General features: G+C 65.3%; 53 protein-coding genes and 1 tRNA gene (1 of these 54 only partly in view). 39 read left to right on the top strand and 15 right to left on the bottom strand.

The window, feature by feature from the left end:
- The 3 genes in view from rlmN to OE647_RS16245 are tightly spaced (at most 31 nt apart) and all read left to right on the top strand, a layout consistent with a single transcriptional unit that may run on beyond the window.
- A protein-coding gene (gene rlmN / locus OE647_RS16255; RefSeq protein WP_263722810.1) for a dual-specificity RNA methyltransferase RlmN crosses the window boundary here: on the top strand, positions 1-920 show its 3' portion. 283 nt of this gene lie to the left of the window's left edge; only the last 920 of its 1,203 coding nucleotides appear in the window; its start codon lies beyond the left edge, outside the window; its stop codon occupies positions 918-920.
- Positions 921-947: 27 nt separating this feature from the next.
- Positions 948-1,358 carry a ribbon-helix-helix domain-containing protein gene (locus tag OE647_RS16250; protein WP_263722809.1) on the top strand — a complete coding sequence of 137 codons (411 nt, stop codon included), beginning with the start codon at positions 948-950 and terminating at the stop codon, positions 1,356-1,358.
- Positions 1,359-1,389: 31 nt separating this feature from the next.
- On the top strand, positions 1,390-2,604 hold the full coding sequence (locus OE647_RS16245; protein WP_263722808.1) for a winged helix-turn-helix domain-containing protein: 1,215 nt from the start codon (positions 1,390-1,392) through the stop codon (positions 2,602-2,604).
- A 3-nt stretch (positions 2,605-2,607) separates the two neighbouring features.
- Here OE647_RS16245 and OE647_RS16240 read toward each other — a convergent pair whose 3' ends face one another.
- Positions 2,608-3,426 (bottom strand): LOG family protein, encoded by an 819-nt coding sequence (locus tag OE647_RS16240; protein ID WP_263722807.1) that lies wholly within the window; start codon positions 3,424-3,426, stop codon positions 2,608-2,610.
- A gap of 76 nt (positions 3,427-3,502) precedes the next feature.
- Between OE647_RS16240 and OE647_RS16235 the strand changes: the two genes are divergently transcribed.
- The 3 genes from OE647_RS16235 to OE647_RS16225 all read left to right on the top strand — a co-directional run bounded on the left by OE647_RS16235 (position 3,503) and on the right by OE647_RS16225 (position 6,330).
- A complete protein-coding gene (locus OE647_RS16235; protein ID WP_263722806.1) occupies positions 3,503-4,423 on the top strand; it encodes a threonine/serine dehydratase in 921 nt (306 codons plus the stop codon).
- 76 nt (positions 4,424-4,499) lie between these two features.
- A complete protein-coding gene (gene dapD, locus OE647_RS16230; RefSeq protein ID WP_263722805.1) occupies positions 4,500-5,327 on the top strand; it encodes a 2,3,4,5-tetrahydropyridine-2,6-dicarboxylate N-succinyltransferase in 828 nt (275 codons plus the stop codon).
- Positions 5,328-5,454: 127 nt separating this feature from the next.
- A complete protein-coding gene (locus OE647_RS16225) occupies positions 5,455-6,330 on the top strand; it encodes an asparaginase (protein ID WP_263722804.1) in 876 nt (291 codons plus the stop codon).
- A 54-nt stretch (positions 6,331-6,384) separates the two neighbouring features.
- Here OE647_RS16225 and OE647_RS16220 read toward each other — a convergent pair whose 3' ends face one another.
- The 5 genes from OE647_RS16220 to OE647_RS16200 all read right to left on the bottom strand — a co-directional run bounded on the left by OE647_RS16220 (position 6,385) and on the right by OE647_RS16200 (position 9,928).
- Positions 6,385-7,311, bottom strand: a complete 927-nt coding sequence (locus OE647_RS16220) for an electron transfer flavoprotein subunit alpha/FixB family protein (RefSeq protein WP_263722803.1) — start codon at positions 7,309-7,311, stop codon at positions 6,385-6,387.
- Positions 7,311-8,072 carry an electron transfer flavoprotein subunit beta/FixA family protein gene (locus OE647_RS16215; RefSeq protein WP_263722802.1) on the bottom strand — a complete coding sequence of 254 codons (762 nt, stop codon included), beginning with the start codon at positions 8,070-8,072 and terminating at the stop codon, positions 7,311-7,313. Before OE647_RS16215 ends, OE647_RS16220 begins: the two co-directional genes overlap by 1 nt.
- 161 nt (positions 8,073-8,233) lie before the next feature.
- Positions 8,234-8,806 carry a cob(I)yrinic acid a,c-diamide adenosyltransferase gene (locus OE647_RS16210; RefSeq protein ID WP_263722801.1) on the bottom strand — a complete coding sequence of 191 codons (573 nt, stop codon included), beginning with the start codon at positions 8,804-8,806 and terminating at the stop codon, positions 8,234-8,236.
- A complete protein-coding gene (locus OE647_RS16205) occupies positions 8,806-9,018 on the bottom strand; it encodes a twin transmembrane helix small protein (RefSeq protein ID WP_263722800.1) in 213 nt (70 codons plus the stop codon). The genes OE647_RS16210 and OE647_RS16205 overlap by 1 nt, the downstream gene beginning before the upstream one ends.
- Positions 9,019-9,097: 79 nt before the next feature.
- Positions 9,098-9,928 (bottom strand): SDR family NAD(P)-dependent oxidoreductase, encoded by an 831-nt coding sequence (locus OE647_RS16200; RefSeq protein ID WP_263722799.1) that lies wholly within the window; start codon positions 9,926-9,928, stop codon positions 9,098-9,100.
- Positions 9,929-10,108: 180 nt separating this feature from the next.
- Here OE647_RS16200 and OE647_RS16195 point away from each other — a divergent pair, with 180 nt between their 5' ends.
- The 6 genes from OE647_RS16195 to OE647_RS20155 all read left to right on the top strand — a co-directional run bounded on the left by OE647_RS16195 (position 10,109) and on the right by OE647_RS20155 (position 16,657).
- Positions 10,109-10,555 carry a hypothetical protein gene (locus OE647_RS16195; protein ID WP_263722798.1) on the top strand — a complete coding sequence of 149 codons (447 nt, stop codon included), beginning with the start codon at positions 10,109-10,111 and terminating at the stop codon, positions 10,553-10,555.
- Between the two features lie 34 nt (positions 10,556-10,589).
- A complete protein-coding gene (locus OE647_RS16190) occupies positions 10,590-12,620 on the top strand; it encodes a dynamin family protein (protein WP_263722797.1) in 2,031 nt (676 codons plus the stop codon).
- A 14-nt stretch (positions 12,621-12,634) separates the two neighbouring features.
- On the top strand, positions 12,635-14,074 hold the full coding sequence (locus OE647_RS16185) for a dynamin family protein (RefSeq protein ID WP_263722796.1): 1,440 nt from the start codon (positions 12,635-12,637) through the stop codon (positions 14,072-14,074).
- 85 nt (positions 14,075-14,159) lie between these two features.
- On the top strand, positions 14,160-14,549 hold the full coding sequence (locus OE647_RS16180) for a hypothetical protein (protein ID WP_263722795.1): 390 nt from the start codon (positions 14,160-14,162) through the stop codon (positions 14,547-14,549).
- Positions 14,550-14,599: 50 nt separating this feature from the next.
- Complete coding sequence (locus OE647_RS16175) at positions 14,600-15,346, top strand: hypothetical protein (RefSeq protein ID WP_263722794.1); 747 nt, start codon at positions 14,600-14,602, stop codon at positions 15,344-15,346.
- Between the two features lie 3 nt (positions 15,347-15,349).
- Positions 15,350-16,657 (top strand): hypothetical protein, encoded by a 1,308-nt coding sequence (locus tag OE647_RS20155; RefSeq protein ID WP_318527959.1) that lies wholly within the window; start codon positions 15,350-15,352, stop codon positions 16,655-16,657.
- A gap of 103 nt (positions 16,658-16,760) precedes the next feature.
- Here OE647_RS20155 and OE647_RS16165 read toward each other — a convergent pair whose 3' ends face one another.
- The 6 genes from OE647_RS16165 to OE647_RS16140 all read right to left on the bottom strand — a co-directional run bounded on the left by OE647_RS16165 (position 16,761) and on the right by OE647_RS16140 (position 24,523).
- Entirely contained in the window at positions 16,761-17,864 is a 1,104-nt protein-coding gene (locus tag OE647_RS16165; RefSeq protein ID WP_263722793.1) for a LysM peptidoglycan-binding domain-containing protein, read from the bottom strand.
- A gap of 88 nt (positions 17,865-17,952) precedes the next feature.
- Positions 17,953-19,053 carry a transporter substrate-binding domain-containing protein gene (locus OE647_RS16160; RefSeq protein ID WP_263722792.1) on the bottom strand — a complete coding sequence of 367 codons (1,101 nt, stop codon included), beginning with the start codon at positions 19,051-19,053 and terminating at the stop codon, positions 17,953-17,955.
- A 108-nt stretch (positions 19,054-19,161) separates the two neighbouring features.
- Positions 19,162-20,247 (bottom strand): LysM peptidoglycan-binding domain-containing protein, encoded by a 1,086-nt coding sequence (locus OE647_RS16155; RefSeq protein ID WP_263722791.1) that lies wholly within the window; start codon positions 20,245-20,247, stop codon positions 19,162-19,164.
- A 144-nt stretch (positions 20,248-20,391) separates the two neighbouring features.
- Complete coding sequence (locus OE647_RS16150) at positions 20,392-21,159, bottom strand: PP2C family protein-serine/threonine phosphatase (RefSeq protein WP_263722790.1); 768 nt, start codon at positions 21,157-21,159, stop codon at positions 20,392-20,394.
- 16 nt (positions 21,160-21,175) lie between these two features.
- Complete coding sequence (locus OE647_RS16145; RefSeq protein ID WP_263722789.1) at positions 21,176-22,126, bottom strand: FHA domain-containing protein; 951 nt, start codon at positions 22,124-22,126, stop codon at positions 21,176-21,178.
- Between the two features lie 93 nt (positions 22,127-22,219).
- Positions 22,220-24,523, bottom strand: coding sequence for a serine/threonine-protein kinase (locus OE647_RS16140; protein ID WP_263722788.1), 2,304 nt, complete (start codon positions 24,521-24,523; stop codon positions 22,220-22,222).
- Between the two features lie 398 nt (positions 24,524-24,921).
- Between OE647_RS16140 and OE647_RS16135 the strand changes: the two genes are divergently transcribed.
- Complete coding sequence (locus tag OE647_RS16135) at positions 24,922-27,267, top strand: DNA topoisomerase IV subunit A (protein ID WP_263722787.1); 2,346 nt, start codon at positions 24,922-24,924, stop codon at positions 27,265-27,267.
- A 39-nt stretch (positions 27,268-27,306) separates the two neighbouring features.
- On the opposite strand, the gene OE647_RS16130 is transcribed toward OE647_RS16135, so the two are convergent.
- From OE647_RS16130 to OE647_RS16120, 3 genes are all read right to left on the bottom strand, one after another.
- The gene (locus tag OE647_RS16130; protein ID WP_263722786.1) at positions 27,307-27,963 is read right to left on the bottom strand and encodes a Fe2+-dependent dioxygenase; all 657 of its coding nucleotides are present in this window, start codon (positions 27,961-27,963) and stop codon (positions 27,307-27,309) included.
- 4 nt (positions 27,964-27,967) lie between these two features.
- Positions 27,968-28,819: a hypothetical protein gene (locus OE647_RS16125; protein WP_263722785.1), complete on the bottom strand. Its 852-nt coding sequence runs from the start codon at positions 28,817-28,819 to the stop codon at positions 27,968-27,970.
- 88 nt (positions 28,820-28,907) lie between these two features.
- Positions 28,908-30,269: a cytochrome P450 gene (locus tag OE647_RS16120; protein ID WP_263722784.1), complete on the bottom strand. Its 1,362-nt coding sequence runs from the start codon at positions 30,267-30,269 to the stop codon at positions 28,908-28,910.
- Between the two features lie 121 nt (positions 30,270-30,390).
- On the opposite strand from OE647_RS16120, the gene OE647_RS16115 reads away from it, so the two are divergent.
- From OE647_RS16115 to rplP, 26 genes are all read left to right on the top strand, one after another.
- Complete coding sequence (locus OE647_RS16115; RefSeq protein WP_263722783.1) at positions 30,391-31,005, top strand: hypothetical protein; 615 nt, start codon at positions 30,391-30,393, stop codon at positions 31,003-31,005.
- A 91-nt stretch (positions 31,006-31,096) separates the two neighbouring features.
- The gene (tuf, locus tag OE647_RS16110) at positions 31,097-32,272 is read left to right on the top strand and encodes an elongation factor Tu (RefSeq protein WP_263722770.1); all 1,176 of its coding nucleotides are present in this window, start codon (positions 31,097-31,099) and stop codon (positions 32,270-32,272) included.
- Positions 32,273-32,447: 175 nt separating this feature from the next.
- Positions 32,448-32,523: transfer RNA gene (locus OE647_RS16105), tRNA-Trp, on the top strand.
- A gap of 306 nt (positions 32,524-32,829) precedes the next feature.
- Positions 32,830-33,018 (top strand): preprotein translocase subunit SecE, encoded by a 189-nt coding sequence (secE, locus tag OE647_RS16100; protein WP_263722782.1) that lies wholly within the window; start codon positions 32,830-32,832, stop codon positions 33,016-33,018.
- 198 nt (positions 33,019-33,216) lie between these two features.
- Positions 33,217-33,750, top strand: coding sequence for a transcription termination/antitermination protein NusG (gene nusG / locus OE647_RS16095; protein ID WP_263722781.1), 534 nt, complete (start codon positions 33,217-33,219; stop codon positions 33,748-33,750).
- A 99-nt stretch (positions 33,751-33,849) separates the two neighbouring features.
- The gene (gene rplK, locus OE647_RS16090) at positions 33,850-34,302 is read left to right on the top strand and encodes a 50S ribosomal protein L11 (protein ID WP_263722780.1); all 453 of its coding nucleotides are present in this window, start codon (positions 33,850-33,852) and stop codon (positions 34,300-34,302) included.
- A 3-nt stretch (positions 34,303-34,305) separates the two neighbouring features.
- A complete protein-coding gene (rplA, locus tag OE647_RS16085; RefSeq protein WP_263722779.1) occupies positions 34,306-35,007 on the top strand; it encodes a 50S ribosomal protein L1 in 702 nt (233 codons plus the stop codon).
- Between the two features lie 72 nt (positions 35,008-35,079).
- A complete protein-coding gene (locus OE647_RS16080) occupies positions 35,080-35,988 on the top strand; it encodes a class I SAM-dependent methyltransferase (protein WP_263722778.1) in 909 nt (302 codons plus the stop codon).
- Positions 35,989-36,296: 308 nt separating this feature from the next.
- Positions 36,297-36,812 carry a 50S ribosomal protein L10 gene (gene rplJ, locus OE647_RS16075; RefSeq protein WP_261496712.1) on the top strand — a complete coding sequence of 172 codons (516 nt, stop codon included), beginning with the start codon at positions 36,297-36,299 and terminating at the stop codon, positions 36,810-36,812.
- 66 nt (positions 36,813-36,878) lie between these two features.
- Positions 36,879-37,256 (top strand): 50S ribosomal protein L7/L12, encoded by a 378-nt coding sequence (rplL, locus tag OE647_RS16070; protein ID WP_263722777.1) that lies wholly within the window; start codon positions 36,879-36,881, stop codon positions 37,254-37,256.
- A gap of 244 nt (positions 37,257-37,500) precedes the next feature.
- Positions 37,501-41,637, top strand: coding sequence for a DNA-directed RNA polymerase subunit beta (gene rpoB / locus OE647_RS16065; RefSeq protein ID WP_263722776.1), 4,137 nt, complete (start codon positions 37,501-37,503; stop codon positions 41,635-41,637).
- 51 nt (positions 41,638-41,688) lie between these two features.
- Positions 41,689-45,927, top strand: a complete 4,239-nt coding sequence (rpoC, locus tag OE647_RS16060) for a DNA-directed RNA polymerase subunit beta' (RefSeq protein ID WP_263722775.1) — start codon at positions 41,689-41,691, stop codon at positions 45,925-45,927.
- A 149-nt stretch (positions 45,928-46,076) separates the two neighbouring features.
- Entirely contained in the window at positions 46,077-47,036 is a 960-nt protein-coding gene (locus tag OE647_RS16055) for a DMT family transporter (protein ID WP_263722774.1), read from the top strand.
- A 328-nt stretch (positions 47,037-47,364) separates the two neighbouring features.
- Positions 47,365-47,736, top strand: coding sequence for a 30S ribosomal protein S12 (gene rpsL / locus OE647_RS16050; RefSeq protein ID WP_107674699.1), 372 nt, complete (start codon positions 47,365-47,367; stop codon positions 47,734-47,736).
- Between the two features lie 12 nt (positions 47,737-47,748).
- Positions 47,749-48,219 (top strand): 30S ribosomal protein S7, encoded by a 471-nt coding sequence (gene rpsG, locus OE647_RS16045; RefSeq protein WP_263722772.1) that lies wholly within the window; start codon positions 47,749-47,751, stop codon positions 48,217-48,219.
- A gap of 24 nt (positions 48,220-48,243) precedes the next feature.
- The gene (fusA, locus tag OE647_RS16040) at positions 48,244-50,367 is read left to right on the top strand and encodes an elongation factor G (protein WP_263722771.1); all 2,124 of its coding nucleotides are present in this window, start codon (positions 48,244-48,246) and stop codon (positions 50,365-50,367) included.
- A 78-nt stretch (positions 50,368-50,445) separates the two neighbouring features.
- Positions 50,446-51,621 (top strand): elongation factor Tu, encoded by a 1,176-nt coding sequence (gene tuf, locus OE647_RS16035; RefSeq protein WP_263722770.1) that lies wholly within the window; start codon positions 50,446-50,448, stop codon positions 51,619-51,621.
- Positions 51,622-51,703: 82 nt separating this feature from the next.
- The gene (rpsJ, locus tag OE647_RS16030) at positions 51,704-52,012 is read left to right on the top strand and encodes a 30S ribosomal protein S10 (RefSeq protein ID WP_261495873.1); all 309 of its coding nucleotides are present in this window, start codon (positions 51,704-51,706) and stop codon (positions 52,010-52,012) included.
- Positions 52,013-52,029: 17 nt separating this feature from the next.
- Positions 52,030-52,755, top strand: coding sequence for a 50S ribosomal protein L3 (gene rplC, locus OE647_RS16025; protein WP_263722848.1), 726 nt, complete (start codon positions 52,030-52,032; stop codon positions 52,753-52,755).
- Positions 52,752-53,372 carry a 50S ribosomal protein L4 gene (gene rplD, locus OE647_RS16020; RefSeq protein WP_263722769.1) on the top strand — a complete coding sequence of 207 codons (621 nt, stop codon included), beginning with the start codon at positions 52,752-52,754 and terminating at the stop codon, positions 53,370-53,372. Before rplC ends, rplD begins: the two co-directional genes overlap by 4 nt.
- Complete coding sequence (locus OE647_RS16015; RefSeq protein ID WP_263722768.1) at positions 53,369-53,665, top strand: 50S ribosomal protein L23; 297 nt, start codon at positions 53,369-53,371, stop codon at positions 53,663-53,665. Before rplD ends, OE647_RS16015 begins: the two co-directional genes overlap by 4 nt.
- A gap of 123 nt (positions 53,666-53,788) precedes the next feature.
- Positions 53,789-54,625 (top strand): 50S ribosomal protein L2, encoded by an 837-nt coding sequence (rplB, locus tag OE647_RS16010; RefSeq protein ID WP_263722767.1) that lies wholly within the window; start codon positions 53,789-53,791, stop codon positions 54,623-54,625.
- Positions 54,626-54,628: 3 nt separating this feature from the next.
- Positions 54,629-54,907: a 30S ribosomal protein S19 gene (gene rpsS / locus OE647_RS16005; RefSeq protein ID WP_263722766.1), complete on the top strand. Its 279-nt coding sequence runs from the start codon at positions 54,629-54,631 to the stop codon at positions 54,905-54,907.
- Between the two features lie 3 nt (positions 54,908-54,910).
- Positions 54,911-55,291, top strand: coding sequence for a 50S ribosomal protein L22 (gene rplV, locus OE647_RS16000; RefSeq protein ID WP_263722765.1), 381 nt, complete (start codon positions 54,911-54,913; stop codon positions 55,289-55,291).
- The gene (rpsC, locus tag OE647_RS15995; RefSeq protein ID WP_263722764.1) at positions 55,291-56,007 is read left to right on the top strand and encodes a 30S ribosomal protein S3; all 717 of its coding nucleotides are present in this window, start codon (positions 55,291-55,293) and stop codon (positions 56,005-56,007) included. Before rplV ends, rpsC begins: the two co-directional genes overlap by 1 nt.
- Before the next feature lie 12 nt (positions 56,008-56,019).
- Positions 56,020-56,433, top strand: coding sequence for a 50S ribosomal protein L16 (gene rplP, locus OE647_RS15990; RefSeq protein ID WP_263722763.1), 414 nt, complete (start codon positions 56,020-56,022; stop codon positions 56,431-56,433).
- Positions 56,434-56,670 lie beyond the last annotated feature (237 nt).

The following is a 56,670-nucleotide window of genomic DNA, read 5'->3' as shown; positions in this document are numbered from 1 at the left end:
CCCGCCAGATCTCTGCCGACGGGACGCGGAAATACCTGTTACGCATCGCGGGCGGGCATGAGGTTGAAACCGTCTATATCCCCGAGGAAAATCGCGGGACGCTCTGCATCTCAAGCCAGGTCGGCTGCACGCTGACCTGTTCGTTCTGCCACACGGGCACGCAGAAGCTGGTCCGCAACCTGACTGCCGGGGAAATCGTGGGCCAGGTCCTGGTCGCGCGCGACGACCTGGGCGAATGGCCGAAACCGGGCGATCCCAAGAACGAGACGCGGCTGGTCTCCAACGTCGTGCTGATGGGCATGGGCGAGCCGCTTTACAATTTTGAGAACGTGCGCGACGCGATGAAGATCGTGATGGACGGCGAGGGGCTGACGCTGTCGCGCCGCCGGATCACGCTGTCGACGTCCGGTGTCGTTCCGGAAATCGCCCGCTGCGCCGAGGAGATCGGCTGCCTGCTCGCCGTCAGTTTCCACGCCACCACCGACGAGATCCGCGACAAGCTGGTGCCCATCAACAAGCGCTGGAACATCGAGACGCTGCTAGGCGCGCTGCGCGAATACCCACGCCTGTCGAATTCCGAGCGCATCACCTTCGAATATGTGATGCTGAAGGGCGTGAACGACAGCGACGAGGACGCCAAGCGCCTTGTGAAGCTGATCCGAGGCATCCCGGCCAAGATCAACCTGATCCCGTTCAACGAATGGCCCGGCAGCCCCTACGAACGCTCAGACTGGGAGCGGATCGAGACCTTCGCGGACATCGTCTACAAGGCGGGCTATGCCTCTCCGATCCGCACGCCCAGGGGCGAAGACATCATGGCCGCCTGCGGGCAGCTGAAATCCGCGACCGAGCGCGCCCGCAAGACCCGCGCCCAGATCGAGGCAGAGGCGGGGGGTCAGGTGCCCCGTCTTGAGGGATAATTAACGATCCTGCGGCAAGGCTTGGGCATGGAACGCACCATCGCCCTTGCCCCCGCCGCCTGGTCCGCGCTCGACGCAATTGCCCGCGCCGAAGGAACCACGGTTTCCGATCTGGTCCGCGGCTGCGTCCATCGCGACCTTTCCCGGCGCCGTCGCGCGAAGACCGCCGGTCTGCCGGATGAGCGGCTCATTGCGCGGCTGCGCGCGCTGCTCGCTGATGACTTCGCCTATGCCTCGGGTTGGGGTGATCTCAATCGCCGCCTGCGGGCCAAGGGCTATGTCATGATCGAGGCGGGTGAAGGCGTCGCGCTGGCCGAGGCGGCGACCGGCCAGAGATTGTGCAAGGGCGCCGACCTCGGATACAGCCACGCCCGGCTGGCCCGCCGCTTCCACGCGCCGTTCCCAGGCCATATCCGGGCGGGTGTTTTCGGCAGTTGACCCGCATCGCCGGGCAGATCACCCTTGCGCCATGTCTGGCACCCTTCCGATCCTTCCCAACCGCGCGGCGCGGCGGCTCTTCCTGGACCGCCACGCTTTGGCGGAGCGCCCATCGGGCCCCGCGAAGGGCGATGCGCTGCTCGCGCTGATCGAGCGCCTTGGCTTCGTCCAGCTCGACAGCATCAACACGGTCGAGCGCGCCCATCACATGATCCTCTTTGCCCGGCGGCAGAGCTACCGGCCGGAATACCTGTCCCGCCTGCACGATCGCGATCGCAAGCTCTTCGAACATTGGACCCATGACGCGTCTATCATTCCTGCGGCCTTTTTCCCCCATTGGCGGCTGCGGTTCGCGCGGGACGAGGCGCGGCTGCGCGAGCGCTGGGCGAAGTGGCATGGCGAGGGTTTCGATGCGAAGTTCGACGAGGTGCTTTCCCAGGTCGCGGGCCGCGGGCCCGTCTCGACCTCCGAGGTGGGGGAGGCGGAGGCGCGCAGTTCAGGCGGCTGGTGGGACTGGAATCCCTCGAAGATCGCGCTGGAATACCTGTGGCGCGTGGGCAAGCTCTCGGTCGTTCGGCGCGAGGCGTTCCGCAAGATCTACGACCTGACGGAGCGGGTGATCCCCGCCGACCACCTGTGCGAGCTTCCCGAACCCGAGGCGACGCTGGACTGGGCCTGCAACGCGGCGCTGGACCGGCTGGGCTTTGCCACCTCGGGCGAGATCGCCGCCTTCTTCGCAAAGGTGACGCCGGGCGAGGCGAAGGACTGGTGCGACGCCGCTCTGGCCCGGGGCGAGATTGCGGAGCTTGGCGTCGAGGGCGCCGATGGCCGGGTCCGCCGGTCCTTCGCCCGCCCCCGGGTTGCGGCAGCCCGTGACCTGCCCGAGCCGCCGGCGCGCATCCGCATCCTCAGCCCCTTCGACCCCGCGCTGCGCGACCGCAACCGGGCGGAGCGGCTTTTCGGCTTCAGCTACCGGATCGAGGTCTTCGTGCCCGAAGCAAAGCGAAAGTACGGCTACTACGTCTTCCCGGTTCTGGAAGGCGATAGCATCATCGGGCGCATCGACATGAAGGCCGACCGTCAGGGCGACACGCTGGCGGTGCGCGCCTTCTGGCCGGAGGCCGGGGTCGCGATGGGCGTCGACCGCCGCGCCCGGCTGGAGGCCGAGCTTGGGCGGATGGCGGCCTTTGCCGGGGTGTCGCGGATCGACCTCGCCCCTGGCTGGCTGCGCGAGACGCTGGCTTGAGGATCAGTCCGGAAAGCCGTTCGGCCAGTGCCCGATGATCTCCATCGCCTCTTCCGCCGTCTCGACATAACGGAACAGTTCCAGATCCTCGGCCGAGATCGTGCCGGCCTCTGCCAGCGCGTCCCAGTTGATGATCTTTTCCCAAAAGGCCTTGCCGAACAGCAGGAAGGGCACCCGCTTCATCCGGCGGGTTTGAATCAGCGTCAGCGTCTCGAACATCTCGTCAAGTGTGCCGAAGCCTCCGGGGAAGATGCAGATCGCCCGTGCGCGCATCAGGAAATGCATCTTGCGCACGGCGAAGTAGTGGAAGTTGAAGCACAGGTCGGGCGTGACGTAGATATTGGGCGCCTGCTCGTGCGGCAGCACGATGTTGAGCCCGATGGAATGGCCCCCGGCCTCGTGCGCGCCGCGGTTGCCAGCCTCCATGATCCCCGGTCCGCCGCCGGTGACGATGACGTTTTCGCGCCCGTAGCTTTCCATGCTTTTCTCGGTGATCAGGCGTGCCAGCTTGCGCGCCTCCTCGTACCAGTCGGCAAGCGCGTCGGCGGCCCGGCCCGTCTCTGCGCCCTTGGCGGGGATGCGCGCGGAGCCCATCAGAACGATGGTGGACTGGATCCCGCGTTCGTCCATGATCATCTGCGGCTTGAGAAGCTCAAGCTGGAGGCGCACGGGCCGCAGTTCCTCCCGGCACATGAAGTCGTTGTCGGTGAAGGCAAGCCGATAGGCTGGCGCGCGCGTCTGGGGCGTATCGGGAATGCGGTCGGCGGCCTCCACGTCCTGGTGACTGTGGCGGAAGGGATGGCTGCGCAGTTCTTCGGTCATCGGCTGGTTCCTTGTGCAGTCCTTCCCCCAGCCCTATAGCTTTCACACCCGGCTGACCAGAAAGGGAGTGCGCGGCATGGATTGGCGTCAGGAAATCGACGCGGCCGCGGGCCGGATCGCGGATCACGTCCTGCGCACGCCGGTTGTGACGGTTGATTTCGGGCTTGGCCGACCGGTCGAACTGAAGCTGGAGCAGATGCAGCATACCGGCAGCTTCAAGGCCCGGGGGGCCTTCAACACGCTTCTGTCGCAGCCCGTGCCGCCCGCAGGGGTGGTCGCGGCCTCCGGCGGCAATCACGGCGCAGCCGTGGCCTATGCCGCGCGCCGCCTCGGCCATCCGGCCCATATCTTCGTCCCCGAGATCGCGGGCCCCTCGAAGATCGCGCTGATCCGCGAGACCGGGGCGGACCTGACCGTCGTGTCCGGGGCCTATCAGAACGCGCTCGATGCTGCGCGCGACTACGAGGCGCGGACAGGCGCCATGCAGATCCACGCCTATGACGCGCCCGCGACGCTGGCCGGTCAGGGCACCGTCCTGCGGGAATGGGAGGCGCAGGGCCTTTTGGCCGAAACGGTGCTGATCGCGGTCGGGGGCGGCGGCCTGATCGGCGGCGCGCTGGGCTGGCTGCAGGGGCGCCGCAAGGTTGTCGCGGTCGAGCCCGAGCTTGCGCCGACGCTGCACCGCGCGATGCAAGACGGTCCGGAGGCAGAGGTGGAGGTCGGCGGGGTCGCGGCGAATGCGCTGGGCGCGCGCCGGATCGGGCGGCTTGGCCACGGGCTTGCGCTGCGCCATGGCGTGACCTCGGTCCTCGTGCCGGATGCCGCGATTCTGGAGGCGCGGCGGCGCCTCTGGCGCGACCTCAGGCAGCTCGTTGAGCCCGCAGGCGCCGCGGCGTTGGCGGCGCTTCTGTCGGGCGCCTACCGGCCCGAAGCGGGCGAACGGGTCGCGGTTCTGATCTGCGGGGCCAACACCGCGCCGGATCCGCTTGAAACCTAGTCGCATTGCGCCTGTCCGCGATGCGTCTTATGGACCATACGCAAGTCAACCGGAGTGCCAGAGGGGGAGCCCGCCCATGTCGAATGCCCAGCTAGAAGCCGCCATCGAAGCCGCGTGGGACGCGCGCGACACCATCACGCCCGCGACCACCGGCGAAACCCGCGAAGCGATCGAGGACACGCTCAACGCGCTCGACGGCGGCAAGCTGCGCGTGGCCGAGCGTCAGGCCGATGGCCAGTGGCATGTGAACCAGTGGGCGAAAAAGGCCGTTCTGCTCGGCTTCCGCCTCAAGGACATGGAGCTTCAGGGTGGGTCCGCGCAGGGCGGGTCCTGGTGGGACAAGGTCGATAGCAAGTGGAAGGACTGGGGTGAAAACCAGTGGCGCACCGCTGGCTTCCGCGCCGTGCCCAACTGCGTCGTGCGCAAGTCGGCCTATATCGCGCCGGGCGTGGTGCTGATGCCCTCGTTCGTTAACCTCGGCGCCTACGTCGATAGCGGCACGATGGTCGACACCTGGGCGACCGTCGGGTCCTGCGCCCAGATCGGCAAGAACGTCCACCTGTCCGGTGGCGTCGGCATCGGCGGCGTGCTGGAACCGATGCAGGCCGGCCCGACGATCATCGAGGACAACTGCTTCATCGGCGCGCGCTCGGAGGTCGTCGAGGGCTGCATCGTGCGCGAGGGTTCCGTCCTCGGCATGGGGGTCTTCATCGGCAAGTCCACCAAGATCGTGGACCGCGAGACCGGCGACGTGATGTACGGTGAGGTTCCGCCCTATTCGGTGGTGGTCGCGGGCTCCATGCCCTCCAAGGGCGGCATCAACCTTTACTGCGCGGTGATCGTGAAGAAGGTGGACGCCCAGACCCGCTCGAAGACCGGAATCAACGAGCTTCTTCGCGACTGAGAAACCTGAGATCGCGAGAGCGGGCGGCCCCTTCGCGGGCCGCCCTTTTCGTTTTTGCGGCTGTTGCAATGTCCCGGCGCGTGGCCCTGTGCTAAAGCCTTGGGCGGAAACAGTCGGGACAGGCAGCATGGCGAAGATTCTGGTTCTCCACACCGGCGGCACGATCGGCATGGTGCCGGGCCCTGACGGGCTTGTGCCGGCCGCCGGGGTCGTCGAAACGGCCTTGGAGCGAATCAAGCGGGCGGGCAGCGAGATCGAATTGCGCGCCTTCGATCCGCTGGTGGACAGCGCCGAGGTCGGACCTGCGCACTGGAACCGCATCATCGACGATGTGGCGGGATTCGATGGTGACGGGGTCATCGTGACACACGGCACCGACACGATGAGCTTCACCGGCGCGGCGCTGGCGCAGGCGCTCGCGGGGGTCGGTATTCCGGTCGTCCTTTGCGGCGCGATGCACCCCTTGAACACCGGCGGAGATGCGGAAGGAAACCTGGCGCTGGCGCTCGATGCGGCTCTGGGCGGGCAGGTGGGTGTCTGGCTTGCCTTCGCGGGGCGCTTGCTGCCCGCGGCGGGGCTGGTGAAGCACCACTCTCAAGACGCTGACGCCTTTCGCTCGGTCCCGCAGCCCGGGGATGCGGGGCCATTCCGGCCGCGCCGTTTCAAGGATCGCAGGTTGGCGATCCTGACGCTGTCGCCGGGCATTCCGGCGGGCGCCGTGGCCGCGATGCTGGCCGAACTGGACGGTGCCGTTCTGCGGGTCTTCGGCGCAGGCACGATCATGTCGGACCCGAAGCTTGAGGCGGCGCTTGCCGCGGCCATCGCGCGTGGCTGCCGCATCCGCGCCGTCAGCCGTTGCGAAGCAGGGGGGCTGATCCCCGGCACCTACGCGGCCGGGGCGCCGCTGTGGCGCGCAGGCTGCGAGAACGGCGGCGCGGAGACGCCCGAGGCCGCGTTGATTCGCCTCTGGCTCGACCTTTCCGAGGTGCCGCAGGGGTCGTGAAAAAGGAAAAGGTCCGCCATCTGGCGGGCCTTTTGCTGTTTCGAGCGCGTCGTCTCACAGCTTTTCGGTGAGTTCCGGGACGGCGGTGAAGAGGTCGGCGACGAGGCCGTAGTCGGCGACCTGGAAGATCGGGGCCTCTTCGTCCTTGTTGATCGCGACGATCACCTTGCTGTCCTTCATGCCGGCGAGGTGCTGGATCGCGCCGGAGATGCCGACGGCCACATAAAGCTGCGGCGCCACGACCTTGCCGGTCTGGCCGACCTGCCAGTCGTTCGGCGCGAAGCCCGAGTCGACGGCGGCGCGCGACGCGCCCACGGCGGCGCCGAGCTTGTCGGCGAGCTTCTCGATCAGCGCGAAGTCGGACTGGGAGCCCACGCCACGGCCGCCCGAGACGACGATGCCGGCCGAGGTCAGTTCCGGACGGTCGGAGGTCGCGACCTTGTCCTCGACCCACTCCGACAGCCCCGGGTTCGCCGCGGCCGAGATCGTCTCGACTGGTGCCGAACCGCCCTGGCCCGCCGGATCGAAGGTCGCGGTGCGGATCGAGACGACCTTCTTGCCGTCCGAGGATTTCACCGTCTGAATCGCGTTGCCGGCGTAGATCGGGCGTTCGAACGTGTCCGCATCGACGACGCCCGAGACATCCGAGATCACCATCACGTCGAGAAGCGCCGCCACGCGCGGCAGCACGTTCTTGGCGTCCGTGGTCGCGGGGGCGACGATGTGCGAATAGTCGCCCGCGAGCGACACGATCAGCGCCGCCGTCGGCTCGGCCAGACGGTGACCCAGCGAGGGGTCCTCGGCGCAGAGCACCTTCTTGACACCGTCAAGCTTGGCCGCTTCCGCCGCCGCCGCCGAGGCATGGGCCCCGGCGCAAAGCACGGTCACGTCGCCCAGCATCTTCGCCGCCGTCAGGGCCTTGGCGGTGGAATCGACCGACAGCTGGCCGTCGGTCACTTCGCCCAGAAGAAGAACAGCCATCAGATCACCCCTGCTTCGTCTTTCAGTTTCGCGATCAGCTCGTCGACCGAGCCCACTTTCACGCCCGCCTTGCGGCCCGCCGGCTCCACCGTCTTGACGACGGAAAGGCGCGGCGAGACGTCGACGCCGTAGTCGGCGGCGGTCTTTTCCTCGAGCGGCTTCTTCTTCGCCTTCATGATGTTCGGCAGCGAGGCATAGCGCGGCTCGTTCAGGCGCAGGTCCACAGTCACGATGGCCGGCATCTTGACCTTGATGGTCTGCAGGCCCCCGTCGACCTCGCGCGTCACCGTCGCGCTGTCGCCGTCGATCGAAAGTTCCGAGATGAAGGTCGCCTGGGACCAGCCCAGGAGCGCCGAGAGCATCTGGCCCGTCGCGTTCATGTCGTTGTCGATCGCCTGCTTGCCGCAGATCACGAGGCCCGGCTGTTCGGCATCCACCACCGCTTTCAGCAGTTTCGCGACCGCCAGCGGTTCGATGTCGGTGTGCACGTCAGAGGCCGCCTCGATCAGGATCGCGCGGTCCGCACCCATCGCCAGGGCGGTACGCAGCGTCTCTTGCGCCTGCTTCACGCCGATCGAGACAACCACGATCTCCTCGACCGCGCCCTTCTCCTTCAGGCGGATCGCCTCTTCGACGGCGATCTCGTCGAACGGGTTCATCGACATCTTCACGTTGGCCAGATCGACGCCCGTGCCATCCGCCTTCACGCGGACCTTCACGTTGTAGTCAATCACCCGCTTCACAGGCACCAATACCTTCATCGGCGTGCATCTCCTCAAGATCAGAGCCGCCCCAGAAGGGCGGCGTGAAAGCTTCCGCCGATTTGTTAGCGATTCCTCGTCGCAGAGGACAGTGCAAAATCGACACTGGTTGTCGCAGGGCCGCCACGTTTTGGCGTGTTAGCGCCGGACATCCGTCCCGCTTAGCGGTTTGCCCCCGGGACCCAAAGGACATCGGCGCGACCGGCGTCGTTCGCCATGCGCGCCGCGCAGAAGAACCAGTCCGACAGGCGGTTGAGATAGCGCACCGCCGCCGGGTTCACCCCTTCTTCCGCCGCAAGCTCGACCGCCAGACGCTCGGCGCGGCGCGCGACGGTGCGGGCATGATGAAGATGCGCGGCCAGCGCCGTCCCGCCGGGCAGGATGAAGCTGCGCAGCGGCTCAAGCGCCGAGGTCATCGCGTCGATCTCGCGCTCAAGCCGGTCGATCTGGGCATCGACCATGCGCAGCACCGGATAGCCCGCCTCGCCGTCCTTTTCCATCTCGGGCCGGCACAGGTCCGCGCCAAGGTCGAAAAGGTCGTTCTGGATGCGCTGAAGCTCCGCGTCCACGGCGCCCTGGGCGTGGAGCCGGGCCATCCCGATGACGGAGTTCAACTCATCCACCGTGCCGTAGGCCGAAACGCGCGCCGAATGCTTGGCGACCCGGACCCCGTTGCCAAGGGCGGTGTCGCCGGCGTCGCCTGTGCGCGTGTAGATCTTGTTCAGGACAACCATCAGCGCCCTCCAATGCCGCCGCGAATGAAGACGAAGAGAAGGATGAGCAAGACCGCGATCGCCTGGGCGATGATCCGGTAGCGCATGATCCTGTTGGCGTGCTTGCGGTTGAAATCGCCGCCCTTGGCAAAGCCGCCGATGCCGATCATCAGCACGATCAGGACGATAAGGCAGGCGCCAGCCGCGATCAGGAAAAGCGGGTCGTTCAGCATTGGTCTCTCCCCCTCGACGGGGCAGGTTTAGTCCTTCCCGGCCCGAAAGCGAAGCCTGAAATCACCCCATCCCGCCGCGTCAAATCCGCCCCAGAAAGGCGTCGAGCGCCCGGCCCGGCAGAATCCGGCGCAGCATCGCGATGACATGGGTGGGCACGGTGACCCGGTAGCGCGGGCGCGGATTGCGGGTCGAAAGCGCCTTGATCAGCACCGCCGTCACGGCCGAGGCGGGCAGTTCCCAGCGGTCGGGCCCCCGGCTTTCGTAAAGGCGCTTCAGAAGCGTCGATTCGTACTGCGCCGCGCGTGGGGAGTTGCGCCAGTCGATCCAGCGTTCGAAATGCGGGATCGAGTTCTGGCGGATGAGGCTGGTGATCGGGCCCGGCTCGATCAGGACGATGCGGACGCCGGTGTCTGCCATCTCCAGCCGCAGCACATCCGAGAGCCCCTCCATTGCGAACTTGGTGGCTACATAGGCGCCGCGCCATTTCAGCCCGGTGAAGCCGAGCACCGAGGAGCAGTTGACGATATGCCCGTGGCCCTGCGCCCGCATCACGGGGATCACTTGGCGCGTAAGGTCGTGAACGCCGAAGAGGTTGGCCTCGAAGATCTCGCGCAAGGCGGCGCGCGGTAGATCCTCGACCGCGCCGGGGCAGGCGAAGGCGCCGTTGTTGAAGACCGCGTCAAGCGTGCCGCCCGTGCGCGCCAGTGCCTCTTTCACCGCGGCGGCGATGCTGTCTTCCTCCGCGTAGTCGAGCCGGAAGCTTTCCAGCCCCTCGGAGCGCAGGCGCGCGCAGTCTTCCTCCTTCCGGCAGGTCGCGAAGACGCGCCAGCCTGCGCGGGCCAGTCCAACCGCCGCGTCATAGCCGATGCCGGAAGAGGAGCCCGTAATCAGGATGCTTTTTTGTTTCACGTTTCTCGCCGTGTCCGCTGCTCGCCTCTAGCGATAGTGCAAAGCCCGGCCGCCGGAAACCGTCTTTTTTCGATCCTCTTTTGTTGGGGTGCGAGAGAACTCTCGGGCGAAATTGTTCGCCGCCGGGCTCAATTGGGACACCGTTTTGCCACAATGGATTCATAGCCTCCGGCAAGGATTGTGAAGCTTCTGGCGACATTTACCGAGTCGCTCGGGACGCTTCGCGGAAATGCGTGGATCTGGGGCGCGTTGACAGTGGGAACGGGGACGACATTCGCATCGGAAAGCGCCGCGCCAGCGTCGGCAGGCGGGCTTGGCGCCGCGCTGACCGCGCTGGGTGATGCCGCGCCGGGCGTGGGGATCGGCATTCGGCTGGTCGGCTACGACAGCCGGACCCGCCGCCTTGGCAACGCGGCGATGAACGCGGTGCTGGCGCGCGGCCGCCGCTTCGACGATTGCGATGTTCTGGCCGAGTTTCGGAACGGGCGATCCTATGAACGGCTCAGCGTCCTCGTGGACGAACCTGCCGGCGGTCTGCCGGCATCGGAGCGGTTCGCGCTGGTGACCATGGGGCTGGAGGTGCTCAGTCACCTGGATGATTTGGGGGCTGCTTCCGTCGCCGCCTGAGGGCGTGGACGGTAGGGTGTGAAAGGACTGGTACATGTTGCAGAACAGGGTGTTGCTGAAATCGGGAAATGCGGCTTTTGCGGGGATGGCCACGTCCTTCGCGGAGTTGTCGGAGACGCTTGACCGGCTTGCTTCGGTCGGGGACGAGCGGACCGCTTCGCGTGCCGTGGGTCTGAAAGCGCGGCTTGAGGAGTTTTCGGCGAAGATCACCTTTGTCGGGCAGGTCAAGGCGGGCAAATCCGCACTGACCAACATCCTTGCCGCGACGCCGGAACTTCTGCCGTCGGATGTGAACCCCTGGACCTCCGTCGTCACCACGGTTGCCATCAACACCAAGGCCCCGGCCGACACGGACGGACCGACCAACACCAAGGCGCGCTTCACCTTCTTCAACCGGGATGAGTGGGACAACCTCGTGGTGGGCGGCGGGCGCCTGGGGGAACTTGCCGAACGCTCTGGTGCACAGGAGGAACTGGCCGACATCCAGCGCCAGGTCCAGGCGATGCGCGATGCGACCAAGGCGCGGCTCGGCAAGCACTTCGAGCTGCTTCTGGGTCAGCACCACGCCTACGGCTATGTCGATCCCGAATTGGTCGAGCGCTACGTCTGCCTGGGCGACGACATCGCACCGGGCGAGGGGAATGCGCAGAGCGGGCGTTTCGCCGACATCACCAAATCGGCGGAGCTGTTCCTCGACATCCCGGAATACGATGTCTCGCTGACGCTCTGCGACACGCCGGGCGTCAACGATACCTTCATGATGCGCGAACAGATCACCCTGCGCAGCCTGCGCGGGTCCGAGCTTTGCGTGGTCGTGCTGTCGGCGCACCAGGCGCTTTCGACCGTCGATATGGCGCTGATGCGGATCATCTCGAACCTCGAAAACCGCCAGATCATCCTGTTCGTGAACCGTGTGGACGAGCTTCAGAACCCGGCCGCCCAGATCGACGAGATCCGCAAGGGCATCCTGGCGACGCTGAAGAAGTTCAACATCGCCGCCGACGTCGGCATCGTCTTCGGCAGCGCGAAATGGGGCGAGGCCGCGCTGACCGGGACCTATGAGTGCCTGTCCTCCGACAGCCGCAAGGCGCTGGAGGAATTCGCCGCCGCCCATCCCGAGCACGCGGGTGCGGACGAGTGGGAAACCGCTTGGAACCTGTCGGGTCTGCCCGGCCTGCTGACCGCGATCGCGGAGCGGGTGAGCGAAGGCGCCGGTCGCCGCCTGCTGGAGCGTATCCGCCGCAACGCCCGCAACCTCACCAACGAGGCGCGCGCGACGCTTCAGGCGCGCCGCTCTGGCGGGGCCACGGTCACGGTCGATTTCGCCGGGCATTCGGCCGCCTCGGTGATGACCCAGCTGGGCGCGAAGTACGAGGGCGATGTGGCGACCCTGTGCCAGCAGTTGCGGGACGACCTGATCCAGCGGATGAACGCCGCCGAATCCGGCTTCGTCAAGCGCGCGACCGATTCGCTGCTGGAACATCTGGAACGGCACGGCGAGAGCGGCACCTGGCAGTACGATCCGACCGGCCTGCGCGTGTTGCAGCGGGCGGCCTATCTCAGCTTTACCCGGGCGATGTCGACCAAGCTGTCCAAGCTTTACGAGGACGCCGCGCGCCATGTGGAGGCCGTCTATGCCGCCGTTCTGTCAAGCGAGGAGGGCGAGTTCCGGATCGAGGCGCCCCATCTGCCGCGCGTTCCCGCCCCCGTGGGCCTGGGCAAGACCATCGCGCTTGACCTGCAAAGCACCTGGTGGCGCCGCTGGTGGCAGAAGCGCCGCGGATACGAGGCCTTCGCGAAGGATTATGCGCATCTGATCCGCGCCGAGGCGAATTCCATCACCCGGGACCTGGAGGAAAATCAGGTCGCGGCGGTGCTCGAAAACGCCCGCGCCATCCTGCGGGAGTTCATGAAGGAACATCAGGAAACGATTCGCCGCATCACGCAGCCCGATGCGGAGATCGCAGAGGATGCGCGCAAGGCACTGGGCGTGCTGCAAGCCGGGACTGACACCGGCGCGGCCTTCGGAGAGATCCTCCGCGGGCTTGACGAAATGGCAGCCTGAAGGGGACGGGCAGAATGAACGACGGGCAGACAACGAACCAGCGGCCGGTTTCGCCGGCTGGCATGACCCGGCTTGAAAGCTGGGCGAGCAGAAAGCCGTGCATCGCGCTGATGGGCGAGTTCAGCGCGGGCAAGACGACGCTGACAAACCTTCTGGTGGGCGAGGACGTGTTGCCCACGCGCGTGACCGCGACGCAGCTCCCTCCGGTCTGGATGAGCTATGGAGACCCCGCGGCGTGGTATGTGGACACCGAAGGGCACCGCCATGACATCGGCTTTGAGGAGCTACACACCGTTCCCGTCGAGGGCGTGCGCTACATCCGGATCTTCTGCAAGGGCCGCATCCTTGAAACCATCGACCTGATTGACACGCCGGGGATATCGGACCCGAACATCCCGAAGACGGTCTGGGAGATGGCGGTGGGCTATGTGAATGCCGTCCTGTGGTGCACGCATTCGACCCAAGCCTGGCGGGAATCCGAGCGCAGCGCCTGGGAATCGCTGCCCGAACGGCTGCGCGAAAACTCGATCCTGCTGGCGACCCGGTCCGACAAGCTGCTTGCGGGCGACCGGCAGCGCGTGGCGCGGCGCCTGAAGCGCGAGGCGGGCGACATGTTCCGCAGCATCATCATGTTCTCCGCGATGGATGCCATCCGCGCGGTGAGCGAGGAGGATGCGAGCGGTCTCTGGGTCGAAAGCGGCGGTGACGAACTGCTCTCGGCGCTTCATGAAATCTCCCATGACATTATTGAGGCGCGAATGGGCATGCTGTCCCGCTACGCCGTGATCACGGGGGAAAATGTGCAGCCCTCGCGTGTCCGGCCTGGTCGCGCCGTTCGCCCCGCCCGCGCGGAGCGGGACGACGGGGCGCCGCGCGAACGCCTCAGCCGCGACGATGCGGCGACGATGCGGTCGTTCGTCGTCGACTCAGGGGACCGGCCTGCCGCCGCCACGGGCGAAGCGTCGGAGGTGCTTCACCTCGACTTCTCCTTCCGCACGGGTGTGGCCGAGCCGGAGACTGAAACGGTCGAGCCCATGGCAGAGGATCAGGTAGAGGAGAGCGCCGAAACACCGGCCGCCCAAACACCGACCGCGGATGCGGCAGGTGCCGAAGTTGGCGACCCTGTCGAGCGGAAGGCGGAGGCAGACGTCTCCGAAGCCGAAGCGCTTCCGTCGGATGTGGTGGCAGAGTTGGCGCCCGAAGACACCGAGAATGTGCCGCTCAGCGAGGTTGCAGAGTGGGACGTCAACCCGGTGCAGGCGGGTGAAGACACCGAGCCCGAGGTCCTGCAAACCTCCCTGACGCGGCTCTGGCGGGATCTTCTTGCATCGGAGCCCGAGGCCCATACCGTGCGCGATGTCCTGGCGCTGTTCGAAAAATTCCTGACGGCCGTCGACCGCGCCGAAGGTGTCGAACCCGATGAGGAGGACGCCGGGATACGCCGTCACGGCTGACGGGATGCCTACGCGGCACTGGCATCTCGCCGCCCGCCCCTGTATCTGCTGAAGGCGGGGCGCTTTTGGGCGATGGAGGCGGGTCATGGCGCTGAACGAGTTGATGGACGGGACGCTCAGGGCGCTGCCGGAATGTCTGGCGGTGTGCTACGTCGATATGCCCGAAGAGCTTGTCCTGACGCGCCGCAGCAGCCGCGCCTTTTCGCAGGAAGTCCTGGATGCGGTCGCCACACTTGCGTCGCGCCTGCTGGAGGGGCGGGGCGTCGCGGAAGCGTGGCGACAGGCCGCGGTGGCCCCTGAAGAGGAACGCCCCGGCGAAGCCATTCTCGCGAACGATGATTTCACCTGCCTGTTCCTGCGCATGGAAAAACACGACGAGCACGCGTTGTGCCTGATCGCCAACCGCGGCGCCGATGTCGCCCAGATGCGTCTTGCCGGCCGGGCACTTGGGAAAGACATTGCAAATATCTTATAAATCCGCAGGATTTTAGAACCGTTACAGGTCGAGAAGAGTTAGTAAACGCCATGGCGGTCAGCCGCGAAATCATGTCGATCATGGCCGGGATCGAGGTCCTTGCCGAACCGCAGGCCAAAGCCCTGCGCCCGCTTCCAGGGAAGTCCGACACGGCGCGCCTGGAAGCGATGCTGCGCGTGGTAAGCGGAACGATCCTGCCGCGCCGGCTCGTCTTCTGCGCGAGTGAGGGGCGGCAGCTTGTCCTCACGGCGCGCAGCGGACGGCTGTTTGCGGTAGAGGGCATCACCGAGACCGATCTGGAGGGGGTCGCGGCAGCCCTCGCGGCGCATGCGCACGACGAAGGGCCGCACGGGTATGAGGTACAGATCGCCGGAACGGACGATAGCGGCGTCGGGGTGGGCTACCCCTCCGGCGAACTGCGCGCGGCCTGCGCGGCCGCGCTTCAGGCCCCCGAAGCCACGGCGCCCGCAGATTTCGGCGCGCGGCTGGCGGCATTGTCGACCGCTTCCGGAACGCTCAAGGAAACCGGGCAGATTGCGGATCAGGCCGGTGACGCGGCGTCTTTGCCCGGTAGCGCGGGTGCGGCGCTGGTCGCTGACGTGGCTGATATCCGTGGCGCGCTCGACCGGTTGGGCGGTGGCTTCGGCATCGTTCTTGTCGGAGCGGCGGAGGACGGGGCGCCGCGCCTGGCCCTCGCCGAGGCAGAGGGCGCACTGTGGATCGCGGCCGCCCGCCCGGGCACGGCGGTGCAGCTGCTGCGCGCCTGGGCCGAAGCCCGCCGCAGCGAAAGGGGATAAGCCATGGGTGGATTTCCCCGGCCGCAGAGCGAAATCGATATCCTTCGGCGCTTCGTGCGCGCCCTGGAGGGCACCGGGGCGCAAGCCAACCCTGCGCTTGAAAACGCGAAGGGCCAGGCCGAGGCCTATCTCGCGCGGCTTGAGGCGCCGGTGCGCATCGCCGTGGCGGGGCTTTCGCGCGCCGGAAAATCCAGCCTCGTCAACCTTCTGGTCGGGGAGGCGGTGATCCCCACCCAGCCCCGCCGCGCCGTCATGCCGGCTGTGATCCTCCGGCATGCGGAGAGCTATCGCACCACTGCCGGTTGGTGGGACCGGGAGGAAAAGGTCTTCGACCGCCTCGACATCGCTGCCGCCATGGCCGAGGCGCCCGACATCGTTTCGGTCGGGATCGACTGCGAGGTGCTGCGCGATGTCTGGCTCATGGACCTGTCCGATCTGGAGGAGTCCGGGGCGCAGGCCAACGCGCTGTTCGTGCTGAGCCGGCTGGCCGACATGATCGTCTGGTGCACGAACGCCGAGGAGCCCTGGGCCGAGGAGGAAAGCCACCTCTGGGGCTTGGTCCCCAAGGCGGTGCAGCGGCGGGCGATCCTCGCCGTGACGCATGCCGATCACCTGCCCGCCGGAACCCTGACGCCGACACTCGAACAACTGGGCAAGACGGTCGGCGCGGCCTTCCGGAAGGTCCTGCCGCTTGCGACGACGGACGCCTGGCGCGCCCTTCAGGGCGAGGTCGCGAAGCCCGAAGTGCTTTGGGCGGCAAGCGGGATCGAACCGTTCATGCTGGCGATGATGGAAATGGCGATCGACTGCCGCAAGGCGGAGATCGAAAGGGTCCGGCGCAGCATGGCGCAACATCTCGAACCGCTTCTGGACCAGCTTCCGTTGGAGCAGGCGCCCCCGCCGCCGCCCGTCCCCGATGGTGCGGAGCTCGCGCGTGCGCCCGAACCGCCCCCACAATCAGCGGCAGGAAAGACCGATGAGGCCGCATCGCAAACCGGGCGCGCGAGCCCGGCCTTGACGGCCTGGAAGGCGCGGATGGCGGCCTTCGTCGCCGCGCTTCACTCCGGCGAGATCGCCGAGGACGAGGACTTCCTGACCGCCGCTCAGGATGCGGTTTCGGACTTCCTTGGGGATCTGGCCGCGATCGGGCCGGTCCCGGCCAGCGATGCCTGGATCGAGGAGGAGTTTCAGCGCGCGCAGGACCTGCTGATCCTGATGCAGTACGAATCGGACGAGGCGAAGTCGGAAACCGCAGCGCTTCTTCTTGCGCAGCTGACCGAAGGGCTCGCCCATTCCGGCGCCTCCGCCTGACCCAAAGGGTCAGAGCCGGATCAACAAACGAGAAGGCCCGCGCAGGATGCGCGGGCCTCTTGCGATTAGGCGGGTGCCGCCGGGGTGGCGGCACCCGGACGGGTTAGTTCGCCATCTTCATCAGGTTCTCGTTGTGCTCTTTCAGCGTGCTCGAGATGATCGCGTACCATTCGCCGCTGTTGCGCATCTCGGTCAGACCCCGGTTCAGGAGCGTGATGTACTGCTTGCCGAACGGGTTCGACTTGTGCGCGATGAAGGACATCGACAGCACCTTCGACAGGTTCGGGTTTTCAACGACATCCGTGCCGATGCCCAGTTTGGCGACCGCATCCGCGGCGGACTGGACCTCGATCCCGGCCACGTCGGCCGTGCCGGTGACCAGCGCCTCCATGCAGTCCTCGGGCAGGACCGGGCGCACAAGCTCGATGACCGGCGGGGTCAGGCCTTCTTCTTCCAGGTCGAAGGTGAAGTACCCGTCCATGCGGCAGATGCGGGCGCCCTTGTAGTCGTCGAAGCTCTTCGCACCGGCGAAAGAGCTGTCCTTCATCGTGTAATAGCCGACGACGGGTTCGTAGACGGGCAGCGACGCATCGAACTGGTCGCAGCGGTAGCGCATGGCGTCGCTCAGCATGTCGCGCTTCTCGCAGTTCGGCATGAACCAGCCCAGGCCGACATCGAATGCCCCGGTCGGAAGCAGCGTTTCGAGGTGCGCGCTCCAGTCGTTGACGAAGGCGCTCATGTAGTCGCGGTTGTTGCCGCCGCGATGCATCGCCGTTTCGGCAAGCCGAAGGAGGAAGCCACCGCCCGTCAGGCTCTCGTCGCTGAAGGGCGCGTAGTTGCTGCCGGCCAGGAACTTGACCGGCGGTTCATAGGCGTTCGATTTCGGCGCGGAGAGGGCCTTCTTGTTCTGCTCTTCGATGATCTGCTCGGCGGTGACGGTTTCGGAGATCCGGCCGTCCTCACAGGGCATGTTCAGAACCGTGCCCGCCTCGAGATTGGCGGGGTTGTCGCCGATGATCTCACGGTTGGCGTTGAAGATGTTCTGGTAGTCGCCGGTGCCGAATGCGGCCTGTGCGATCGTGCCCAGGGTGTCGCCCGCCTGGACGGTGTAGGGCTTACAGGCCTCCTGTGCAGAAGCCGAGGTCCCGATCAGCAGGGCCGCAATCCCGGCAGCTGCCACTCGGAAGAATTGGATGCGCTGTTCCATCTATACTCTCCATTAATCCTTTTTGCACCATCATCGGCGGTGCGCGCTTTTAAGGCAGCGGGTCGGCTCATCCGGCCCGCGGTGATCGTTAATTCTCAGAAAGCTTCTCGTTCGCCTCCTTGAGGGAGCTGGCGACGATGTCGTACCATTCGCCGCTGTCGCGCATCTCATCGAGACCGGCGTTCAACTCGGTCAGAAACTCAAGCGCGCGCGCGTTCTTCCGGGAGGCCATAGCGGAAATTGCCTGGATCGAGGTGACGAAGGCGTTCTCCACGAACTCCTCCCCGAGGCCCAGATCCTTGCGGACCGAGACCATCGCCTGGGACTCCACCGACATCACGTCGTAGCGGCCCTGGACCACGCCTTCCGCGCAGTCGCCGAGCGTCGGCGGAATGGAGATCGTGACGGCAGGTTCGATCAACCCGGCCGCGTCGAGGTCATGCATCGAGTAGCCCTCGGGCCGGCAGATGCGGGCGCCCTTGTAGTCCGCGATGGTCTTCGCCCCCGCATAGGGGCTGTCCGCGCGGGTGAAGAAGCCGAAAACCGCGTCATAGAGAGACTTCGAGAAGAGGTAGTTGTCGCAGAAGTCCTGCGTCATCTCCGATACGGTGTCCGTCGCACCGCAATCGGGGGCGTACCACGCGATGCTCAAGTCATAGGCCTTGGCGGGCAAGAGGACCGACATATGCGAATCCCAGTCGTCGACCCAGCCGATCAGGTATTTGCGGTCGTTGCCGGCACGGTGCATCGCCGTTTCCACGAGGCGGATCAGGAAGCCGCCGCCGGTAAGCCCTTCGTCCGTGAAGGGATACCAGTCGCCGCCGGTGACGAACTTGACCTTGGGCTTGTAGTCATCGACCGCCGGCGTTGTGCGGCTGGCCGAGGCCTCGGCCGATTTCGCCACGTCCGGGATCGGGGCATCGGCGGTCAGCCGGCCATCGGGGCAGGGCAGGATCAGCTCGGTTCCTGGCTTCAGGCCGGAAATGTCGTTGCCGATCCTTTCACGATTCGCGTTGAACACGATCTGGTAGTCGAGCGTACCGTAGGCCTGGATCGCGATGGTGCCGATCGTGTCACCGTCCTGGACCACATAGGTGGAGCAGGCCTGCTGCGCAGAGGCGGACCCGAAAAACGCCGCGGCGAACAACGATGATGCCGCGAGTGTCTTGCTGTTAAGGCGCAAGATCATGAGCTGATCTCCTTTTTGTTCCTGGTGGCCCCTCTGGCCTGTCCCGTCGGTGGGGTTGTGTTGCTTTCTCCCGGGTGGTCCCGGCCCCTGGGAGGGCCGGGCTGTCCGTCAGTTCTTCTTCATCTCTTCCTCGGTCTGCGCCATCAGCCCGGCGGAGACGATGTCGAACCACTCGCCGCTTTCGCGCATTTCGGTCAGCCCGCGGTTGATCACCTCAAGGATTTGGCCCGCGTGGGGGTTCGATTTGTGGACCAGCACCCGCAGAGTCTTGACCTGCGCCAGGTGCGGGTCTTCGACGATGTCGTTCTTCAGGCCCAGATCGGCGAGCGCGTCCGAGGCGATCTGCAGATCCAGATGCACCACATCGACCGCGCCCGTCGCGAGCCCCTCGAAGCAATCCGCGGCCGAGACCGGGCGCACGAGCGTGATGTCGGGTTCGACAAGGCCCACCGAAGTCAGCCCGGAGAGCGAGTAGCTTTCGGGCCGGCAGATCCGCTTGCCCTTGTATTCGTCATAGGACTGGGCCTTCTCCAGCCCGCTCCCCTTGATCGCGAAGAAGCCGTCAACGATCTCGTAGAAGGATTCGGAGAAGTCGAAGTCGGTGCAGCGATAGGCGTCCGTCGGCGACAGGGCGCCCAGGGTCTCGCAATCCGGCCGGCTCCAGGGGAAGGTCGCATCGAAGGCCTGGCGCGGCAGCAGGCTGTCGAGGTGCGAACTCCAGTCGTTGATGAAGTCGATGGAGTAGGTCTGCTGCTTGTCGCCGCGCATCATCGCGGTGCGGACCAGCTTGGTGAAGATCCCGCCATCCGGGAGGTCTTCGCCGCTGAAGGGCGGGTAGTCGCTGCCGGTTACGAAAGCGATCGCCGTCAGCGCCTCTTCCGCCGCGGCGGTCTCGGTCACAGTGGCCGTCGCGGGCGCTTCCGCCGGTGCCGGCGCCTCTGCCGGTGCGGGCTGGGCCGCCGGGGCCGCGGCGGTCTCGCCGCAGGGGATCTCGATCCTCTTGCCGACCTCGATCAGGTTCGGGTTGTCGCCGATGGTCGCGCGGTTTGCCTGGAAGATCTTGGCGAAATTCTTGCTGCCATAGACGCGCAGGGCGATGTTGGTCAGCGTATCGCCGCGCTGGATCGTGTAGCTGGAACAGGCTTCCTGGGCGGAGGCAGAATAGGTTCCGGCCGTCAAAGCGACCAAGCTCACCGCAAGAACCTTCTGAATATCGGTTCGCATAATATCGTGCCCTTTCTCGAGCATTGGTTGCAACCATCGGTCCGGTGCCCTGAGCGCCGACGTGATCGCCAGTGATTTGGGGATAGGCCGCCCGGTCGGTTGGCCGCGAACTCGTTAACTGACCTTTATGACGGCGAAGGAAATATTGTCCTGTTCAGGGTCCTCCAAAGACTGGACCTCAGCCATCAGCGCCTTGGCCAACTCGGCGCAGCTTTCTTCCTTGTACCGCTCGACGACCTGCTGGATTTCCTTGTCGGACAGAAACTGAAGCCCGTCGCTCGACGCGATGATGATGTCGCCCGGCTCCAGCGCGACCGGGTCCTTGCCGCAGTCCATGCGCGGGATGGGGGCCCCCATCAGCACCGAGGTCAGGCAGTTCCGGTCCGGATGATTGCGCGCCGTTTCCTCGTCCAGCATGCCGGTGCGCACCATCAGGTCGATCTGGGGCGCCATCGAGTGGTCCTCGTTGACCTGGCGCAGCCGCCCCTCGCTGAAGACATAGAGCGGCGAGTCCCCGACCGAGACCCAGTGCAGACGGTTTTCCATCAGCACCGGCGCGATGAGCGTCGTTCCCATGCCGGAAACCTCGCGGTTCGCCGCCACATAGGTCGCGATGGAGTTGTTCGCCGCCGTCGCGACCTCCTTCAGGATGACGGGAATATCCTCATCCTTGAGAGCATAGGGCTGGAGCCGCGCCTTCAATCCGCGCGAGACCTCGGTCACGACGATATTGCTGGCGACATCGCCAGCCGCGTGCCCTCCCATGCCGTCGGCGAGCACGGCGAAGCCGAGCGCGTGATCCTTGAGGAACGCGGTTGCGACCGCGTCCTCCTGATAGGCGCGTTTGCCCTTGTTAATGGCTGTTGCGACATCATAACGCATTGATAAAAAAACTTTCTTACTCTTCTTCCCAGACGAAATCCTCGCCGCAGAATGCAACGAACGTCATTGTGGTCTCGCCGATCCGGATCAGGTCACCGTCCGAAAGCGGCTCGGTGCTCAGAACGGGCTTGCCGTTCAGGCGCACGATATTGGCCTTGCCGCCATGGCCCAGGTAAAACTTGCGGTCCTCGTCATCAAAGGCGATTGCCGCATGGTTCTGGCGCGAGATCGAGTTGTCGCCGAAATCCAGCTGGATCGCCTGGTCGTCGCCGCGGCCGATCTGCGAAACCCCGGCGCCGATGGCGATCGAGGTGCCGCGCCCGGGGCCCTTGGTGATGACGACCCAACCGAACGGAAATTCGCTGCGGTTGGCGTTCTGCTTGGGCGAGGTGTCCTTCGCGAACACGTCCTCGAACCGCCCGTCCGACCGTTCGAAGCCGAGGAAGGTCGTCTTGACCCGGCTGCCGCGGCGCGGTTCGCTGGAAACCGGCTGCGGCGCCTCGGCGGCCCGACGTTCGGGCACTGGGGCAGCCTCGGGCTTCGGCGCGGGCCTCACGGCCTGTTCGGGCAGCAGCCGCAGGATCTCGGCGATGGGTTCGCGGACCGGTTCGGGCGCGCGCTCCGCGACCTCGGGCTCAGGCGCGGGATCGTGGGCGGCATCAAGCTCTTCGGCCATCTCGTGGCCGTTGAGGGCCAGCGGCTCGTCCTTCACCTCGGCGGGCTTGTCCTTGGCCTCGGCGTCCAGCGAGACGCGCAGCTGCTGAAGAACGGATTCAAAGGGCTCGACCATGAGGTCGGGATCGTCAAGCACCTGATCCTGTTGCGGTGCCGCCGCTGCGGCGCTGGTCGCGTCGTCCTGTTCCAGCGCGCCGCTTTCGGCCTCGTCGTTTCGCGCGGCCTTCCTGCGGGACACCAGATCGAACGAGAAGCCCTTCTCACCCAGCCCTGCCAAGGGACGAATACGCATGGTCGTGACCTCGCATTTCAATGACTTGTTGCTGCGCGAAACGGCGCCGTGAAACTCGTACTGAAACAGGTGCGCCGGGGCGCGGGGTCAGTCTTACTCGACGGCCAGATTGAGGCTGGCGGTCGTCTTCACATTGTTCCTGAGGACCTCAAACTCGGCGACGGTCTTGCCCATCCGCACCAGGCCCCGCATCACGTCTTCAAGGCTGCTTGCCTCTTTCAGCTCCAGGCCCGTCGCGGTCTCCGAGAGGATAACGTCGCCTTCGCGCAGCGAGGTCTTGGCATCGCCGACCTCGCGTACGGTGGTGACCCAGCTGTCCTCGCCACGACGCGCGGCGGCTCGGACGCCCTCGACAAGGCCGACGCGACGCAGAACCGGCACGACCAGCTGCACGCGGCTGTATTGCGCGTTGCCCGGCAGCTTGATGCGAACCGAGGCACGCTCAAGCCCGTCGCGTTCCACCGTCAGGTTCCGGAGGATCAGCGCACCGACGTTCTGTGTGGGCGAAACCGGGTTTCCGTTGACCGAGAAGATCGTCGTGCCCCTCATGATCCAGTCGCCCGCGACGGACAGGTCGGCATCCTCGTCGATCGAGGTGATGTTCGCGTAGTTCACGCCGCCGATCGAACGGACTTGGGTGTTGAACGGCACCGTGACGTCCCAAAGCGCGAAGGCGATCTGGTTGGCGACCGGAACGGGCGCGGGCGCCACCTCGACGGGCTCCGACGGCGCTGTGGCCGGCTCGGCTGCGGCCGCTTCCTCTGCGGCCGGCATCACTGCGGCGGCCGTTTCGGCAGGGGCGGGCCCCTCGGCCGGGGCATCCTCGACCGCCACAGCGGCTGCGGCCGTGAGGATCGGCTCGCTTTCGGGTGCTGCCACCTCGGGTTCGGGGGCCGGGGCCTGTGCCTCGGGCTCGGCGGCTGCGGTCACCGGGGGCGCGGCGGGGGCTTCGGGCGCCGACTGCGCCTCGGGCGCGGCTTCGGCGGTCTTTACCGGCTCGGGCGCGGGTGGCGCCTCGGGAGCCGCTTCCGTGGTCTTTTCCGGCTCGGGCGCTGGCAGCGCGGCCACGCTTGCCGATGCGGTCGGTTCGGCGGGCACGTCGGCGGCCGGCGCCTTTTCACCCATCTGCATCACGACGAAGCCGAGGACGGCCAGAACCGCCACCGTCGAAAGGCCGAGCAGCAGGCTACGGCCCGACCCGCCACGCGCCTCCGGCAGGGGCGCCGGCGAGGGGGCGCTGGAGACGTGCTTGGGCTGAACCTTGGCGGGGGCCGGCTTTTCCGCTGGGGGCGCCGTGGTGGCCGCGACTGGCGCTTCAGGCTTGGGTGCCGCGGGTTCCGGCGCCTTGGCGGTCTCAGCCGCGCGCGTCTCGGGTTCGGCCGCCGCGGCAGGCTCATCGAGCGCTGCCATCTGTTCGCTCATCAGGCGCGAAACCGCGGCCGTCGCGTCGGCGTTCACGATCTCCGGCGCCGGGTGCTCAAGCATGTCCAGCCATTCGTCGGCGCTCTGGATGCGCTTGCGCGGCACGGCATGCATCGCCTTGTCGATAGCCTCGAGGAAACCGACGGGGTAACCCGGGAACCGCCCGGCGAGGGCGTGGTAGGGGTCGCCCTTGCCCTCGGCGATCGCGGCAAGCCGGACCTGGCTGTTGGCCGCGGGCGTCCCGGCGATCGCGTGGTAAAGCGTTGCCGCCAAGGCGTAAAGATCGCTCCACGGGCCTTGCTCGCTGCCGGCGATGTAGAATTCCTGCGGCGAATAGCCGTCCTTCACGACCCGCAGCGCCGACAGGGCGCGGCTCGCGCGCGAGGCTTCCTCGCGCGCTGCGCCGAAGTCGATCAGGATCGGCTCGCCGGTCTTGTCGATCAGGATGTTGTCGGGCGAGATGTCGCGGTGCAGGATCCCGTTCTGGTGGATGAACCCGACTGCCTTCAAAAGCTTGCGGGTGATCGAATCGAGCCTTGCGGGCGTGATCTCGGCGGGCGCGCGCTCGATGATGTCGAGCATGTCGCGTCCGTCGATGAAGTCGATGGCCATGTAGGCGGTGTCGTTGTCCTCGAACACCTGGTGGACGCCGACGATGTTCGGATGAACCAGCTTCGAGAGGCTGCGGGCCTCCTGGACGAAGAGTTTGACGATCGACTTGAACTCGGCCTGGTGGGCGCGGGAGCGCGCGCCCACAATCGTGTCGCTGCGCCGGCAGAAGCTGCCCGGAAAGCATTCCTTGATGACGACGTCACGATCGAGGCTGTCCTTGGCCAGATAGGTGATCCCAAAGCCGCCGCTGTTGATGAAACGCGAGATGGTATACTGGCCCTGAAGCAATCTGGTGCCAGGCTTGAGTTCATCGACGAACTCTTCCTTCGAAGCCTTTTCAGCGGCTAGTTGCGGTGCCGTCATTTTCGCTTCCCCAACTTCTCAACAGTCGTCCGTCTCACTCGGAATTGTGTCTGGTCCATTCACAAATGCAGGAGGCAGAAACAGTCCGTCGAGTTCGTGAGGGTTAGCTTCTCTCTGAGAAAGGGGCGAAAATTGGGCGCAGTGTGGGCGTAATGGCGAATTCGATCCCGTGCCGGCCGTTTCACGGAAATTGTCGCTAAACCTGCGACAATGAAAGCCGGTGCCGGGTTGCCTTGGGTGCGGTTTCGTGCCCGGCGGCCGGGTTCTCGCATGCCGAAGAGGCGCGGGCCGTGTGCGATTCTCAGGGCCCCGGGACCCGCGCGGCGCGCCACAGGCTTCGCAGTCGGGCGCCTTCTTTGGCGGTTTACCAAGGCCCCTACGGCGGATAAACATCCCCCATGAGCAGCACCGACGCGAACGAGCCTGCAACAGGGCCGATCCAGACATCCGAACCCCTCAGCCGGGCGATCGGCGAGCGCTATCTGACCTATGCGCTCTCCACGATCATGCACCGGGCGCTTCCCGACGCGCGCGACGGGCTCAAGCCCGTGCACCGCCGCATCCTTTATGCGATGCGCGAGTTGCGGTTGTCGTCCACAGGCGGATTCCGCAAGTCGGCCAAGATTTCGGGCGATGTCATGGGGAACTACCACCCCCACGGCGACGCGGCGATCTATGACGCGATGGCGCGCCTCGCGCAGGATTTCAACGTCCGCTATCCGCTGGTGGACGGGCAGGGCAACTTCGGCAACATCGACGGCGACAATCCAGCGGCCTCCCGCTACACCGAGGCGCGGCTGACCGCCGCGGCCGAGGCGCTGATGGAGGGGCTGGCGGAAAACGCGGTCGACTTCCGCCCCAACTACGATGGCACGTTGGAAGAGCCGGTGGTGCTGCCCGCGGCCTTTCCGAACCTTCTGGCCAACGGCGCCTCGGGGATCGCAGTCGGCATGGCGACGAACATCCCGCCGCACAACATCCACGAACTGGTCGATGCCTGCCTCGCGATGATCAAGCACCGCGACGTGACGGATGAGGATCTGCTGACCCTCGTGCCCGGTCCCGATTTTCCGACCGGCGGCGTGATCGTCGAGCCGCGCGACTCGATCCTTGAGGCCTATCGGACAGGCCGCGGGTCGTTCCGCACCCGCGCCCGCTGGCAGACCGAGGATCTGGGTCGCGGAACCTGGCAGATCGTCGTGACCGAGATCCCCTACCAGGTTCAGAAATCCAAGCTGATCGAACGCCTGGCCGAGGTCATCCAGACCAAGAAGGTGCCGCTTCTGGCCGATGTGCGTGACGAAAGCGCCGACGACATCCGCATCGTGCTGGAGCCGCGCTCCAAGAACGTCGATGCGGAGATGCTGATGGGCATGCTCTTCCGCAACTCCGACCTGGAGACGCGCTTCAGCCTCAACATGAACGTGCTGATCGACGGGCGCACGCCGAAGGTCTGTTCGCTGAAGGAGGTTCTGCGCGCCTTCCTCGATCACCGGCGCGAGGTGCTGATCCGCCGCTCCCAGCACAGGGTGGAGAAGATCGACCACCGGCTGGAAGTGCTCGAAGGGTTCATCACCGCATTCCTGAACCTCGACCGTGTGATCGACATCATCCGTTACGACGGCGATCCCAAGGCCGCACTGATGGCCGAGGACTGGACGCGCAAGCAGGCGCGTGCCACGTCGGAGAAGGACTATGTCTCTCCGCTGTCGCTGCCGCGCGTCGTGGATGGCCTGACGGACGTGCAGGCCGAGGCGATCCTGAACATGCGCCTGCGCTCTCTCCGTCGGCTCGAAGAGATCGAGCTGGTGAAGGAACGCGACGCGTTGATCAGTGAACGCGAGGGGCTGGCGGCGCTCTTGGCCTCCGAGGGGCTTCAGTGGAAGAAGATCGCGTCAGAACTGAAGGACGTGCAGAAACAGTTCGGCAAGGAGGCCCCCGGCGGCGCCCGCCGCTCGATGTTCACCGACGCCGCAGAGGTCGAGGAAGTGCCGCTGGAGGCGATGATCGAGCGTGAGCCGATCACCGTGATCTGTTCGAAGATGGGTTGGATTCGCGCCATGAAGGGGCACCAGCCGCTGGATGCCGAGGTCAAGTTCAAGGACGGGGACGAAGGGCGCTTCATCTTCCACGCCGAAACGACCGACAAGATCATCCTGGTGGGCAGCAACGGGCGTTTCTTCACGCTTCTGGGCGCGAACCTTCCCGGCGGTCGGGGGATGGGCGAGCCCGTGCGCCTGATGGTCGACCTGCCGAACGAAGCGGAGATCGTCGACCTGATCGTGCATCGGCCGGGCGAACGCTACATCGTCGCCTCATCCTCCGGCGACGGGTTCATGGTTCAGGCCGATGAGATCGTCGCCCAGACCCGTGCGGGCAAGCAGGTCATGAACCTGGGCGACGACGCGAAGACCGTCGTCTGCAAGCCGGTGGCTGGCGATCACGTCGCCGTCGTGTCGAAGAACCGCAAGCTGCTGGTCTTCCCGCTTGATGAACTGCCCGAGATGACCCGGGGCAAGGGTGTCCGGCTTCAGAAGTATAACCTGGCGCGGGGGCGGCAGGGCGTTCTGGAACTTGACGGGGGTCTCTCCGATCTCACGACCTTCGAGATCGCCAAGGGCCTCTCCTGGTCGATGTCGAACGGCAATACCCGGACCGAGCCCATGGCCGAATGGGTTGCCAAGCGGGCCAGCGTCGGCAAGGCGCCGCCCCACGGATTTCCGCGCGACAACCGCTTCGCGTGACGCGGCCGCCGCCCCGTCAGGGCTGCGGCGTGCTTCGGCTCAGGCCGCCCACATGCGGATCAGGTTCGACCGGGTCTTGCAGAGCGTGTCGAAAAGCCCGGTCTTGCCCTCCCGCGCGAAGATGTCCGCGATCGCCCGGTCGAGGTCGAAGAGGATCTCGCGCTGTTCAACTGAGCGGACCCAGCTTTGCACCCAGCCCACGACGCAAAGCCGGGTTCCCGACCGTACCGGCTCCACCCGGTGGAGCGTTGTGGAGGGGTAGAGGATCAGATCTCCGGCGGCGAGCTTGAACGCCCGTTCCTCCACGGTGTCCGCCACGATCAGCGCGCCGCCCTCATAGCTTTCGGGATCGTTAAGGAAGAGCGTGAAGGAAAGATCGGTCCGCACCCCCTGCATGAGGGCGTCATCGACATGCATCCCGTAGGTCTGTCCCTCCCGGTAGCGCGAGACGATGAGCTTCGTCATCGCCCTTGGCCGGGCCGCCGAGGCGAAGACCGGATGCGCCATCAGCGCGGCAGAGACCTTTGCCTGAACCGCCTCAAGTTCAGGTGAGGGGCGGGCCTGGTCGTTGGCCTTGATCTCCCGAACATAACGGCCGGCCGTGGCGCGGCCATCGCCGAAGTCGAGCGCGGCGGCGGCCTCTCTCAAGGCCGCCACCTCGCCCGCGTTCAGAACCTGTTCCAGCGCGAGAAACATCGGTCTACTTCAGCTTGTAGGCCGCAAGCTCGACCTTGGCCGCGGCGGCGAGGATCAGGCCGGCATCGGCCTCGACGCTGCCTTCGGGCGAGATCGAGGGGAATCCCGGCGCGGTTTCGTCGATGGCCGCGACGGCCTTCTCGCCGAAGGCCTTCTCGGCCGCGTCATCCTCGCCCGCCATATGCGCCGCAAGCGCACGGGCGGTTTGCACGAAGCCCCAGGCGTCCTGGTATTCGTGCAGCTCGCTGACCGCGCCGTCCTTGATGCCTTCGTCATATTCCTCGGCGGCGTGGCGCATCAGGGCAAGGATCGCCTCGGCCTCCTCCGGTTCGGAGGCGCCGGAATGTTCGCGGGCCTCGTCGATCTCCTTCAGGACCTCGGCCAGCGCGGCCTCCACCTCTTCAACCGGCTTGCCGGCCTCGACGGCCTCGGCCAGCGCCGTGAGCTCTTCCGCGAAGTCCTCGGCCCCGAATTCGTCGAGGTGGCCCTTCAGATCCTCGTAGATCTCGTCCTGCGGGTGCTTCATGTGGGTCTTCGCCTGGTCGGCCAGCCCTGCGCGGTAAAGCTCGACGCCCGCCCGCAGATGGCCCTCGACCAGCCCGAGGTCGGTCAGAAACTCCACCACCACCTCGGGAACCGCGCCGCTGCCGCCTTCCCCACCTTCGCCACCCTCTCCGCCTTCGCCGCCCTCGGTCTGGGTCAGCCAGAGCGTTTCGGGGCCGCCGGTCGTGATGGTGAAGGTGTCGGCCTGCGCGCTGCCCGCGAGGGCGACGCCAACCGCGGCACCCGCGATTGTCAAGGTGCTCCAGCTGCGGGGCGTGACGCGACGCGCGGTCCCCTTTTCCGATTCGGTCATTTGACCCTCCTGTTCGCTACATGTGCTCTGCATAGGGGGGGCTCCCGATCAGCGTCAAGATGTTCCTGATTATTTTTATCGGGAAATATCAGGCGGGCGAGATTTCCAGCCAGACGCCGCCCTGGGGCCGCAGTGTCAGGATCAGCACCGGGTCGGGTTCGCGGCCGCCCACACGGTCAAAGCGGAACCGCGCCAGCAGCGTCGCAAGGATGATCACCGCCTCTTGCAAGGCAAAGGACGCGCCGATGCAGATCCGCGGCCCGGCGCCGAAGGGAAGGTAGGCGTAACGGTCGATGACCCGCGAATCGGCGAAGCGGGACGGATCGAAGCGGTCTGGCTCGGGCCAGAGCAGGTGGTTGCGATGCAGCGCATAGATGGGCAGCATGACCGTGTCGCCCGGCCGGACCTCGCGCCCGCACAGGCGGTCGTGGCTGCGCGCGGTGCGCGACAGGAAGGCGGCAGGCGGATAAAGGCGCAGCGCCTCGTCCACGATCTGACGGATGTAGGGCAGGGCCGGAAGGTCCGCGGCCGTCGCGGCACGCCCCCCCAACACGGCCTGCGCCTCTGCCCGCGCGCGGGCCTGCACGGCCGGATCGAAGGCACAAAGATAAAGCGCCCAGGCCAGCGTCAAGGCCGTCGTCTCATGCCCCGCGACGATGAAAGTCAGGAGGTTGTCGCGCAACTCGCCCGTGTCCATCCGGCGCCCGGTTTCGGGGTCCTCCCCCGCCAGGAGCAGGTCCAGCAGATCAGGCACCGGCCTGCGCCCGGCCTTCCGGCGCCCCTCGATCGCCATGTCCGCGATGCGCTTCATCTCCCGCATCGCGGGTCCGGCGACGACGCGCCCGGGTCGCGGCACCCACATCGGCGCCCCAAGGATATCCAGAAGCGAAACCCTGGCCGTCTGTGCGATATAGGCGTCGATGGCGCGATGAACGGCGGCGCGGTCGAATCCCTCGGCGCCCGAGAAGGTCACGTCCGAGATCACCTCGAACGTCGCCGTCACCATTTCCTGATAAAGGTCGGCGGCGCGGCCCTCGGCTTGCGCGATCCGCTCCGACGCGCGCTCGGCGGCCGCCGTCATGACCGGGGCCAATCCTTGAACGTTGCGCGGTGAAAAGGCGGGGGCCGCGGCCCGGCGCTGCCAGTGCCAATGGGGGCCTTCGGCGATGAACAGGCTTTCCCCGATCGCCGGGGCAAGGATCAGCTTGGTGACATCGGACTTCGGATAATCCTCGACGGCATCCTTCAGGATGTGCCGGTTCGCCTCCGGGTCCATCACCATGTGCCAGCGCTTGCCCGTCCGCCCCGAAACGATGGGCTGGCGCGTGGCGATTTCGGGGATCAGGCCCAAGAGGTTGCGCCGCGCCGCCCGGAAAGAGCCCCATATGCCCATGGGCTCGGTCGCGAGGGACACGCGCGCCGGCACTTCAGGCTGGGTTTCAGGAACCATTCAAACCTCCGCCCTGCAAATATAGCGCCCTAGCGCCGGGCGCCAAGCCGAACGATTGCAGCAGCGCGGCGAAGCCGTTAAGCCTTGCAGGAGCCCGATCCGAGCCCGACCCGAGGAAGACATGACGCCGATCAAACGTTTCGCCGCCCTGCTTGCCGTCGCCCTGGCGGTCGCCTGCACGCCCGCCGAGCAACGCCCTGCCAAGCCCCTTGGCGATTTCGCGCTGGGCTATAACATCGTCGTTGCCAAGAACGCGAAGCCCGTCGGGCCGTCGCGCAAGGCCACGCCCGAAGAGTGGGAAGCGGCGATCAAGAAAGAGATCGCGGCGCGCTTTGACAAGCAGACGGGCGAGAAGCTCTATCACATCGGGATCGGCGTCGATGCCTATGCGCTTGCGGTTCCCGGCATTCCCATCGTGCTGTCGCCCAAGTCGGTGCTGGCGGTCACGGTCAACGTCTGGGACGATACTGCGGGGCGCAGGGTGAATGCCGAACCACGCCAGTTCACGGTCTTCGAAAAGGCCTCCGGCTCGACCTTTATCGGCTCGGGCCTGACCTCTTCCAAGGAGGAGCAGATGCAGCGCCTGGCCGCCAATGCGGCGCTCAAGATCGAGGCCTGGCTGGATGCGAACAAGGCCTGGTTCACCCCCGAGGCTGCGGCGGCGCGGGCGCTTCTGCCGCGTGAGGACCAGGGCGGCGCCGAAACCGCCCCGGACGAGGCCCCGGCAACCAACTGACGCTTGATTTTTACCGCCCTTGCCGATAGGCAGCGCGCGAGCGAAAATCGGGTCCCCTTCGGGGCCCCCCAACTCATGAGGCGCCGCGGACATGGCAAAGGCAAAGTTTGAACGGACGAAACCGCACGTTAACATCGGGACGATTGGTCACGTTGACCACGGCAAGACGACGCTGACGGCTGCGATCACGAAGTATTTCGGCGATTTCAAGGCCTACGACCAGATCGACGCGGCGCCGGAAGAGAAGGCGCGGGGGATCACGATCTCGACGGCGCACGTTGAGTACGAGACGGCGACGCGCCACTACGCGCACGTCGACTGCCCGGGCCACGCGGACTACGTGAAGAACATGATCACGGGTGCTGCGCAGATGGACGGCGCGATCCTGGTTGTGAACGCGGCCGACGGCCCGATGCCGCAGACGCGCGAGCACATCCTGCTCGGCCGCCAGGTCGGCATTCCGTTCATGGTCGTTTACCTGAACAAGGTCGACCAGGTTGACGACGAGGAGCTTCTGGAGCTCGTGGAGATGGAAGTTCGCGAGCTTCTGTCGTCCTACGACTACCCGGGCGACGACATTCCGATCATCAAGGGCTCGGCCCTGGCCGCGCTCGAGGGCCGCGATCCGGAGATCGGCGAGAACTCGATCCGCGCGCTTCTGGACGCCGTTGACAGCTACATCCCGACGCCGGAGCGCGCGGTTGACCAGCCGTTCCTGATGCCGATCGAAGACGTGTTCTCGATCTCGGGCCGCGGCACGGTTGTGACCGGCCGGGTTGAGCGTGGCGTGATCAACGTCGGCGACGAGGTTGAGATCGTGGGCATCCGCACGACGCAGAAATCGGTCTGCACGGGCGTGGAGATGTTCCGCAAGCTTCTGGACCGCGGTGAGGCGGGCGACAACATCGGCGCGCTGCTGCGCGGCATCGACCGTGACGGCGTTGAGCGCGGTCAGGTTCTGTGCAAGCCGGGTTCGGTGAAGCCGCACACGAAGTTCGAGGCCGAGGCCTACATCCTGACGAAGGAAGAAGGCGGCCGTCACACGCCGTTCTTCGCGAACTACCGTCCGCAGTTCTACTTCCGCACGACGGACGTGACGGGCACGGTGAAGCTGCCGGAAGGCACCGAGATGGTGATGCCGGGCGACAACCTGAAGTTCGAGGTCGAGCTGATCGCGCCGATCGCGATGGAAGAGAAGCTCCGCTTCGCCATCCGCGAAGGCGGCCGCACCGTCGGCGCCGGCGTCGTCTCCAAGATCATCGAGTAATCGAGACCGGGTCTTCCGGTTGCGGGGCCGCCCTTCGGGGCGGCCCTTTGCGTTTCGGCGCTGCGCCGCCACCGATCCGGCCGGGACCTGTGCCCGCCCCGCCGCAGGTCTTGTCACAGAGGTGAAAACACCCCTTGATTTCGCCGCGCCGCTCGAATACCCACCGCGCAGGCCTAGGGGTATAGCTCAGTTGGTAGAGCATCGGTCTCCAAAACCGAGGGTCGCGGGTTCGAGTCCTGCTGCCCCTGCCAGGCCCTCCCAGACATCGACGCAATACCGGCGCAGGTACGGGCGCAACGGGTTCTGGCATCCTGCGGCTTGCGCGTCACAGGCACGCCTGCGAGACTCGCGGCCACAAGCGGCGGGCGCCGCCGATCCGCCTCGACAGCCCGCCATCCGTGTCCTCGCCGCCATGAGGCGCGCCTGACAGGCGCATGTCGCGCGGGCCAAAAGCCCCGCCGCCCGGCACATTCCGGCCGTGCGCGCACCGGCGGGCTTGAATTCGCGGCTCATGCGGCGTATCTCGCGCCGATAGTATAAGGCAAGGCGAGACCAAGATGGCCAGCAACCCCGTCCAGTTCATCCAGCAAGTCCGCTCGGAAGTGGGCAAGGTCCATTGGCCGTCGCGCCGCGAAGTGGTGCTGACCACGGTCATGGTCTTCGTCATGGCCGCGCTGACCGCGACCTTCTTCTTCCTCGTCGACAAGATCATCCAGCTCGGTCTTGCGGCGGTGCTCGGGATCTGAGGCGCGGGCGTCCCGAGGGCCGACCATTCGGCCTTGAAATCGCGGGCTTTCGCCTGTAGGTGGGGCGCACTTTTCCGACACCGGCGTGCATCGATTCGGTATGCGCGCTGTTTTTTGTTCGGGTAGTGGTGGGACAGCCCACTGAAAACACGGAATTCTCCGGCGGCAATCCGTCGGTCGTAGCGAGGTCTGAGGCAGATGGCGAAGCGGTGGTATTCGGTGAGCGTTCTCTCGAATTTCGAGAAGAAGATCGCCGAACAGATCAAGCATGCCGTGGCCGAGAAGGGCCTTGAGGACGAAATCGACGAGGTTCTCGTTCCGACCGAGGAGGTCATCGAGATCCGTCGCGGCAAGAAGGTGACCTCGGAGCGCCGCTTCATGCCGGGCTATGTGCTGGTGCACATGGACATGACCGACCGGGGCTACCACCTGATCACCTCGATCAACCGGGTGACCGGGTTCCTCGGGCCGCAGGGCAAGCCGATGCCGATGCGCGACGGTGAGGTCAACCAGATCCTCAAGCGCGCCGAGGAAGGCGAAGCCGCCCCGCGCAACCTGATCCGCTTCGAGATCGGCGAACAGGTGAAGGTGACCGACGGGCCGTTCGACGGCTTCTCGGGCATGGTCGAGGAAGTCGATGAGGATGCAAACCGTCTGAAGGTGACGGTTTCGATCTTCGGCCGGCCGACGCCGGTCGAACTGGAATTCACGCAGGTGCAGAAAGTCGCCTGACGTGAGGCCGTGGGAGGTCGGCGGCAATGCCGGGGCCGGACCACTAAGCAAGGCCCTTCCGAATGGTTCGGAACGGGCGTGTGAGAAGGAGCAGGCCAAATGGCCAAGAAGGTAATGGGCAGCCTCAAGCTGCAAGTGAAGGCGGGGCAAGCCAATCCGTCGCCCCCCATCGGTCCGGCGCTGGGTCAGCGCGGGATCAACATCATGGAATTCTGCAAGGCCTTCAACGCGAAGACCCAGGAGATGGAAGCCGGTTCGCCCGTTCCGGTCATCATCACCTACTACGCCGACAAGTCCTTCACCTTCGAGATGAAGACGGCGCCGGCGTCGTACTACCTCAAGAAAGCCGCGGGCCTGAAGCCGGTTGGCAAGCGCAACCGTCCGAAGGGCTCCATGAAGCCGGGCCGCGAAACCGCCGGCACCGTGACTGTCGCCCAGGTGCGCCAGATCGCCGAAGCCAAGATGAAGGACCTGTCCGCGAACGACATCGACGCCGCGATGCAGATCATCCTCGGCTCGGCCAAGTCCTGCGGCATCGAGGTTAAGGGGTAAGTCATGGCCAAGATCGGTAAACGTAGCCAGGCGGCTCGCACCGCCTTCGAAGGCAAGTCGGACCTCTCGGTCGAGGACGCCGTCAAGCTGATCAAGACCGCCGCCTCGGCGAAGTTCGACGAGACGCTGGAAATCGCGATGAACCTCGGCGTCGATCCGCGTCACGCGGACCAGATGGTCCGTGGCGTCGTGACCCTGCCGAACGGCACCGGCAAAACGGTGCGCGTGGCGGTTTTCGCCCGTGCGGCCAAGGCTGACGAAGCCAAGGCGGCCGGCGCGGACATCGTGGGCGCTGAAGACCTGATGGAGACGATCCAGTCGGGCAAGATCGAGTTCGATCGCTGCATCGCGACGCCGGACATGATGCCGCTGGTCGGCCGTCTGGGCAAGATCCTCGGCCCGCGCAACCTGATGCCGAACCCCAAGGTCGGTACCGTGACGATGGACGTGAAAGCGGCCGTCGAAGCGGCCAAGGGCGGTGAAGTCCAGTTCAAGGTCGAAAAGGCCGGCGTGATCCACGCGGGCATCGGCAAGGTTTCGTTCGACGAAGCCAAGCTGGCCGAGAACGTTCGTGCCTTCGTCGACGCCGTGTCGAAAGCGAAGCCCTCGGGCGCGAAGGGCGCGTACCTCAAGAAGGTCTCGCTTTCCTCGACCATGGGGCCGGGCGTGTCGGTCGACCTCGCGTCGGCCGCGGTCAGCGCCTGACAAGCGATAGAAGGGCGCAGCCGAAAGGCAGCGCCCTTTTTCTTTGCGGAGACGATCCGGAGCGAGGGGATCATGGACATTTCTAACTGGCTGCCCATGGTTTCCTATCGCCTGCCGCGCTCGCGGAAGGATTGCCCGCTCTGTGGCAGCGAGCAATCCGAAAGCCTGGCGGATCTCGACCGTAGGCTGAAGCGCCTGCCGCATGTGAAATGCGGGCAATGCGGCTTCGTACGCCAGTTTCCTCTGCCGACGCCCGAAGCCCTGGCGGACTACTACGCGACGCAGTATCGCGCGGATTATCAGGGCCAAAGCGCCGCCCCGACGCCCCACCATATCGCAAAGCGCCGCAAGGAGGCCGAGCGGAGGTTCGCCATCCTTCAGCCCTTGCTGAAGCCCGGTGCGGCGGTTCTCGACTGTGGATGCGGGTCCGGGGAATTCGTGGAACTTCTGTCCGAACGCGGCTACGCGGCCTCCGGGTTCGAGCCGGGCCAGGGCTATGCGACCTATGCCCGCGATGAAAAGGGGCTCGATGTCACATGCGCAGGCTATTCCGACTTCCAACCGAAGCGGACCTATGACGCCGCAACCTCGTTCCACGTCTTCGAACATCTGACCGACCCTCTGGATGCCTTCGCGCGGCTCGCAGCCTTTGTGGGGCCGGAGGGCCTGATCCATATCGAAGTGCCGAACATGGAGAATGCGCTGGTGAAGGGGTTCGGCTGCCTGCATCTGGCGCATACGATCGGGTTCACGCGCCCGACGCTGGAACTGATGGCGGCCAAGCACGGCTTTGCTGTCGCGGTTGTCGAGGATGCCTACGACATCGGCATGGTTTTCCGTCGCGGTCAGCCGCGGGACCTTGAGGAGATCATGGCCGACGGCCGTGCCGCGCTGGCGCGCTGGAATCGCGAGACCGTTCATCGGCAATTCTGGCGGTACACCTTCGGAAAACTCCTTCCCGGCGGCAAATCCGCGCAGTAAGTTTGGCGAAAATCGCCGCCTCTCTGCATTTTGTGTGTTTCCTTCCTGGCCTGAAAGCTTTATTGACGCCCGCGGTCTGCGTGGCGCCTTACCGGCGGTGCGTGATCGATTCGTCCGAGATGGCGGGTGAGGACTACCTCATAATTCCTGCCTGAGACGGGATTAGACCGGATTTCTTAGGGCGCGGGTCCAAGACCGCGCGTCCCTTGGGTGATCTCGGCTCAGCCCGCTTGGACCCCGACGTCGGGACCAAAGGCCCCGGCGAAATGAGCCGGAGGGTAACCCCCTCCCATACTTGGAGTGAAACCGTGGATAGAGCCCAGAAAGAGAAAGTGGTCGAGGAACTCGGCCAGATCTTCGAAAGCTCTGGCGTCGTGGTGGTTGCCCACTACGAAGGCATGACGGTTGCTCAGATGCAGGACCTCCGCGCGGACATGCGTTCCGCCGGCGGCTCCGTCCGCGTCGCCAAGAACAGGCTCGCCAAGATCGCCCTTGAGGACAAGCCCTGCGCAAGCATCGGCTCGCTCCTGACGGGCATGACCGTGCTCGCCTACTCCGAGGACCCTGTGGCTGCTGCCAAGGTCGCGGACGCCTATGCCAAGAAGAACGACAAGTTCGTGATCCTTGGCGGCGCAATGGGCAACACGGCCCTGGATCCGGCCGGTGTGAAAGCCGTCGCCTCGATGCCGTCGCGTGAAGAGCTTATCGCTCAGATCGTGTCCTGCATCGGCGCGCCCGCTTCGAACATCGCCGGGGCCATTGGCGCACCTGCTTCGAACATCGCGGGCATTCTTTCCACTCTGGAAGAGCGGGAAGCCGCGTGAGCAATCAGTGCCTTCGTGGGGTTGTTGCCCTGACGTTGGAAACCAAATTAGGAACGGAACTGAGAAATGGCTGATCTGAAAGCACTCGCCGAGCAAATCGTGAACCTCACGCTGCTGCAGGCGCAAGAACTGAAGCAAATCCTGAAAGACGACTACGGCATCGAACCCGCTGCCGGTGGTGCGGTCATGGTTGCTGGCCCGGCGGCTGGCGGTGCGGCTGAAGCCGCCGAAGAAAAGACCGAGTTCGACGTCGTCCTGACCGACGCCGGCGCGAACAAGATCAACGTGATCAAGGAAGTCCGCGCGATCACCGGTCTGGGCCTGAAAGAAGCCAAGGACCTCGTGGAAGCTGGCGGCAAGGTGAAGGAAGCTGCGGCGAAAGCCGAAGCCGAGGACATCAAGAAAAAGCTCGAAGCGGCTGGCGCCAAGGTCGAGCTCAAGTAATCCGGGCCGGGGCCCTTCAGGTCCCACCCAGATTTTCAGGCTGGGTCCGGCTTTTGCCGGGCCCAGCCGAACCCGTCTTGGAAGGGGCATCCGCGATGCTGCCCCTTCCCAGGCCGGGTTCGGTTCGGGAGCCCGCCGGTGGGACGGCAGGCATGAATGGAACCGACCCCCTACTCGCAAGCGGCCGCCCGCGTGACCCCGACGCGACGCGAACCGCGCGAAGAGACGAAAGGTGACGACGAGCATGGCTCAAGCGACCGTTGGCCGGAAGCGTATCCGCAGATACTACGGCAAGATCCGCGAAGTCCTGGAGATGCCGAACCTGATCGAGGTTCAGAAATCCTCCTACGACCTGTTCCTGAAATCCGGCGACGGCCCCAAGGCCGCCGATGGCGAGGGCATCCAGGGCGTCTTCCAATCGGTCTTCCCGATCAAGGACTTCAACGAGCATGCGATCCTCGAATTCGTGAAATACGAACTCGAAAAGCCGAAGTACGACGTTGACGAATGCCAGGCGCGCGACATGACCTATTCGGCGCCGCTGAAGGTGACGCTGCGCCTGATCGTGTTCGATATCGACGAGGACACCGGCGCGAAGTCGGTGAAGGACATCAAGGAGCAGGACGTCTACATGGGCGACATGCCCCTGATGACGCCGAACGGTACCTTCATCGTCAATGGCACCGAGCGGGTCATCGTCTCGCAGATGCACCGCTCGCCCGGCGTGTTCTTCGACCACGACAAGGGCAAGACCCATTCGTCGGGCAAGCTCCTGTTCGCCTGCCGGATCATTCCCTATCGCGGCTCCTGGCTCGACTTCGAGTTCGACGCCAAGGACATCGTCTTCGCGCGCATCGACCGCCGTCGGAAGCTGCCGGTGACGACGTTGCTTTATGCGCTCGGCCTCGACCAAGAAGGCATCATGGATGCCTATTACAACACGGTCGACTTCAAGCTGGTGAAGAACAAGGGCTGGGTGACCAAGTTCTTCCCCGAGCGGGTGCGCGGCACGCGGCCGACCTACGACCTGGTGGATGCGGCCACCGGCGAAGTGATCTGCAAGGCCGGTGACAAGGTCACGCCGCGCATGGTCAAGAAACTGGTCGATGAAGGCAAGGTGACGGAGCTTCTGGTGCCGTTCGACCACATCCTTGGCCGCTTCGCCGCCAAGGACATGATCAACGAGGACACCGGCGCCATCTATGTCGAGGCGGGGGACGAGATCACCCAGACCCTCGACAAGGACGGCGAGGTTTCGGGCGGCACGCTGAAGGTGCTTCTCGACAACGGGATCACCACGATCCCGGTGCTCGACATCGACAACGTGAACGTCGGCCCCTACATCCGCAACACCATGGCCGCGGACAAGAACATGGGCCGCGACGGCGCGCTCATGGACATCTATCGCGTCATGCGTCCGGGCGAGCCGCCCACCGTGGAAGCGGCCTCCGCGCTTTTCGACACGCTCTTCTTCGACAAGGAGCGCTATGACCTCTCGGCCGTCGGCCGGGTGAAGATGAACATGCGCCTGAACCTCGGCAAGCCCGACACCCAGCGCACGCTCGATCGCGACGACATCATCTCCTGCGTCAAGGCGCTGGTGGAACTGCGCGACGGCAAGGGCGAGATCGACGACATCGACCACCTCGGCAACCGCCGGGTGCGTTCGGTCGGCGAGCTGATGGAAAACCAGTACCGCGTCGGTCTGCTCCGCATGGAGCGCGCGATCAAGGAGCGTATGTCCTCGGTCGAGATCGACACGGTGATGCCGCAGGACCTGATCAACGCGAAGCCGGCCGCGGCCGCGGTGCGTGAATTCTTCGGCTCCTCGCAGCTGTCGCAGTTCATGGACCAGACCAACCCGCTTTCGGAAGTGACGCACAAGCGGCGCCTTTCGGCCCTTGGGCCGGGCGGTCTGACCCGCGAGCGCGCCGGCTTCGAGGTGCGCGACGTTCACCCGACCCACTATGGCCGGATGTGCCCGATCGAAACGCCCGAAGGTCCGAACATCGGTCTGATCAACTCGCTGGCCACCTTTGCCCGCGTGAACAAGTACGGCTTCATCGAAACCCCGTACCGCAAGGTGCTGGGCGGCAAGGTGACGGACGAAGTCCAGTACATGTCCGCGACCGAGGAAATGCGCCACACGGTCGCCCAGGCGAACGCGACGCTTGATGCGGACGGCAACTTCATCAACGAGCTCGTCTCCACCCGTCAGTCGGGTGAATACACGCTGGCGCCGCGCGAAAGCGTGGACCTGATCGACGTGTCGCCGAAGCAGCTGGTTTCGGTCGCCGCCTCGCTCATCCCGTTCCTTGAGAACGACGACGCCAACCGCGCGCTGATGGGTTCGAACATGCAGCGTCAGGCGGTTCCGCTTCTGCAGGCGGACGCGCCCTTCGTCGGCACCGGGATCGAGGCCGTGGTCGCCACCGACTCCGGCGCCGCGATCATGGCCAAGCGTGGCGGGATCATCGACCAGGTCGATGCGACCCGTATCGTTGTGCGCGCGACCGAGGACCTGGAGATCGGCGATGCCGGCGTGGACATCTACCGTCTGCGCAAGTTCCAGCGTTCCAACCAGTCGACCTGCATCAACCAGCGCCCGCTGGTCAAGGTGGGCGACCGGGTCGCCAAGGACGAGGTCATCGCCGATGGCCCCTCGACCGACATGGGCGAACTGGCGCTCGGCAAGAACGTGATCGTCGCGTTCATGCCCTGGAACGGCTACAACTACGAAGACTCGATCCTGATCTCCGAGCGCATCGTGCGCGACGACGTCTTCACCTCGATCCACATCGAGGAACATGAAGTCGCCGCCCGTGACACCAAGCTTGGGCCCGAGGAAATCACCCGCGACATCCCGAACGTCGGCGAGGAAGCGCTGCGCAACCTCGACGAGGCGGGCATCGTCTACATCGGCGCCGAGGTCGGGCCGGGCGACATCCTCGTGGGTAAGATCACGCCCAAGGGCGAAAGCCCGATGACGCCGGAAGAGAAGCTTCTGCGCGCCATCTTCGGCGAAAAGGCGTCCGACGTGCGCGACACGTCGCTGCGCCTGCCGCCCGGTGACTACGGCACCGTCGTGGAGGTTCGCGTCTTCAACCGTCATGGTGTGGACAAGGACGAGCGCGCGCTTCAGATCGAGCGCGAGGAAGTCGAGCGTCTGGCCCGTGACCGGGACGACGAACAGGCGATCCTTGAGCGCAACATCTACGCGCGCCTGAAGTCCATGATCCTCGGCAAGACCGCGGTGAAGGGGCCGAAGGGCATCAAGTCCGGTGCGGTGATCGACGAGGAACTGCTGGGCTCGCTCTCGCGCGGCCAGTGGTGGCAGCTTGCCCTCGGCGAAGAGCAGGACGCCCAGAACGTCGAGGCGCTGAACGCTCAGTTCGAGGCCCAGAAGCGCGCGCTTGAGCACCGCTTCGAGGACAAGGTCGAGAAGGTACGCCGTGGCGACGACCTGCCGCCGGGTGTCATGAAGATGGTCAAGGTCTTCGTCGCGGTGAAGCGCAAGCTGCAGCCGGGCGACAAGATGGCCGGCCGTCACGGCAACAAGGGTGTCGTGTCGAAGGTGGTTCCGATCGAGGACATGCCGTTCCTCGGTGACGGCACCCCGGTCGACATGGTGCTGAACCCGCTCGGCGTGCCCTCGCGGATGAACGTCGGTCAGATCCTTGAAACCCACATGGGTTGGGCCGCGCGCGGCCTGGGTCTGCGCATCGACGACGCGCTGGCCGACTACCGCCGTTCGGGCGACCTGACGCCGGTGCGCGACGCGCTCAAGCACGGCTATGGCGACGAAGCCTATGAAGAGGCCTTCGCGGGCCTTGATGCGGACGACCTCGTCGACCGGGCGGAGACGGTGAAGCGCGGCGTTCCGATCGCGACCCCGGTCTTCGACGGCGCCAAGGAGGCGGATGTCAACGACGCGCTGAAGCGCGCGGGCTTCGACATGTCCGGCCAGTCGAACCTTTACGACGGCCGCACGGGCGAGAAGTTCCAGCGCAAGGTGACCGTGGGCGTCAAGTACCTTCTGAAGCTCCACCACCTGGTCGACGACAAGATCCACGCGCGTTCCACCGGCCCGTACTCGCTCGTGACCCAGCAGCCGCTGGGTGGCAAGGCGCAGTTCGGCGGTCAGCGCTTCGGGGAGATGGAGGTCTGGGCACTCGAAGCCTACGGCGCCGCCTACACCCTGCAGGAAATGCTGACGGTGAAGTCGGACGACGTGGCAGGCCGGACCAAGGTCTACGAGTCGATCGTCAAGGGCGAGGACAACTTCGAGGCCGGCGTGCCGGAATCGTTCAACGTTCTCGTCAAGGAAGTGCGGGGCCTCGGCCTCAACATGGAACTCCTGGATGCGGAGGGAGAGGAATAAGGCGGGTCCCCTCCCGCCCCATTCCCACCGCGCCATTTCAAGGATTTGAAGATGAACCAGGAACTGACCACCAACCCGTTCAACCCGCTGGCACAGCCCAAGCAGTTCGACGAGATCAAGATCTCGCTCGCCTCGCCGGAGCGTATCCTCAGCTGGTCCTACGGGGAGATCAAGAAACCCGAGACGATCAACTACCGCACGTTCAAGCCGGAACGTGACGGTCTGTTCTGCGCCCGGATCTTCGGGCCGATCAAGGACTACGAATGCCTGTGCGGCAAATACAAGCGCATGAAGTATCGCGGCGTCGTCTGCGAGAAGTGCGGCGTTGAAGTGACGCTCCAGAAGGTGCGGCGCGAGCGGATGGGCCATATCGAACTGGCCGCCCCCGTCGCCCACATCTGGTTCCTGAAGTCGCTGCCGAGCCGGATCGGCCTCATGCTCGACATGACGCTGCGGGATCTGGAGCGCATCCTCTACTTCGAGAACTACGTCGTGATCGAGCCGGGTCTGACCGACCTGTCCTACGGCCAGCTGATGAGCGAAGAGGAATACCTCGACGCGCAGGACCAGTATGGCGCCGATGCCTTCACCGCCAATATCGGCGCCGAGGCCATCCGCGAGATGCTGGCCGCCATCGACCTGGAGGCGACCGCCGAACAGCTCCGCGAAGAGCTGAAGGAAGCCACCGGCGAGCTGAAGCCGAAGAAGATCATCAAGCGGCTGAAGATCGTTGAAAGCTTCCTCGAATCCGGCAACCGCCCGGAATGGATGGTGCTGACTGTCGTTCCGGTCATTCCGCCGGAACTGCGCCCGCTGGTTCCGCTGGACGGCGGCCGCTTCGCGACCTCGGATCTGAACGACCTGTATCGCCGGGTCATCAACCGGAACAACCGTCTCAAGCGCCTGATCGAGCTGCGCGCGCCCGACATCATCGTGCGCAACGAAAAGCGGATGCTGCAGGAATCCGTCGACGCGCTCTTCGACAACGGCCGCCGCGGCCGCGTCATCACGGGAGCCAACAAGCGCCCGCTGAAGTCGCTCAGCGACATGCTGAAAGGCAAGCAGGGCCGCTTCCGCCAGAACCTTCTGGGCAAGCGCGTGGACTTCTCGGGCCGTTCGGTCATCGTGACCGGTCCGGAACTGAAGCTGCACCAGTGCGGCCTGCCGAAGAAGATGGCGCTCGAGCTTTTCAAGCCGTTCATCTACTCGCGGCTTGAGGCGAAGGGCCTCTCCTCGACGGTGAAGCAGGCGAAGAAGCTGGTCGAGAAAGAGCGCCCGGAGGTCTGGGACATCCTCGACGAGGTGATCCGCGAACACCCGGTGCTTCTGAACCGTGCGCCGACGCTGCACCGCCTGGGCATCCAGGCCTTCGAACCGGTGCTGATCGAGGGCAAGGCGATCCAGCTTCACCCGCTGGTCTGCTCGGCCTTCAACGCCGACTTCGACGGCGACCAGATGGCAGTTCACGTTCCGCTGAGCCTTGAGGCGCAGCTGGAAGCGCGCGTCCTGATGATGTCGACGAACAACGTGCTCTCGCCCGCCAACGGCGCGCCGATCATCGTTCCCTCGCAGGACATGGTCCTGGGTCTCTACTACGTGTCGATGGCGCGTGACGGGATGCAGGGCGAAGGCATGATCTTCGGCTCCGTGGATGAAGTGCAGCACGCGCTCGACGCGGGTGCGGTTCACCTGCACGCCAAGATCCAGTGCCGCGTGCCGCAGATCGACGCGGAAGGCAACGAGGTCTTCAAGCGCTTCGAGACCACGCCGGGCCGGGTGCGGCTGGGCGCGCTTCTGCCGAAGAACGCCAAGGCGCCGTTCGAACTGGTCAACCGCCTGTTGCGCAAGAAGGACGTTCAGAACGTCATCGACACCGTCTACCGCTACTGCGGCCAGAAGGAATCGGTGATCTTCTGCGACCAGATCATGGGCATGGGCTTCCGCGAAGCCTTCAAGGCCGGCATTTCCTTCGGCAAGGATGACATGGTCATCCCCGACAAGAAGTGGACGATCGTCAACGACGTGCGCGATCAGGTCAAAGAGTTCGAGCAGCAGTACATGGACGGCCTGATCACCCAGGGCGAAAAGTACAACAAGGTCGTCGACGCCTGGTCGAAGTGCTCGGACGCCGTGGCCGCCGCGATGATGAACGAGATCTCGGCCGTCCGGAAGGACGACGCCGGGGCCGAGATGGAACCCAACTCGGTCTACATGATGTCGCACTCCGGTGCGCGGGGTTCGCCCGCGCAGATGAAGCAGCTGGGCGGGATGCGGGGCCTCATGGCCAAGCCGTCGGGCGAGATCATCGAGACGCCGATCATCTCGAACTTCAAGGAAGGCCTGACCGTGCTCGAGTACTTCAACTCGACCCACGGCGCCCGTAAGGGCCTGGCCGACACCGCGCTGAAAACCGCGAACTCGGGTTACCTGACCCGCCGTCTGGTGGACGTGGCGCAGGACTGCATCGTCCGGCTGCGCGACTGCGGCACCGAACAGGCGATCACGGCCTCGGCCGCGGTCAACGACGGTGAGGTGGTGTCGCCGCTCAGCGAGCGGATCCTGGGCCGCGTGGCTGCCGATGATGTCATGGTGCCGGGCACCGACGAGATCATCGTGCAGAAGAACGAGCTGATCGACGAGCGCAAGGCCGACGCGGTGGAATCCGCGGGCGTCGCCTCCGTCCGCATCCGCTCGGCGCTGACCTGCGAGGCCGAGGAAGGCGTCTGCGCCATGTGCTACGGGCGCGACCTTGCGCGCGGCACGATGGTCAACATCGGCGAGGCTGTCGGCATCATCGCCGCGCAGTCGATCGGTGAACCGGGCACGCAGCTGACCATGCGGACCTTCCACATCGGCGGCATCGCCCAGGGCGGACAGCAGTCCTTCCAGGAAGCCAGCCAGGAAGGCAAGGTCGAGTTCCGCAACGCGATGCTTCTCGAAAACGCGCATGGCGAGCAGATCGTCATGGGCCGCTCGATGCAGATCGTGATCATCGACGATGCGGGCCAGGAACGGGCGTCCTACAAGGTGTCCTACGGGGCGAAGATCCACGTCAAGGACGGCCAGGCCGTCAAGCGTGGCGCCAAGCTCTTCGAGTGGGACCCCTACACGCTGCCGATCATCGCCGAAAAGGCGGGTGTGGCGAAGTTCGTGGACCTCATCTCCGGTATCGCCGTGCGCGAGGATACCGACGATGCGACCGGCATGACCCAGAAGATCGTGACCGACTGGCGCACCGCGCCGCGCGGCAACGACCTGAAGCCGGAAATCATCGTCATGGATCCGGCGACGGGCGAGCCTGTGCGCAACGACGTCGGCAACCCGGTCAGCTACCAGATGTCGGTGGATGCGATCCTTTCGGTCGAGGACGGCCAGGAGGTTCGCGCCGGCGACGTGGTCGCCCGGATCCCGCGCGAAGGTGCGAAGACCAAGGACATCACCGGGGGTCTTCCCCGCGTGGCGGAACTTTTCGAAGCCCGCCGTCCGAAGGATCACGCCATCATCGCCGAGATCGACGGCTATGTCCGCTTCGGCAAGGACTACAAGAACAAGCGCCGCATCACGATCGAGCCGACGGACGACAGCCTTCAGCCGGTCGAGTACATGGTGCCCAAGGGCAAGCACATTCCGGTTCAGGAAGGTGATCACGTCCAGAAGGGCGACTACATCATGGACGGCAACCCGGCTCCGCATGACATCCTGCGGATCATGGGGATCGAGGCGCTGGCCGACTACCTCATCGACGAGGTGCAGGACGTCTACCGGCTCCAGGGCGTGAAGATCAACGACAAGCACATCGAGGTGATCGTTCGCCAGATGCTGCAGAAGATCGAGATCCTGGATTCGGGGGAAACGACGCTTCTGAAGGGCGAGCACGTCGACAAGGCCGAGTTCGACGAGGAAAACGACAAGGTCATCGCGCGGGGCGGACGCCCGGCGGTGGGCGAGCCGGTGCTTCTGGGCATCACCAAAGCCTCGCTGCAAACCCGGTCGTTCATCTCGGCGGCGTCGTTCCAGGAAACCACGCGCGTGCTGACCGAGGCTGCCGTGCAGGGCAAGCGCGACCGCCTGGTCGGGCTGAAGGAAAACGTCATCGTCGGCCGCCTCATCCCGGCGGGTACCGGTGGCGCCACCCAGCGCGTGCGCCGCATCGCCCACGACCGCGACATGGAAGTGATCGAGGCGCGCCGGAGCGAGGCCGAACAGGCCGCGGCGCTGGCCGCCCCGATCGACGACATGGTGGCGGACGACGAGCTTGGCCTGGTCGATACGCCCGAAAGCCGCGATTGATCCACGGCGTTCATGACATCGCGAACGGCCCCGGATTTCCGGGGCCGTTTGTCTTTCGCGAGGCTGCCAATACCGTTCACCGGGGCAGGGCGGCGCGGCCCAAGAATTTGCCACTGGCGCGGCGACATGGCCGCTGATACCGCTGGCGCATGACGCTTTCCGACAATCTCCGCGGCGCCCTGCTGATGGCCGTGGCCATGTGCGCCTTCACGCTGAACGACGCCTGCATGAAGGCCGTCACGGCGGAATTGCCGCTATACCAGACGGCGATGCTTCGGGGCATGCTGACGCTTGCCGCGCTGACCGCGATCGCGCCCTGGCTCGGGGGGCTGACCCTGCGCATCGCACGCGCCGACCGCATCGCCCTGATCTGGCGCACCTTCGGAGAGATTTTCGGAACCCTTTTCTTCCTCATGGCGCTCCGGCATCTGCCGCTGGCGAACCTCTCCGCCATCCTGCAGGCGCTGCCGCTGGCAGTGACGCTTGGCGCGGCGCTGGTCTATGGCGCCCCGATCGGGTGGCGGCGGCTGACCGCCATCGCGATCGGGTTCGCCGGCGTCCTCCTGATTGTGCGGCCGGGGCTTGCGGGCTTTGACGGCTGGTCGCTCCTGGGGCTGGCCTCCGTTCTCTGCGTGGTGGTGCGCGACCTTGCCACGCGCCGGCTTTCGCGTGAGGTCTCGTCCGTCACCGTCGCCTTTCTGGCGGCACTGGCCGTGGGCACGGCGGCGGGCCTGATGGTCCCTTTCACCGGATGGCAGGCGGTGAGCCCGCAAAACTGGCTGCTGATCCTCGCGGCCGCGGGCTTTCTTGTCGGCGGGTACCTCAGCATCGTGATGGCGATGCGTGTGGGGGAAATCGCGGTGGTCGCGCCGTTCCGCTATACCTCGCTCCTGGCCGCGCTGGTGCTCGGGTGGCTGGTCTTCGATGAACTGCCCGGGGCGATGACACTCATCGGAGCTGCGGTCATCGTGATCACCGGCATCTACACCTTCCACCGCGAAAGGACGGCGGGCGCCCGCGATCCGATTCCGGCGGCGATCGCCAGCCCGCTTCGCGGGACCGCGCGGGGCCCAGCCGGCCTGCCGCCGCGCGCGCCGGGAGCGTCGTGACGCGCGCCACCCGAAGGGCCTGTTGAGCCAGCCGGATCTCCTCCCGATCCCTCAGGGGTGATGTTGACATCCCCTGCGACTCCCCCTATACGGCGCGCACTTGTGCGGCGGGAAAATCCCGTCCGTACCGGTATCAAGAACTGAAGTGGTCATGATCCGGGCCCGTCAAAGGCCCCGATCCTCTGGAATTCCACCGCGTCGACCCCGCGAAGGGGCCGAATGCGGTTTTGGTGTTTTGCGGACGCGCGAGGCATGACAACGGTGAAATGCCCCCGGGAACGTCGCTGACGGGCGAACGTCGATCGGGTTGCAACATAGGGCGAGATTAATGCCGACGATTCAACAGCTGATCCGGAAGCCCCGGGAAGCCAACGCAAGAAAGTCCAAGTCGCAGCACTTGGAAAGCTGCCCGCAGAAGCGCGGCGTCTGCACGCGGGTCTACACCACGACCCCGAAGAAGCCGAACTCCGCTATGCGGAAGGTTGCCAAGGTCCGTCTGACCAATGGCTTCGAAGTGATCAGCTACATCCCCGGTGAAAAGCACAACCTTCAGGAACACTCCGTGGTCCTGATCCGCGGCGGCCGGGTGAAGGACCTTCCGGGTGTCCGTTATCACATCCTGCGCGGTGTCCTCGACACCCAGGGCGTCAAAGATCGTCGTCAGCGTCGTTCGAAGTACGGCGCGAAGCGTCCGAAGTAAGGAGAAAGCGCCATGTCGCGTCGTCACGCCGCTGAAAAGCGCGAAATTCTGCCCGATGCCAAGTACGGCGACCGGGTCATCTCGAAATTCATGAACAACCTGATGATCGACGGCAAGAAATCCGTTGCCGAACGTATCGTCTACAACGCGCTGGACCGCGTCGAAGCGCGCCTGAAGCGCCCGCCGGTCGAGGCGTTCCACGAGGCGCTGGACAACGTCAAGCCCTCGCTCGAGGTCCGTTCCCGCCGGGTCGGCGGTGCGACCTACCAGGTCCCGGTCGAAGTCCGCCCCGAGCGCCGCGAAGCGCTGGCGATCCGCTGGCTGATCACGGCCGCGAAGAACCGCAACGAGAACACGATGGAAGAGCGTCTTGCCGCCGAACTGTCCGATGCCTGCAACGGCCGCGGCACTGCGGTGAAGAAACGCGAAGACACCCACAAGATGGCCGACGCCAACAAGGCGTTCAGCCACTACCGCTGGTAACCGGCGGCACCGAGGATATCTGAAATGGCACGCGCTTACCCCCTTACGCGATACCGCAACTTCGGGATCATGGCCCACATCGACGCGGGCAAGACCACCACGACCGAGCGGATCCTTTACTACACCGGCAAGTCCCACAAGATCGGCGAAGTCCACGACGGCGCCGCGACCATGGACTGGATGGAGCAGGAACAGGAGCGTGGCATCACGATCACCTCGGCTGCCACCACCACTTTCTGGCAGCGCCAGGAAGATCCGACTGCCGAAGGCACGTCGGACACCAAGTACCGCTTCAACATCATCGACACCCCGGGCCACGTCGACTTCACCATCGAAGTCGAACGCTCACTGGCGGTTCTCGACGGCGCGGTCTGCCTGCTTGATGCCAACGCCGGCGTCGAGCCGCAGACCGAGACCGTCTGGCGCCAGGCCGACCGCTACAAGGTTCCGCGGATCGTGTTCGTCAACAAGATGGACAAGATCGGCGCCGACTTCTTCAACTGCGTGAAGATGATCAAGGACCGCACCGGCGCCACCCCCGCCCCGATCGCGCTGCCGATCGGCGCCGAGGACAAGCTGGAAGGCATCATCGACCTGATCAAGATGGAAGAGTGGGTGTGGCAGGGCGAAGACCTCGGCGCGAGCTGGGTCCGTCAGCCGATCCGCGAAGATCTGAAGGACGTCGCCGACGAATGGCGCTCCAACCTCATCGAGCTTGCCGTCGAGCAGGACGATGACGCGATGGAAGCCTACCTGGAAGGCAACGAGCCCGACGAGGACACGCTGCGCAAGCTCATCCGCAAGGGTACGCTGTCGCTCAGCTTCGTTCCGGTCACTGCCGGTTCGGCCTTCAAGAACAAGGGCGTCCAGCCGCTCCTGAACGCGGTCATCGACTTCCTGCCCTCGCCGCTCGACGTGCCGGCCTACATGGGCTTCGCGCCGGGTGACGAAAGCGAAGAGCGTAGCATCGCCCGTTCGGCCGATGACGCGCAGCCCTTCGCCGGCCTCGCGTTCAAGATCATGAACGACCCGTTCGTCGGCTCGCTGACCTTCACGCGCCTCTACTCCGGCGTCCTCCGGAAGGGTGACCAGATGGTCAACTCGACCAAGGGCCGCAAGGAGCGCGTCGGCCGGATGATGATGATGCACGCCATCAACCGGGAAGAGATCGACGAAGCCTTCGCGGGCGACATCATCGCGCTGGCCGGTCTGAAGGAAACGACCACGGGCGACACGCTCTGCGATCCGTCGAACCAGGTCGTCCTTGAAACCATGACCTTCCCGGAGCCGGTGATCGAGATCGCGGTGGAGCCGAAGTCGAAAGCAGACCAGGAAAAGATGGGCCTCGCGCTCGCTCGTCTGGCCGCCGAAGACCCGTCGTTCCGCGTCGAGACCGATCTGGAATCGGGCCAGACCATCATGAAGGGCATGGGCGAACTTCACCTCGACATCCTCGTGGACCGCATGAAGCGCGAGTTCAAGGTCGAGGCGAACATCGGCGCCCCGCAGGTGGCTTACCGCGAAACGATCAGCCGCGAGGCCGAGATCGACTACACCCACAAGAAGCAGACCGGTGGTACGGGTCAGTTCGCGCGGGTGAAGCTTGTCATCACGCCAACCGAACCGGGCGAGGGCTACTCGTTTGAGGCGAAGATCGTCGGTGGCGCGGTGCCGAAGGAATACATCCCCGGTGTGGAAAAAGGCATCAAGTCGGTGATGGACTCCGGCCCGCTGGCGGGCTTCCCGGTGATCGACTTCAAGGTCGCGCTGATCGATGGCGCCTTCCATGACGTCGACTCCTCGGTGCTCGCGTTCGAAATCGCGTCCCGTGCGGCGATGCGTGACGGCCTCAAGAAGGCCGGTGCGAAGCTGCTCGAACCGATCATGAAGGTCGAAGTGGTGACCCCGGAAGAATACACCGGCGGCATCATCGGCGACCTGACCTCGCGCCGGGGCATGGTGCAGGGCCAGGACACGCGCGGCAACGCCAACGTGATCAACTGCATGGTGCCGCTTGCCAACATGTTCGGCTACATCAACAACCTGCGCTCCATGTCTTCGGGCCGCGCGGTGTTCACGATGCAGTTCGACCACTACGAGGCGGTTCCGCAGAACATCTCGGACGAGATCCAGAAGAAATACGCATGACGGGAAGGCGGGGAGTACCCCGCCCTACCCTTTAACCCGTAGGGCGGGGCCACCCGCCACCCGAAACAGGAGGCCATCATGGCAAAGGCAAAGTTTGAACGGACGAAACCGCACGTTAACATCGGGACGATTGGTCACGTTGACCACGGCAAGACGACGCTGACGGCTGCGATCACGAAGTATTTCGGCGATTTCAAGGCCTACGACCAGATCGACGCGGCGCCGGAAGAGAAGGCGCGGGGGATCACGATCTCGACGGCGCACGTTGAGTACGAGACGGCGACGCGCCACTACGCGCACGTCGACTGCCCGGGCCACGCGGACTACGTGAAGAACATGATCACGGGTGCTGCGCAGATGGACGGCGCGATCCTGGTTGTGAACGCGGCCGACGGCCCGATGCCGCAGACGCGCGAGCACATCCTGCTCGGCCGCCAGGTCGGCATTCCGTTCATGGTCGTTTACCTGAACAAGGTCGACCAGGTTGACGACGAGGAGCTTCTGGAGCTCGTGGAGATGGAAGTTCGCGAGCTTCTGTCGTCCTACGACTACCCGGGCGACGACATTCCGATCATCAAGGGCTCGGCCCTGGCCGCGCTCGAGGGCCGCGATCCGGAGATCGGCGAGAACTCGATCCGCGCGCTTCTGGACGCCGTTGACAGCTACATCCCGACGCCGGAGCGCGCGGTTGACCAGCCGTTCCTGATGCCGATCGAAGACGTGTTCTCGATCTCGGGCCGCGGCACGGTTGTGACCGGCCGGGTTGAGCGTGGCGTGATCAACGTCGGCGACGAGGTTGAGATCGTGGGCATCCGCACGACGCAGAAATCGGTCTGCACGGGCGTGGAGATGTTCCGCAAGCTTCTGGACCGCGGTGAGGCGGGCGACAACATCGGCGCGCTGCTGCGCGGCATCGACCGTGACGGCGTTGAGCGCGGTCAGGTTCTGTGCAAGCCGGGTTCGGTGAAGCCGCACACGAAGTTCGAGGCCGAGGCCTACATCCTGACGAAGGAAGAAGGCGGCCGTCACACGCCGTTCTTCGCGAACTACCGTCCGCAGTTCTACTTCCGCACGACGGACGTGACGGGCACGGTGAAGCTGCCGGAAGGCACCGAGATGGTGATGCCGGGCGACAACCTGAAGTTCGAGGTCGAGCTGATCGCGCCGATCGCGATGGAAGAGAAGCTCCGCTTCGCCATCCGCGAAGGCGGCCGCACCGTCGGCGCCGGCGTCGTCTCCAAGATCATCGAGTAATCGAGACCGGGTTCGAAGCAGGCCGGGCATGAGGCCCGGTCTGCCTCTCAACCCTTAAAAGAAGCCTGCGAGAGGCAAGACAATGACTGGTCAAAACATTCGCATCCGGCTCAAGGCCTTCGATTACCGCGTGCTGGACGCCAGCACCGCGGAAATCGTCAACACGGCCAAGCGCACGGGCGCCCAGGTGCGGGGTCCGATCCCGCTGCCGAACAAGATCGAGAAATTCACGGTTCTGCGTGGTCCGCACATCGACAAGAAGTCGCGCGACCAGTGGGAAATCCGGACGCACAAGCGCCTTCTCGACATCGTCGATCCGACCCCGCAGACGGTGGACGCGCTGATGAAGCTCGACCTCGCCGCCGGCGTCGACGTCGAGATCAAGGTCTGAGGAGGGCACCTGAAATGTTGCGCTCTGGCGTTATCGCAAAGAAGCTGGGCATGACCCGGCTGTTCATGGAAGACGGCAAGCAGATTCCTGTGACCGTTCTTCAACTCGACAATCTGCAGGTCGTCGCGCAGCGCACGACCGAGAAGGACGGCTACACCGCCGTTCAGCTCGGTGCGGGCTCTGCCAAGGCCAAGCGGACCACGGCGGCTCAGCGCGGCCACTTCGCCAAGGCGAACGTGGCGCCCAAGCGCAAGATCGCCGAGTTCCGCGTGAGCCCGGAAAACCTGATCGAAGTCGGCGCCGAGATCTCGGCGGCCCACTATGCCGAAGGGCAGTTCGTGGACATCGCCGGCACCTCGATCGGTAAGGGCTTCGCCGGTGTCATGAAGCGTCACAACTTCGGCGGTCTGCGCGCCTCGCACGGCGTGTCGATCTCGCACCGTTCGCACGGCTCCACCGGTCAGTGCCAGGACCCCGGCAAGGTGTTCAAGGGCAAGAAGATGGCGGGTCACCTCGGTGCCGTCCGCGTGACCACGCAGAACATCCAGGTCGTCCGCACGGATGCCGACCGTGGCCTGATCATGGTCAAGGGCTCGGTTCCGGGTTCCAAGGGCGGCTGGGTCACGATCAAGGACGCGGTCAAGAAACCGCTGCCGAACGACCTGCCGATGCCGGCCGCGCTGAAGGCTTCTGCCTCTGCCGCCCCGGCTGAAGAAGCGCCCGCCGAAGGGGGTGAAGCATGAAACTCGACGTGATCAAGCTCGACGCCGGCAAGGCCGGATCGATCGATCTTTCGGATGAGGTCTTCGGCCTTGAGCCGCGCGCCGACATCCTGCACCGCGTGGTGCGCTGGCAGCGGGCGAAAGCCCAGGCCGGCACGCACTCGGTTCTCGGCAAGTCGGACGTGAGCTACTCGACCAAGAAGATCTACCGCCAGAAGGGCACCGGTGGCGCGCGTCACGGTTCCCGCAAGGCGCCGACCTTCCGTCACGGTGGCACCTACAAGGGCCCGACCCCGCGTAGCCACGCCCACGACCTGCCCAAGAAGTTCCGGGCGCTTGGTCTGAAGCATGCGCTGTCGGCCAAGGCCGGCGCTGGTCAGCTCGTGATCCTCGACTCGCTCGACATGCAGGAAGCCAAGACCAAGATCCTCGCGAAAGCCGTGAAGGAAATGGGTTGGAAGCGCGTCCTGATCATCGACGGCGCCGACGTCAACGAGAACTTCGCCCGCGCGGCCGCCAACATCGAAGGCATCGATGTGCTGCCCTCGATCGGCGCCAACGTCTATGACATCCTCAAGCGTGACACGCTCGTGCTCACGAAGGCGGCTGTCGAAGCACTGGAGGCTCGTCTGAAATGAGCGTGAAGCCTGAACACTACGACGTGATCGTGAAGCCGGTCATCACGGAAAAGGCGACCCTTGCCTCGGAAAACGGTGCGGTTGTCTTCAAGGTGTCGATCGACGCGACCAAGCCGCAGATCAAGGAAGCGGTCGAGGCCGTCTTCGGGGTCAAGGTCAAGGCGGTGAACACCACCGTGACCAAGGGCAAGACCAAGCGGTTCCGCGGCATCGCGGGCACCCGCTCTGACGTCAAGAAAGCCTATGTGACGCTCGAAGAGGGGAACACTATCGACGTCTCCTCCGGCCTCTGATAGAAGGCCCGCGAATCTCGCGGCCCCGGGCTTCCGGGGCCGTGACATTTTTGAAGCTGGGGACCTACGGGGCCCTTGAAACGGAACGGACCGACAGGTCCAAAGCAACGGAAGACAGAGAGCATGGCACTCAAGTCGTATAAACCGACGACGCCTGGCCAGCGTGGGCTGGTTCTGATCGACCGTTCGGAGCTTTGGAAAGGTCGCCCGGTCAAATCCCTCACTGAGGGTCTGACCAAGACGGGCGGCCGGAACAACACCGGACGGGTGACGGCGTGGCACAAGGGCGGTGGGGCGAAGCGCCTTTACCGTATCGTGGATTTCAAGCGCTCGAAGTTCGACGCCCCCGCGACGGTCGAGCGGATCGAATACGATCCCAACCGCACCGCGTTCATCGCGCTCGTGCGCTATGAGGATGGCGAACAGGCCTATATCCTCGCGCCGCAGCGTCTGGCCGTGGGCGACAGCGTGATCGCCGGCGCCAAGACCGACGTGAAGCCGGGCAACGCGATGCCGTTCTCCGGCATGCCGATCGGCACGATCGTTCACAACGTCGAGCTGAAGCCCGGCAAGGGCGGCCAGCTGGCGCGCGCCGCGGGCACCTACGCGCAGTTCGTCGGCCGTGATGGTGGCTACGCGCAGATCCGCCTGTCCTCGGGCGAGCTTCGCATGGTCCGCCAGGAATGCATGGCGACGGTTGGTGCCGTCTCCAACGCCGACCACTCGAACCAGAACCTGGGTAAAGCGGGCCGCAAGCGGCACATGGGCGTCCGCCCGACCGTCCGCGGCGTCGCAATGAACCCGATCGATCACCCGCACGGCGGTGGTGAAGGCCGCACCTCGGGTGGCCGTCATCCTGTCACCCCGTGGGGCAAGGGGACGAAGGGCAACAAGACCCGCAAGAACAAGTCGACCGACAAGTTCATCGTCCGCTCGCGCAACGCCAAGAAGGGTCGTTAATCCATGTCACGTTCTGTTTGGAAAGGCCCCTTCGTCGACGCCTATCTGCTGAAGAAAGCGGAAAAGGCGCAGGCTTCGGGCAAATCGGAAGTGATCAAGATCTGGTCGCGCCGCTCCACCATCCTGCCGCAGTTCGTCGGCCTCACCTTTGGGGTCTACAACGGTCAGAAGCACATTCCGGTCAACGTGACCGAAGAAATGATCGGCCAGAAGTTCGGTGAATATTCGCCGACGCGGACCTACTACGGTCACGCCGCCGACAAGAAAGCCAAGAGGAAGTAAGCCATGGGTAAGGAAAAGAATCCGCGCCGCGTGGCGGACAACGAGGCCTTCGCCAAGTCGAAGATGCTTCGCACCTCGCCGCAGAAACTGAACCTCGTCGCCGCGCTGATCCGTGGCAAGAAGGTGGAAAAGGCCCTTTCGGACCTCACTTTCTCGAAGAAGCGGATCGCTGACGACGTGAAGAAGTGCCTGCAATCCGCGATCGCTAACGCCGAGAACAACCATGGTCTCGACGTTGACAGCCTGATCGTGGCCGAAGCCTATGTCGGCAAGAACCTGACCATGAAGCGCGGCCATCCGCGTGCTCGCGGCCGGTTCGGCAAGATCGTGAAACCGTTCAGCGAGCTGACCATCAAGGTGCGGCAAGTCGAGGAGCAAGCGTAATGGGTCAGAAGGTCAATCCGATTGGCATGCGCCTCCAGGTCAACCGCACCTGGGACAGCCGCTGGTACGCCGACAGCAAGGACTACGGCAATCTGCTTCTTGAAGACCTCAAGATGCGCGACTTCATCCATGAAGAGTGCAAGCAGGCCGGCGTCAGCCGCGTGATCATCGAGCGCCCGCACAAGAAGTGCCGGGTGACCGTGCATACCGCCCGTCCGGGCGTGATCATCGGCAAGAAAGGTGCGGACATCGAGACGCTTCGCAAGAAGCTCGCGAACTTCACCGCCTCGGAACTGCACCTCAACATCGTCGAGGTTCGCAAGCCGGAACTCGACGCGATGCTGGTCGCGGAATCGATCGCGCAACAGCTTGAGCGCCGGGTTTCGTTCCGCCGCGCGATGAAGCGGTCGGTTCAGAACGCGATGCGCATGGGCGCGCTCGGCATCCGGGTCAACGTCTCTGGCCGCCTCGGCGGCGCCGAGATCGCCCGGACCGAATGGTACCGTGAGGGCCGCGTTCCGCTGCACACGCTGCGCGCCGACATCGACTATGCGCTGGCCGAGGCCTCGACCCCCTACGGGATCATCGGGATCAAGGTCTGGATCTTCAAGGGCGAGATCATGGAACATGATCCCCAGGCCCGCGATCGCCGCATGGCCGAGGCGCAGGACGGCCCCGCACCGCGCGGGCCCCGTCGCGACCGCGACGCTCGGTAAGGAGTAGAGAAGATGCTGCAACCGAAACGGACCAAGTTCCGCAAACAGCACAAGGGCCGGATCCACGGCGAAGCCAAGGGCGGGTTCGAACTGAACTTCGGCGGCTTCGGCCTCAAGGCCACCGAGCCCGAGCGCATCACGGCGCGTCAGATCGAAGCGGCCCGCCGCGCGATCACCCGCCACATGAAGCGTCAGGGCCGGGTCTGGATCCGCGTCTTCCCGGACACCCCGGTTTCGTCGAAGCCGACCGAGGTCCGGATGGGTAAGGGCAAGGGCTCCGTCGATTTCTGGGCGGCCAAGGTCAAGCCGGGCCGGATCATGTTCGAGATCGACGGCGTGAACGAGGTCATCGCCCGCGAGGCGCTCCGCCTCGGCGCGATGAAGCTCCCGGTCAAGACCCGCGTCATCCAGCGTGAAGACTGGTAAGTCTGATCATCATTTGAATGCACGGAGGGCGGGGTAACCCGCCCTTTGTCGTTTCTGGGCGTGTATCCGGTTTCGGACTCGTGATGCGGCTCTGGGGCGCCTTTGTGGTAGTGACCTGCCACGGGATTTTTCCTCCACCTGCGATTAGAGTCCGACCCAACGAAGGGACGGACGATGAAGCGAACGAGATACAGCGACGAGCAGATCATCGGCATTCTGGCCGAGCATGAGGCAGGC

This window comes from Albidovulum sediminicola (genome assembly GCF_025751575.1).
GTDB lineage: Bacteria > Pseudomonadota > Alphaproteobacteria > Rhodobacterales > Rhodobacteraceae > Albidovulum > Albidovulum sediminicola.
The sequence above is the reverse complement of the archived record's forward strand: the minus strand, read 5'-3'. Positions and strand labels throughout refer to the sequence as shown.

Coding starts and splice junctions, on each gene's coding strand:
- OE647_RS16250 (WP_263722809.1), top strand. CDS start 948: ATGGAACGCACCATCGCCCTTGCCCCCGCCGCCTGGTCCGCGCTCGAC.
- OE647_RS16245 (WP_263722808.1), top strand. CDS start 1,390: ATGTCTGGCACCCTTCCGATCCTTCCCAACCGCGCGGCGCGGCGGCTC.
- OE647_RS16240 (WP_263722807.1), bottom strand. CDS start 3,426: ATGACCGAAGAACTGCGCAGCCATCCCTTCCGCCACAGTCACCAGGAC.
- OE647_RS16235 (WP_263722806.1), top strand. CDS start 3,503: ATGGATTGGCGTCAGGAAATCGACGCGGCCGCGGGCCGGATCGCGGAT.
- dapD (WP_263722805.1), top strand. CDS start 4,500: ATGTCGAATGCCCAGCTAGAAGCCGCCATCGAAGCCGCGTGGGACGCG.
- OE647_RS16225 (WP_263722804.1), top strand. CDS start 5,455: ATGGCGAAGATTCTGGTTCTCCACACCGGCGGCACGATCGGCATGGTG.
- OE647_RS16220 (WP_263722803.1), bottom strand. CDS start 7,311: ATGGCTGTTCTTCTTCTGGGCGAAGTGACCGACGGCCAGCTGTCGGTC.
- OE647_RS16215 (WP_263722802.1), bottom strand. CDS start 8,072: ATGAAGGTATTGGTGCCTGTGAAGCGGGTGATTGACTACAACGTGAAG.
- OE647_RS16210 (WP_263722801.1), bottom strand. CDS start 8,806: ATGGTTGTCCTGAACAAGATCTACACGCGCACAGGCGACGCCGGCGAC.
- OE647_RS16205 (WP_263722800.1), bottom strand. CDS start 9,018: ATGCTGAACGACCCGCTTTTCCTGATCGCGGCTGGCGCCTGCCTTATC.
- OE647_RS16190 (WP_263722797.1), top strand. CDS start 10,590: ATGTTGCAGAACAGGGTGTTGCTGAAATCGGGAAATGCGGCTTTTGCG.
- OE647_RS16185 (WP_263722796.1), top strand. CDS start 12,635: ATGAACGACGGGCAGACAACGAACCAGCGGCCGGTTTCGCCGGCTGGC.
- OE647_RS16180 (WP_263722795.1), top strand. CDS start 14,160: ATGGCGCTGAACGAGTTGATGGACGGGACGCTCAGGGCGCTGCCGGAA.
- OE647_RS16175 (WP_263722794.1), top strand. CDS start 14,600: ATGGCGGTCAGCCGCGAAATCATGTCGATCATGGCCGGGATCGAGGTC.
- OE647_RS20155 (WP_318527959.1), top strand. CDS start 15,350: ATGGGTGGATTTCCCCGGCCGCAGAGCGAAATCGATATCCTTCGGCGC.
- OE647_RS16165 (WP_263722793.1), bottom strand. CDS start 17,864: ATGGAACAGCGCATCCAATTCTTCCGAGTGGCAGCTGCCGGGATTGCG.
- OE647_RS16160 (WP_263722792.1), bottom strand. CDS start 19,053: ATGATCTTGCGCCTTAACAGCAAGACACTCGCGGCATCATCGTTGTTC.
- OE647_RS16150 (WP_263722790.1), bottom strand. CDS start 21,159: ATGCGTTATGATGTCGCAACAGCCATTAACAAGGGCAAACGCGCCTAT.
- OE647_RS16145 (WP_263722789.1), bottom strand. CDS start 22,126: ATGCGTATTCGTCCCTTGGCAGGGCTGGGTGAGAAGGGCTTCTCGTTC.
- OE647_RS16140 (WP_263722788.1), bottom strand. CDS start 24,523: ATGACGGCACCGCAACTAGCCGCTGAAAAGGCTTCGAAGGAAGAGTTC.
- OE647_RS16135 (WP_263722787.1), top strand. CDS start 24,922: ATGAGCAGCACCGACGCGAACGAGCCTGCAACAGGGCCGATCCAGACA.
- OE647_RS16130 (WP_263722786.1), bottom strand. CDS start 27,963: ATGTTTCTCGCGCTGGAACAGGTTCTGAACGCGGGCGAGGTGGCGGCC.
- OE647_RS16125 (WP_263722785.1), bottom strand. CDS start 28,819: ATGACCGAATCGGAAAAGGGGACCGCGCGTCGCGTCACGCCCCGCAGC.
- OE647_RS16120 (WP_263722784.1), bottom strand. CDS start 30,269: ATGGTTCCTGAAACCCAGCCTGAAGTGCCGGCGCGCGTGTCCCTCGCG.
- OE647_RS16115 (WP_263722783.1), top strand. CDS start 30,391: ATGACGCCGATCAAACGTTTCGCCGCCCTGCTTGCCGTCGCCCTGGCG.
- tuf (WP_263722770.1), top strand. CDS start 31,097: ATGGCAAAGGCAAAGTTTGAACGGACGAAACCGCACGTTAACATCGGG.
- secE (WP_263722782.1), top strand. CDS start 32,830: ATGGCCAGCAACCCCGTCCAGTTCATCCAGCAAGTCCGCTCGGAAGTG.
- nusG (WP_263722781.1), top strand. CDS start 33,217: ATGGCGAAGCGGTGGTATTCGGTGAGCGTTCTCTCGAATTTCGAGAAG.
- rplK (WP_263722780.1), top strand. CDS start 33,850: ATGGCCAAGAAGGTAATGGGCAGCCTCAAGCTGCAAGTGAAGGCGGGG.
- rplA (WP_263722779.1), top strand. CDS start 34,306: ATGGCCAAGATCGGTAAACGTAGCCAGGCGGCTCGCACCGCCTTCGAA.
- OE647_RS16080 (WP_263722778.1), top strand. CDS start 35,080: ATGGACATTTCTAACTGGCTGCCCATGGTTTCCTATCGCCTGCCGCGC.
- rplL (WP_263722777.1), top strand. CDS start 36,879: ATGGCTGATCTGAAAGCACTCGCCGAGCAAATCGTGAACCTCACGCTG.
- rpoB (WP_263722776.1), top strand. CDS start 37,501: ATGGCTCAAGCGACCGTTGGCCGGAAGCGTATCCGCAGATACTACGGC.
- rpoC (WP_263722775.1), top strand. CDS start 41,689: ATGAACCAGGAACTGACCACCAACCCGTTCAACCCGCTGGCACAGCCC.
- OE647_RS16055 (WP_263722774.1), top strand. CDS start 46,077: ATGACGCTTTCCGACAATCTCCGCGGCGCCCTGCTGATGGCCGTGGCC.
- rpsL (WP_107674699.1), top strand. CDS start 47,365: ATGCCGACGATTCAACAGCTGATCCGGAAGCCCCGGGAAGCCAACGCA.
- rpsG (WP_263722772.1), top strand. CDS start 47,749: ATGTCGCGTCGTCACGCCGCTGAAAAGCGCGAAATTCTGCCCGATGCC.
- fusA (WP_263722771.1), top strand. CDS start 48,244: ATGGCACGCGCTTACCCCCTTACGCGATACCGCAACTTCGGGATCATG.
- tuf (WP_263722770.1), top strand. CDS start 50,446: ATGGCAAAGGCAAAGTTTGAACGGACGAAACCGCACGTTAACATCGGG.
- rpsJ (WP_261495873.1), top strand. CDS start 51,704: ATGACTGGTCAAAACATTCGCATCCGGCTCAAGGCCTTCGATTACCGC.
- rplD (WP_263722769.1), top strand. CDS start 52,752: ATGAAACTCGACGTGATCAAGCTCGACGCCGGCAAGGCCGGATCGATC.
- OE647_RS16015 (WP_263722768.1), top strand. CDS start 53,369: ATGAGCGTGAAGCCTGAACACTACGACGTGATCGTGAAGCCGGTCATC.
- rplB (WP_263722767.1), top strand. CDS start 53,789: ATGGCACTCAAGTCGTATAAACCGACGACGCCTGGCCAGCGTGGGCTG.
- rpsS (WP_263722766.1), top strand. CDS start 54,629: ATGTCACGTTCTGTTTGGAAAGGCCCCTTCGTCGACGCCTATCTGCTG.
- rplV (WP_263722765.1), top strand. CDS start 54,911: ATGGGTAAGGAAAAGAATCCGCGCCGCGTGGCGGACAACGAGGCCTTC.
- rpsC (WP_263722764.1), top strand. CDS start 55,291: ATGGGTCAGAAGGTCAATCCGATTGGCATGCGCCTCCAGGTCAACCGC.
- rplP (WP_263722763.1), top strand. CDS start 56,020: ATGCTGCAACCGAAACGGACCAAGTTCCGCAAACAGCACAAGGGCCGG.